Below are 56758 nucleotides of genomic sequence, written 5' to 3' on the forward strand. Positions count from 1 at the left end.
ACCTCAAAGGGCGCCTGTGGAAATTCGATCTCAGTGCCACGGCGGCGGACAGCTGGGGCGTGGCGTTTGCCGGCAAACCGTTGTTCACCACGGCGGGCGGGGCCACGCAACCGATCACCGCGCAACCCTTGCTGGCGGACAACGCGCAGGGTGGCAAACAGATTTTCGTCGGCACCGGCAAGTTCAATGAAACGGCCGACAAGACCAACAAAGATTTACAGGCGTTCTATTCGGTGTGGGATGCCGAGGGCGGCTCCGGCCAGATTACCGTGAGCAGTCTGCAGGCTCAGGCCATTACCGGCGTGTTCTCGGGCAGCTCCGGACAGTTCGTGACGACCACGCAGAACGACACGACTTATCCGGGAGAGAAGGGTTGGTATCTGCCCTTGGTGTATAACAACGCGCTGATTGGTGAGCGAGTGATCAATCAGGCCAGTCTGGTGCTGGGGCGGATCATTTTCACCACGGCGAGCGTCGACACCACGGACCCCTGTGCCAGCTTCGGCACCGGTAAACTGGTCGAACTCGAGGCGTTCAGCGGTAAGATGCTCAACTATGCGGTGCTCGATACCAACGCCGATGGCGTGGTCGACGGCAACGACACGATTTCCAGCGGCGTGGTGTTCACCGGCGGCATTCCTACCCTTAATGCCATCGTCAACAGTGCAACACGCAAGATTGTGAACGACTCCAGTGGCGGCATTACCACCCTGGTGGAAAAATCCGGCGGCGGCAGCCGTCGTATCATGTGGCGACAAATACAGTAAGCGAGAGTTGAGGCATGCGCAGATCCATCCGAGGATTCACCTTGATCGAAATCATGATCGTGATCGCGATCATCGGGATCGTCATCACCATTGCCGCACCGCGCTATACCGAATACGTGAACAAGGGGCGCCGCGCCGAAGTGGCGGGCTTGCTCTCGGAGCAGGCGCAGACCCTCGAACGCTTCTACACGAAAAACAATGTCTACACGGGCGTAACCGGGCTCAGCACCGGCAATGACTTCTACACCATTACCCCGACCCTCACTGACCAGACGTTCCTGCTGACCGCCACACGCAAAGCGGGTTCGGCCATGGCCACCGACAAGTGCGGTGATCTGACCTTGAGCAATACCGGTGTCAGAGCCATGAACAACGCGGCCACCGGCCTGACCAGCAAAGACTGCTGGGGTCGCTGAGTCGCTTATTTTCGGGCGCCTTTTGCGCCCCTGTGTTCTTTTTGATTGGATTAAACATGACCAGGCAACAGCAAGTGGTGATTGTCGGTGGCGGGGTGATCGGCCTGCTGACCGCCTACAATCTCGCCTCCGAAGTGCGCAGCGTGGTGCTGCTGGATCGCTCGAACGTCGGCCGGGAATCGTCGTGGGCCGGCGGCGGCATCGTTTCGCCGCTGTACCCGTGGCGCTACAGCCCGGCAGTTACCGCACTGGCACACTGGTCGCAGGATTTTTATCCACAGTTGGGCGAGCGCCTGTTTGCCGATACCGGCGTTGATCCTGAAGTGCACACCACCGGCCTGTACTGGCTGGACCTGGATGACGAAGCCGAAGCGCTTGCCTGGGCCGAACGGGAACAGCGCCCGCTGCGGGCAGTGGACATCTCGGCGGCGCACGATGCGGTGCCGGTGCTGGGTGCCGGATTCTCCCGGGCGATCTACATGGCCGATGTCGCCAACGTGCGAAATCCGCGTCTGGTGAAATCGTTGAAAGCGGCGCTGCTGGCACTGCCCAACGTGACGATTCACGAGCAGTGTGAGGTCAGCGGGTTCGTTCGCGAGCACGAGCGGATTGTCGGCGTGGAAACATCCAGCGGCATCATCACAGGTGATCAGGTTGTGCTGACGGCCGGGGCGTGGAGCGGCGATTTGCTCAAGACGCTGGACCTGACGCTGCCGGTCGAGCCGGTCAAGGGCCAGATGATTCTCTATAAGTGCGCATCGGACTTCTTGCCGAGCATGGTTCTGGCCAAGGGCCGTTATGCGATCCCCCGTCGCGACGGGCATATTCTGATCGGCAGCACGCTGGAACACGAAGGCTACGACAAGACGCCAACCGACGTGGCGCTGGCAAGCCTCAAGGCTTCGGCAATCGAGTTGTTGCCGGCGCTGGCGCAGGCCGAGGTCGTCGGGCATTGGGCCGGCTTGCGTCCGGGGTCGCCGGAAGGCATTCCGTATATTGGCCGGGTGCCAGGGTTCGATGGCTTGTGGATGAACTGCGGGCATTACCGCAACGGCCTGGTGCTGGCGCCGGCGTCGTGCCAGCTGTTTGCCGACGTGATGCTGGGGCGGGCGCCGATTATCGACCCGGCGCCTTATGCGCCTGAGGGCCGCATTTAGTCAGGTAATCGGGCAGGCCGCCTTCGCGAGCAGGCTCGCTCCCACAGGGATTGTGCATTCCAATGTGGGAGCGAGCCTGCTCGCGAAGGGGCCCTTCAATCCAGGCCCAATTTCTTCAGCCGATAGCGCATCGACCTGAACGAAAGACTCAAGCGCTGCGCCGCTGCCGTACGGTTCCAGCGTGTCTCCTCCAATGCCTGCAGGATCAGCTTGCGTTCGACGTTTTCCAGATAATCTTCCAGGTTGTCGATCTGCGTAAGGTCGGCAATCGCACCCTCCGCCGCGCAATTGCCTTCGCTCAGTCGCAAGTCCTGAGATTCGATGATACGGTTCTCGCACAGGGTATGCGCCCGTTCAAGTACGTTCTCCAGTTCCCGCACGTTCCCGGGGAAGCGGTAATTCTTCAGGCTTTCCAGCGCCTGCGGATGCAGGCTCGCGACAGGCTGGCCGGTGTCCCTGGCCAATCGCTTGAGGACATGCGCGGCCAGCACTTCGATGTCATCGCGGCGCTCGCGCAGAGAGGGTACGCGCAGCTCGATCACGTTCAACCGGTAATAAAGGTCCTGGCGAAAACGTTCGGCGCTGACCTGCGCATCAAGGTCCTTGTGCGTCGCGCTGAGGATGCGCACATCGACCACGGTTTCCTGCTGGCCGCCGATGCTGCGCACGGCTTTTTCCTGAATCGCCCGCAGTAGTTTGACCTGCATCGATAACGGCAGATCCGCCACTTCATCGAGAAACAGCGTGCCGCCATGGGCGGCCTGGAACAGCCCCGGTTTGTCCTCCACTGCACCGGTAAAACTGCCTTTGCGGTGGCCGAAAAACTCGCTTTCCATCAACTCCGAGGGAATCGCCCCGCAATTGACCGGGACAAAGGGCTGCTGGGCGCGCGGGCCCTGCTCATGAATCAGGCGTGCGACCAGTTCCTTGCCGCTGCCCGATTCACCGCTGATGTACACCGGCGCCTGGCTGCGGGCGAGTTTGTCGATCTGCTTGCGCAGGTTGCGCATGGGCAACGAGTCGCCGAGCAGGCGTCGGTCGATCGAACTGCTCGCGCCGCCCGCCACCGGCATACGCAGGGCCGTGGCGACCAGTTCGCGCAGGCGCGTGAGGTCGACTGGCTTGGTCAGAAAGTCGAAGGCCCCAGCCTTCAGCGCGTTGATCGCAGTCTCCAGACTGCCATAGGCGGTGATCATCGCCACCGGGAGCTGTGGATGACGTTGCTGGATGTGCTGCACCAGGTCCAGCCCCGTGCCGTCGGGCAGGCGCATGTCGGTCAGGCACAGATCGAAACGCTCGCGCTGCAGCAGCGCCTGGGCCTCACCCAGGTTACGCGCGCTGAGGGTATCGAGTTTCATCCGCCCCAAGGTGATTTCCAGGAGTTCGCGGATATCCGGTTCGTCGTCGACGATAAGAATTTTTTGCCGTGGGCTCGTAGTCAACTTTGTTTCCGTCCGTGAGCAAAGGTGATGCGAAAGCAGCCGCCGTCTTGGCGTGACTGAAAGTCTAGGCGCGCCTGGTTGCTTTCGCACAGCTCACGGGACAGATAAAGCCCAAGGCCGGTGCCCTGGCTACTGGTAGTAAAGAACGGTTCGAACAGATGCGCCTGTTCGGCGAGCGGCACGCCGGGGCCGTTGTCCCGCACTTGCAGCACCGCCAACTGGCTGTCCGGGTCGATGAACAGGGTCATCCAGACCTCGGCCTGATCATGCAGCAAGGCACTGTGACGCCAGCCGTTGCGTAACAGATTGTCGAGAATCTGAGTGAGCTGGTCGGGGTCCATCAGGGTATTGAAGTCGCCGGAATCGATCCGCAAATGAATCTGCTGACGTTCGGTCGCGTGTTCGCGGCTTTCGGCGACGAACTGTTGCAGCCATGGCTTGAGGTCCAGCCGTTGCGGTTCACTTTGCTGGCGGCGGGACAGTTGCAGGACGTTTTCGATGACTCGGTTCATGCGCTGGGAGTGGTCTTGAATGATCTGCGTCAGACGCCGATCGGCGCTGTCGAGTTCCTCGGACTCGGCCAAGAGCTGTGCGGCATGGCTGATCGCGCCCAGCGGGTTGCGGATTTCGTGGGATATCCCGGCGGTCAGTCGTCCAAGCGCGGCCAGCTTCAACTGCTGGGCCTGTTGGGCGATCTGTGCCAGGTCTTCGAGAAACACCAGAATCTGCTGGTTCGGGCGCTGATCGAGGGCGATGAAGCTCGGCTGCAGTTCGAGGCCGTTACCGGCCACCTTCAGGCTTTGCGGGCGCAGCGTCGGGTTATTCCTCCACAGCTGCAGGCGATCGACCAGGGCCGGCGCGCAATCGTCGATCAACTGACCCTGAAGGTGCGTATGCGCGAGCAAGGTCTGGGCGCTGTGGTTGGCCAGTTGTATGCGGCGTGCCTCATCGAGCACAAGAATGCCGGTGCGCATGCGTTGCAGGATCAGCGCATTGAGGGCTTCCAGGCAGATCACTTCGCTGGCGCGTTGTTCGGCCAGTGTTTCGCTGACCTCAACGCGGCGAATCAGACCCTGTACCAGCAGTGAGGCCGCGAAACATAACGCACCGAGGGTGCCGGCTTGCAGGTACTCGTTGGCGCTCAACGGGTGGCTGAAACTCAGCAGGAAACTCAAACCGACGATGCCCAGGGCAGCAATGGCCGCGATCAGCAAGCCAATGCGCCGGCGCAGCAAGGTATTGCTGATCGCCACCGAGACGATCAATAAATTGCCCAGCGCACTGGCCACACCGCCTGCTGCATAGAACAGACCACCGAGCAGCAGGACGTCGACCAGCGCGAGGCTGAGCAATTGAGCCGGGCGCCGGGTGTTCTCCAGAAACACCACCAGCAGGATATTGAGCACCAGGTACAACCAACTGCCGCCGCGCAACAGTTCGTCGTTGGCAGACGTCAGCAGACGGTTGTCCATGTCGCTGGAGATCAGCAGCACCAGCGTAATGCCGATGCTCAGGCGGTAAAGATGATAAAGACGCAGCAGGCGCTGCGCCTGTTTGCTGTCGGCGGGGGCGGCCTCAGCGATCACTGGCGCCTGGGCCTTGCTCAAGATGAGCTTGGCTGCAATACCACTGTGGTTGATTGCCCAGCGCGCGGTCGCGCGGCAAGTGCACGCCGCAATGGGCGCAACGCACCATCGGCGCGGCGTCTTGCTCGCGCGAGGCGCGCCCGGATGGCGAAGCGGAGGCGGGCGCCTTGAATTTACGCCACAACCAGATGGCGGCGAAGATCAGGGCAATCCAGAACAATAAACGAAGCATGATGGGCGGCTTTTCGACTGATGATCCGCCAGTTTAGCCAAGGACCCGATCAGCGCACAGCCTATTAAAGCGCGGCAATAAAAAAGGGAGATCCGCAGATCTCCCTTTTTCATACAGCCGGTGTGGTCAGTCGAACACGCCGAAAGTCATGTAGCTGAACCACGAGCGGTCGGTATCGGTGGATTCCGGCTCCGGCTCTTCGATCACGTCGCCGTTCTCGTCTTTAGGCTTGAGCTCGTTCGGGATCGCATCTTTCGCGTCCTGGAACTGCTTCTGCACGTCCTGGTTGGCGCGGGTTTCGCCCGGCGGCAGCGGTGGACGCGATTCGATCAGGCCCAGGGTCGCCTTGCTCAGGAACGAACGGTTGTCGGCTTCGGCAACACGCGGCACGAACTGGCCGTCCTGCAGGCTCGGGTGGTCCGGGTAGTTGAGCTTCAGGGTTTCCAGGCTGGTGGCGGCCAGGTCGTCCAGATGCAGGCGCTGGTAGGCTTCGGTCATCACCGCCAGGCCGTCGCCGACCGATGGGGTTTCCTGGAAGTTTTCCACCACGTAGCGGCCGCGGTTGGCGGCGGCGACGTAGGCCTGACGGGTCAGGTAGTAATCGGCCACGTGGATTTCGTAGGCCGCCAGCAGGTTGCGCAGGTAGATCATGCGCTGCTTGGCGTCCGGCGCGTAGCGGCTGTTCGGGTAGCGGCTGGTCAGCTGGGCGAACTCGTTGTACGAGTCGCGGGCGGCGCCCGGGTCACGCTTGGTCATGTCCAGCGGCAGGAAGCGCGCCAGCAGGCCGACGTCCTGGTCGAACGAAGTCAGACCCTTGAGGTAGTACGCGTAATCCACGTTCGGATGCTGCGGATGCAAACGAATGAAACGCTCGGCGGCAGACTTTGCAGCTTCCGGCTCGGCGTTCTTGTAGTTGGCGTAGATCAACTCCAGCTGGGCCTGATCGGCGTAGCGACCGAACGGATAACGCGACTCCAGAGCCTTCAGCTTGGCTGTGGCGCTGGTGTAGCTGTTGTTGTCCAGATCAGTCTGAGCCTGCTGATACAGCTCGGCTTCGCTGAGGTTTTCGTCTACGACTTCCTTCGATGAGCAAGCAGCGGTCAATGCGAGGATGGCGATCAGCAGCAGGTGTTTCACTTGCATGGCGGCTTGCGTCCCTATGACGGCCGCTGTCTTGGGCGGGGCCGTCCTGTTATGATGAGCGCCCCGTTGAAAAGCCTCGGGGCAAAAGACGCCGTATTTAACCACAAGCGCGCAGCCGAAACCAAAGGCTGTGCCGACGCCCAGTCCGAGCATGTCCGATAAAATTGAACTTAGCGCAGAGGTGCCGTCCGAATTGGGCGGCCAACGCCTCGATCAAGTCGCCGCCCAACTCTTCGCTGAGCACTCACGCTCGCGCCTTTCCGCCTGGATCAAAGAAGGTCGCCTGACTGTGGACGGGGCGGTCATCCGCCCGCGCGACATCGTGCATGGCGGTGCCATCCTTGAACTGACTGCCGAGCAGGAGGCCCAGGGCGAGTGGATCGCCCAGGACATCGAACTCGACATCGTCTATGAAGATGACGACATTCTGGTGATCAACAAGCCTGCGGGCCTGGTGGTGCATCCGGCTGCCGGTCACGCCGATGGCACCTTGCTCAACGCCTTGCTGCACCACGTGCCGGACATCATCAATGTCCCGCGCGCCGGTATCGTGCATCGTCTGGACAAGGACACCACCGGTCTGATGGTGGTGGCCAAGACCATTCAGGCGCAGACCAAACTGGTCGCGCAGTTGCAGAGCCGCAGCGTCAGCCGCATCTATGAGTGCATCGTGATCGGTGTGGTCACTGCCGGTGGCAAGATCAACGCGCCGATCGGTCGTCACGGCCAGCAGCGCCAGCGCATGGCGGTGATGGAAGGTGGCAAGCCTGCCGTCAGCCACTACCGCGTGCTGGAGCGCTTCCGTTCCCACACTCACGTGCGGGTCAAACTGGAAACCGGTCGCACCCACCAGATTCGCGTGCACATGGCGCACATCAACTTTCCGTTGGTCGGCGATCCGGCGTACGGCGGGCGTTTCCGCATTCCCCCGGCGGCGAACCCGACCATGGTGGAATCGCTCAAGCATTTCCCGCGTCAGGCCCTGCACGCGCGCTTCCTGGAACTCGATCACCCGACGAGCGGTGAGCGCATGAGCTGGGAATCGCCGCTGCCGGAAGATTTCGTCTGGCTGCTGACCCTGCTCAAGCAGGATCGCGAGGCGTTCATCGGATGAACTGGCTGACGCCGGACTGGCCTGCGCCGGCCAGCGTCAAAGCCTGTGTCACCACCCGTGAGGGTGGTGTCAGCGAGGCGCCGTTCGACAGCCTCAATCTGGGCGATCACGTCGATGATCGTCCGGAGGCGGTGGCCGAGAACCGTCGGCGGTTGACCGATCACTTCTCTATAAAGCCTGCCTGGTTGCAGCAAGTGCATGGGATTACCGTCGCGCATGCTGATCCGGGCATTGTTGCGACTGCAGATGCCAGTTGGACCGCAACGCCGGGTATCGCCTGCGCGGCGATGACTGCGGATTGTCTGCCGGCCTTGTTCTGCGATCGTGCGGGTACTCGCGTCGCTGCGGCTCATGCCGGTTGGCGCGGTCTGGCGGCGGGTGTGCTTGAAGCCACCCTCGATAGCCTCGATGTTGCGCCTGAAGACATTCTCGTCTGGCTCGGCCCGGCCATCGGCCCGCAGGCCTTTGAAGTTGGCGCGGAAGTGCGCGAAGTCTTCGTCAGTCAGTTGCCTGAAGCAGCCGAAGCCTTTGTACCGAGCAGCAATGCCGGCAAGTTCATGGCCGACATCTATCAGTTGGCGCGCCTGCGTCTGGCTGAGCGTGGTGTCACTGCTGTTTATGGTGGCGGATTCTGCACCGTGACTGATCCGCGCTTCTTCTCGTATCGCCGTGCTTCGCGCACCGGTCGCTTTGCCTCCCTGATCTGGCTCACCCGCTAGACTGTCTGATCTGCATCAACTCTCCGACGCTTGAATCTTGCAGAATCGACCGCATCTATAGCGGTATCTGGCAGGTTTCTTTATTCAGGATGGTTTCTTAGGTCCGGCCTGCTCAAAAGGAAGGTGACCCATGCGTATTGACCGTTTAACCAGCAAATTACAGTTGGCCTTGTCCGACGCCCAGTCGTTGGCGGTTGGCCACGATCATCCGGCCATCGAGCCGGCGCACTTGATGCAAGCCATGCTTGAACAGCAGGGCGGTTCGATCAAGCCGCTGCTCATGCAGGTCGGCTTCGACGTCAACAGCTTGCGCAAAGAATTGACCAAAGAGCTCGATCAATTACCGAAAATCCAGAACCCGACTGGCGACGTGAACATGTCGCAGGATCTGGCGCGCCTGCTCAATCAGGCTGACCGTCTGGCCCAGCAGAAAGGTGATCAGTTCATCTCCAGCGAACTGGTGCTGCTCGCCGCGATGGATGAGAACAGCAAGTTGGGCAAGTTGCTGCTCGGCCAGGGCGTGAGCAAGAAAGCCCTGGAAAACGCGATCAACAACCTGCGTGGCGGCGAAGCGGTGAATGACGCCAACCACGAAGAGTCGCGTCAGGCACTGGATAAATACACCGTCGACCTGACCAAGCGCGCCGAAGACGGCAAGCTTGATCCGGTGATCGGCCGTGACGACGAAATTCGTCGGACCATTCAGGTTTTGCAGCGCCGTACGAAAAACAACCCGGTGCTGATCGGTGAGCCGGGCGTGGGTAAAACCGCAATCGCCGAAGGTCTGGCCCAGCGCATCATCAACGGCGAAGTGCCGGACGGCCTCAAGGGCAAGCGCCTGCTCTCGCTGGACATGGGCGCGCTGATTGCCGGCGCCAAGTATCGCGGTGAGTTCGAAGAGCGCCTCAAAGGCTTGCTCAACGAGCTGTCGAAGCAGGAAGGGCAGATCATTCTGTTCATCGACGAACTGCACACCATGGTCGGCGCCGGTAAAGGCGAAGGCTCGATGGACGCCGGCAACATGCTCAAGCCAGCCTTGGCTCGCGGCGAGTTGCACTGCGTTGGCGCGACCACGCTCAATGAGTATCGCCAATATATAGAGAAGGACGCGGCGCTCGAGCGACGTTTCCAGAAAGTCTTGGTGGACGAGCCGAGCGAAGAAGACACCATCGCGATTCTGCGGGGCCTCAAGGAACGTTACGAGGTTCACCATAAGGTGGCTATCACTGACGGCGCGATTATCGCCGCGGCCAAGCTCAGCCATCGCTATATCACTGACCGGCAGTTGCCGGACAAGGCGATCGATCTGATCGACGAGGCGGCGAGCCGCATTCGCATGGAGATCGACTCCAAGCCGGAAGTGCTCGACCGTCTGGAGCGGCGCCTGATTCAGTTGAAGGTGGAATCCCAGGCACTGAAGAAAGAAAGCGACGACGCGGCGAAGAAACGCCTGGAAAAACTCCAGGAAGAAATCGAGCGTCACGAGCGTGAATATTCCGATCTGGAGGAAATCTGGAACTCGGAAAAAGCCGAGGTACAGGGTTCTGCGCAGATTCAGCAGAAGATCGAACAGTCGCGCCAGGAACTGGAAGCCGCACGCCGCAAAGGCGATCTGAACCGCATGGCCGAGTTGCAGTACGGGGTGATCCCGGATCTGGAGCGCAGCCTGCAAATGGTCGACCAGCACGGCAAGAGCGAAAACCAGTTGCTGCGCAGCAAGGTGACCGAAGAAGAGATCGCCGAAGTCGTGTCGAAATGGACCGGTATCCCGGTGTCGAAAATGCTCGAAGGCGAGCGCGACAAGCTGATGAAGATGGAGAGCCTGTTGCACAAACGGGTGATCGGTCAGGAAGAAGCAGTCGTCGCTGTCGCCAACGCCGTGCGGCGTTCCCGAGCCGGGCTGTCCGACCCGAATCGTCCGAGCGGTTCGTTCATGTTCCTCGGCCCGACCGGTGTCGGTAAAACCGAGCTGTGCAAGGCGCTGGCCGAGTTCCTCTTCGATACCGAAGAGGCGATGGTGCGGATCGACATGTCCGAGTTCATGGAGAAACATTCCGTGGCTCGCCTGATCGGTGCGCCACCAGGCTACGTCGGCTACGAAGAGGGCGGCTATCTGACCGAAGCGGTGCGTCGCAAGCCGTACTCGGTGATCCTGATGGACGAGGTCGAGAAGGCGCACCCGGATGTGTTCAACATCCTCCTGCAAGTGCTTGAGGATGGCCGTCTGACCGACAGCCATGGTCGTACGGTGGACTTCCGCAATACGGTGATCGTCATGACGTCGAACCTGGGCTCCATGCAGATCCAGGAACTGGTCGGTGATCGTGAGGCGCAGCGTGCCGCAGTGATGGACGCGCTGACGTCGCATTTCCGTCCGGAGTTCATCAACCGGGTCGACGAAGTGGTGATTTTCGAGCCGCTGGCACGCGATCAGATCGCTGGCATCACCGAGATCCAGTTGGGCCGTCTGCGCAGTCGTCTGGCCGAGCGCGAGCTGAAGCTGGAGCTGAGTCCGGAGGCAATGGACAAGCTGATCGCCGTCGGTTACGACCCGGTGTATGGCGCACGGCCGTTGAAACGGGCGATCCAGCGCTGGATCGAAAACCCGCTGGCGCAGTTGATCCTGTCGGGTCATTTCATGCCCGGCGACACGGCCACTGGCAAGGTCGAGAACGACGAAATCGTTTTCGGCTAAGCCTCGGCGGCAATGAAACAGGGAAGGCCTCGCATTGCGAGGCCTTTTTTTCGCCAGGCTGTTGAACTCAAAGGAAAAGGCTTGTAAAGTGCGCCCCGCAGTCAGTCACCAACAGCGTTTCAGCTCACTGGGCTGGAATCTGAAATAAGTTGCAAATCATTAACTTGAAAGCAATTTAGGGGGTTGACAGAGGTGTTCTAGGTTGTAGAATAGCGCGCCTCAGACACACGAACGCAGCGATGCGAACGGGTGGCGAGATGTAGCAAAGCTTCACCGTTGTAAATTGAAATATGCAGTTCCGTGATAGCTCAGTCGGTAGAGCAAATGACTGTTAATCATTGGGTCCCAGGTTCGAGTCCTGGTCACGGAGCCAATTTCAAATCGGGGTATAGCGCAGTCCGGTAGCGCGCCTGCTTTGGGAGCAGGATGTCAGGAGTTCGAATCCCCTTACCCCGACCATTTTTGGGTCGTTAGCTCAGTTGGTAGAGCAGTTGGCTTTTAACCAATTGGTCGTAGGTTCGAATCCCACACGACCCACCATTTTTGAAACCAGTTAACGCTGGGATCGAATCTTAAGATCAGAGGCCAAAAGCGCTGATCGAAGAAGGCGATCTTTGAAAGGTCGCCTTTTTTTTACCGGGGTATAGCGCAGTCCGGTAGCGCGCCTGCTTTGGGAGCAGGATGTCAGGAGTTCGAATCCCCTTACCCCGACCATATTAAAAATCCTCGTATCGAAAGATACGGGGATTTTTTTTGCCCGTCGAAAGCCGAATCCCTTCAAGTCGTCATACAACCTGCCGATAGCCCGCTAACACGAGGGGACTGCCAACGCTTCGCCCCTGAATCTGGCCAATACAAGAATAAGGGCGTTCGTCATGTTGCTTCGTCGGTTGAATATTGCTCCACGGGCTGCGCTGGGCTTTGCCCTGATTGCGGTGTTGGTGGCCATGCTTGGGGTGTTTGCGCTGGGGCAGATGTCGAGTATTCGCGACAGTGAGGTGGCGGTGGAGAACCGCTGGTTGCCGAGCATTCGCGGTGGCGACGAGATCCGCGAGCTGATGCTGCGTATCCGCACCATTTCCCTGCGCATGGCGCTGGATCAGGATCCTGCAAACATCGCCACCTATCGTGGCCAGATGGACACCCGGGACAAAGAGCTGAGCGAGAAAATCGCCGCCTACGACAAACTGGTCGATACCCCGGAAGGCCAGCAACTGTATGACCAGTTCAAGACTACCTTCGCCGCTTATCGCACCGGCATCGCCCAGTCGTTCACCCTCGCCGAGCAAGGCAAGCGGGACGAGCTGACCAGATTGCTGCTGGTCGATATGAAAACGGTGGTCGACGGTTCCGGCAAGCAACTCAACGATCTGGCTGACTTGTTTGCCCGGCAAGTGGCTGCCGAGAGCGAGAAGTCCGCCGCGCATTATCAAACCTCGCGCACCATCGTCAGCCTGTTCATTGCTTTGGCAGCGCTGGCCACGGTGACGCTGGCGATGTTGCTGACGCGCAGTATCGTGCGCCCCCTGAGCAGCGCCGTGGATGCTGCCGAAAGCGTGGCCAAGGGCGATCTGACCCGGCCCATCGAGGCTCATGGCAACGATGAAGTGAGCCGTTTGCTCAAAGCGTTGGCGACCATGCAGCAGAACCTGCGCGAAACCCTGCAGGGCATCAGCGGCTCGGCCACGCAACTGGCCACGGCCGCTGACGAGCTGAGCGCGGTCACGGTCAACAGCACGCAAGGGCTGCAACAGCAGAACAATGAAATCGAACAAGCCGCCACCGCCGTCAACGAGATGACCGCTGCGGTGGAGGAGGTGGCGCGCAACGCCGTGTCGACGTCCGATGCCACGCGCCAATCCAGTCAGTCGGCGCAGTTGGGCCAGGAACGCGTCAGCGAAACCGCCAGCGCGATCAATGCGTTGGCCAGCGATGTGCAACACACTGGTGAGTTGGTGCAGTCGCTGGCGAATCAGTCACAAGACATCGGCAAAGTGCTCGATGTGATTCGCGCCATCGCCGAACAGACCAACTTGCTGGCGCTCAACGCCGCCATTGAAGCGGCACGCGCGGGTGAAAGCGGGCGAGGTTTTGCGGTAGTGGCCGACGAGGTGCGCGCGCTGGCCTATCGCACCCAGCAATCGACACAAGAGATCGAGCAGATGGTGCAGGGCATGCGCAGCGGGTCGAGCCTGGCGCTGGATTCCATGCAGGCCAGCGCATCCCGTGCGGCGAGCACGCTGGTATTGGCTGAGCGGGCGGGCGAGGCACTGGTGACGATCACGGCTTCGGTGCACGAGATTCACGAGCGCAACCTGGTCATCGCCAGCGCCGCTGAAGAGCAGGCGCAAGTAGCGCGCGAAGTTGATCGCAATCTGGTGAACATTCGTGATCTGTCGGTGCGCTCCGCTGCTGGGGCCGATCAGACCAGTGCGTCGAGCCATGAACTGTCGCAACTGGCCAACGCCCTGCAGGGCATGGTGAGACGCTTCCAGCTGTAATCGACAGCCAATAAAAAGCCCCGCGCGATGCGGGGCTTGGAATAAAGATCAAAGGTGGGAGCGAGCCTGCTCGCGAATGCGCTGGATCTGCGAGCAGCACGAAAACCTGTGGGAGCCGGGCTTGCCCGCGATAGCGGTGGGTCAGGCAACAGAAATATCAACTGACCCGGCGCCATCGCTGGCAAGCCAGCTCCCACAGACGCTGGCCTTAGTGCAATTTCAGACGCGGCTCGGTGCCACGACCGATCTTGCTGCCCAGCATCAGCATTGCCGTGCGGAACGGCCCGTACAGTGCCATCTGGTGCATACGGTACAGCGACACGTAAAACATCCGCGCCAGCCAGCCTTCGAGCATCACGCTGCCGGTCAGGTTGCCCATCAAGTTACCCACAGCGGAAAAACGCGACAACGAAATCAGCGAGCCGTAATCGGTGTACTTGTACTCCGGCAGGGTCTTGCCTTCGATGCGCAGTTTCAGCGACTTCGCCAGCAATGACGCCTGTTGGTGCGCCGCCTGAGCACGTGGCGGCACGTTACGATCGGTACCCGGTTGCGGGCAGGCCGCGCAGTCACCAAAGGCAAAAATGTTTTCGTCGCGGGTGGTCTGCAGGGTTGGCAGCACTTGCAGCTGATTGATGCGGTTGGTTTCCAGACCGTCGATGTCCTTGAGAAACCCCGGGGCACGAATACCGGCGGCCCAGACTTTCAGGCTGGCCTTGATCTCGTTGCCGTCGGCGGTGATCAGGCTGTCGGCGGTGACTTCGCTGACCGAGGCGTTGGTCATGACATTGACCCCGAGCTTCTCCAGGGTTTTGTGCACCGGTCCGCTGATGCGTTCCGGCAGCGCCGGCAGCACCCGTGGGCCGGCTTCGATCAGCGTAATGTGCATGTTTTCCGGTTTGATCCGGTCCAGACCGTAAGCCGCCAGTTCATGGGCGGCGTTGTGCAGCTCTGCGGCCAGCTCGACGCCCGTGGCGCCAGCGCCGACGATGGCCACGCTGATCTGCTCGACCACATCGGTTTGCCCGGCGTGGGCGCGCAAATAGTGATTGAGCAGTTGCTGGTGAAAGCGCTCGGCCTGTTTACGGGTATCGAGGAACAGGCAATGCTGCGCTGCACCCTGAGTGCCGAAATCGTTGGTGGTGCTGCCGACGCTGATCACCAGCGAGTCATATGGCACTTCGCGCGCGGGCACCAGTTCGACGCCGTTTTCGTCATAAGTGGCAGCGAGTTGAATTTTCTTCTGCGCGCGGTCGAGACCGCTCATGCGCCCCAGCTGGAACTCGAAGTGGTTCCATTTCGCCTGGGCAACATAGTTGAGTTCATCTTCCGAGGAGTTGAGGGAGCCGGCGGCCACTTCGTGCAGCAGCGGTTTCCAGATGTGCGTCAGGTTGGCGTCGACCAGCATCACGCTGGCTGTGCCGCGTTTGCCCAGGGTCTTACCCAGACGGGTAGCCAACTCCAGACCGCCGGCGCCGCCGCCGACAATGACAATACGATGGGACATAGGGATAACTCGCAAGGTTTTTAAAGGAAATCTGTGCAGTTGCCCGAGCGAGTGCGAAGCGACTCATAGCGTCAGGTAACTGATAAATCGGCTCAACAGGCCCAGACCAATGGTCACTGCCAGTACCAGCACCAGGAGCATCCACGGCCGGAATGGCCGGCGCTCGACACGGTGTTGGGACAGTTGCAGGTATTCTTCGACATGCTTTTGGTCTTCGGGGTTCAGGCGGCTGGTCATATTTGCCTCGTCAGGTAGACGTTACTGAATGGGCAGAAGCTACAGCGGTTTTTAGCCGGGGTTGAACGCAGCATAGCCGCTGTCCGGGACCGGTTCGACGCGCACGTCGTCGTCGAGGCGAATGATGCCGCTCTGTAGCACTCGCGCAGTGATTCCGCCGTGCCCGCGTACGGCCTGGAAAGTGCCGGGGCCGAGGTTGTTCTGCAAGCGTGCGCAGGGCTGACACCAGCCTGTGGTTTCGAGTATCGCCTGACCGATGCGAAAGCGCCGCCCCTTTAGGCTAAACAAATTGATTCCGCTTATAACGAGATTGCGCCGCAGATCTTCAGGTCTGATCGGTTGATCGTCGGGGCGGCCCATCAATGCGTTGATCACCGCCAGGTGTTCCCACTGGATCAGCGTCACTTGTCGCGCGTTGCGAACGCCGGGGCGGGCGTGGTCTCCGGTCAGTCCGGCTTCCAGGCGCGCCTCGACCGCATCGAGTTCAATCATTGGCCCACGGGACTGAGGACGCACGCCGATCCAGCGCACCCGGCCGGCTTGCGGCACCTCGGCGATCAGTTGCTGCAGCGGCGTCACAGACTGATGCCTACGTCGAAGACGATGCTGCGACCGAGGTTGCTGCGCAAAAAATCCGGCGCATCAGGGTGAGCGAACAACACACGGGCAAACGTCGGGCCGACCAGCGACAGCGAGCGCCAGCCCTGACGCAGGTATTCGGTCGGCGGCGGGAAATGACTGTTGAGGTCCAGCACTTCGCGCTTGAGGCTGGCGAAGGCGATGATGTCCAGTTCGCCCAGGTCCATGCCGCGCTCCTTGTAGTTGTGGGCTTTCTTGCGCAACGTCGGCGCCAGGCGCAAAAGAAATTCATTGGCCGGGATCCGCTTGGGCTTGGCTTCGCGGCGCACCAGTTGGCTGAGGGAAAACGCGCTCCGCCGACGCTGCAATTCGTCGCGCCATTCATCGTTGAGGCGGCGGCCTTCATCGAGGACGAAAAATACTTCGAAATTGGCATCGCGAAACAGTACGTCCGGCGGCTCACCGGCCGGCGCGAATTCATCGGCGCGGTAGGGGATATTCAAGCCTTGCAGCAGGCGCTGGCAGACCCAACGCTCACGCTCCCATTTGCGGGCATTGGACAGGAACGCGTTGGCTTGCTCGGCCGCGATGGTCAGCAGGCGTAAATAATCTGAGTCATCCATAGGCCCAAGCTTAGCGTCCAAATGCGACAAGCAGAAAGCTTTGCATCGGCCCAGATATAAACGTCTTGCGATTGCGCACTTGTAGGAGCTGCCGAAGGCTGCGATCTTTCGCTTTTATAAAACAAGATTAAAAGATCGTCCGATCGCTGCCCGAGCCTTCGGCAGCTCCTACAAAGGATGTGTCGAATAGCAGGTGAAGGGTCATGATTGGAGCTGAACTGCTGTCCTCGACAAGCCTGACGTTCGGCTGGCTGATTTATCTGCCGGTGCTGCTGTGGGCGATCGCGCGCGCGCCATGGGTCGAGCTGTTCAGCGACAGTCGCCGGCAGCACTTGCTGTTCGGCACGGTATTCGCGCTGTTTCTGCTGTGGCTGGTGCGCAGGGATTTCGATACCGGCGTGTCCTATCACTTCATTGGCATGACGGCGGTAACGTTGCTGCTCGATTGGCCGCTGGCGATTGTCGGCGGGCTGGTCGCGCAGATGGGGCTGGTGCTGTTGGGGCGTCAGGACCTTGTAGCCGTCGGCGTCAACGGCACATTACTGATTCTGTTGCCGGTGCTGGTCACCGAGTGTGTGGCCATTCTGGTCGAGCGTGCGCAGCCACGAAACCCGTTCGTTTACATCTTTTGTTCCGGGTTCTTCGCAGCCGCTTTGTCTGGCCTGTTGTGCCTGGTCCTGAGCCTGACGCTGCTGTGGTACGACGGCCTGTTCGCGATGCCGGAATGGCTGGAGGATTTCGTCGGTTATCTGTGGCTGCTGTTGTTTCCCGAGGCTTTCATCAACGGCATGATCGTCAGTGCGCTGGTGGTGTTTTCCCCGGAATGGCTGGAGACCTTCAACCGCACGCGTTACCTCTCGGCGCCGTGGAAGGACGACGAGCCGAAGTCTTGATCCACATCAAACCGGCCACGCCGGAGAGATTTCATGCTCGCGCAAATCCCTTCAGGAGTAGTGGCATGGGCGTTTACGAATGGGCGCGGCAGGAAACCCGGCAGAATCTGGACATGGCGCTGGAAGTGGGCTTCGACCTGGGCCTGAGTTTGCGCGCCTTGCTCAGCGCGGTGGTGCAGCAGAGCAAGGCTGTGCGCAACGCCGAAGACCTCGCCGACGAGTTGCGTTTTCTGGCGGAAAACCTCGACGATGGTCAGGACTATAGCTTCATGCGGCCCTGATCGGGGTCAGTGACGCGGGTCGAAATCGCCCGAGAACAGTTCGTCTTCAGCATCCGGTGCAACCGGAATCTTGTGTTCTTCCGACGCCCAGGCGCCGAGGTCGATCAGTTTGCAGCGATGGGAGCAGAACGGACGGAATTCGCTTTTCGGGGTGAATTCGACGGGTGCGCCGCAGGTTGGGCATTCAACGGTTGGAATGTGGCTCATGCTTGGCCTCCGGATAAAGTCAGGTAAAAGTGATGCAGCCGTTCGACCTCGCTGTGCAGCCAGGCGAGGTCGCGGTCGTTGACGATCACATCGTCGGCACGGCTCACGCGGTCTTCGCGGCTCGATTGCGCCTTGAGGATCGCCTGGACCTGCTCGGCGCTGGTCTGGTCACGCTGCAAGGTGCGTTCGATCTGCAGTTGTTGCGCAGCGTCGATGACCAGGATGCGCTGGGTCATCGCGTATTGGCCGGATTCTATCAACAACGGCGACACCAGAATCGCGTAGGGCGATTGTGCCAGCGCCAGATGATGGGCGATTTCCTCGCCGATCAATGGATGCAGCAAGGCTTCGAGCCAGCGACGCTCCTCGGGCACTTCAAAGATCAGTTTGCGCAGGGCGGCGCGGTCCAGCGTACCGTCGGCCTGCAACACGCCGGAACCGAAGTGTTCGGCAATTTTCGCCAGCGCCGGGCGGCCTGGCTCGACCACCCAGCGCGCCGCATGATCGGCGTCCACCACATGCACGCCGAGGTCGATGAAGTGTTGGGCTGCCGCGCTTTTGCCGCTGCCGATGCCGCCGGTCAGGCCGAGGATCCAGGGTATTTCCACAGGGGTATTCATTTCAAACCGACAAACTGCCAATAGAAGTCGGTCATTTGACCACCCCAGAGCAAGGCAATCCAGCCGGCAATTGCCAGGTAGGGGCCGAAAGGGATCGGCGTCGAGGTCTGCGCTTTGCGCAGACGCAGCACAATCACGCCGAGCAACGCGCCCACCAGCGAGGACAGCAGAATCGTCAGCGGCAGTATCTGCCAGCCGCCCCAGGCGCCGAGCAGCGCCAGCAGTTTGAAATCGCCATGGCCGATGCCGTCCTTGCCGGTGATCAGCTTGAACAGCCAGAACACCGACCACAGCGCCATATATCCGGCCACCGCGCCCCACAGCGCATCGTGTAACGGCACAAATAACCCGAAACTGTTGATGATCAGCCCCAGCCATAACAGCGGCAGCACCAGCACATCAGGCAACAGTTGATGCTCGCTGTCGATCAGGCTCATCGCCAGCAACCCCCACGTCAGCACGATCAGCGCGCAGGCCGGCCAGCCAAAGCCCAGGTGCCACGCAATGAAGGCTGACAGCAGGCCACAGGCCAGTTCGGTCAGCGGATAGCGTTTACCGATCGGTGCAGCGCAGGCCGAACAGCGCCCGCGCAAGCACAGGTAACTGAGCAGCGGAATGTTTTCCCAGGCGCGGATTCGGTGTGCACAGTGCGGACATTGGGAATGCGGCAACAGCAGGTTGTAGGTCGGCAACGCTTGACCCGCGGGCAAGCCGAGCACCTCATGGGCCTGCTCGCGCCAATCGCGCTCAAGCATTTTCGGCAGGCGCCAGACCAGTACATTGAGGAAGCTGCCGACCACCAGCCCCAGCAGCAACGCGGTGCAGACAAAGGCCAGCGGATACAGGGCAAAGAGTTCGTCGAGAGGCATGTCAGACCGCTGAGCCGAGTTGGAAAATCGGCAGGTACATGGCCACCACCAGCCCACCTACGATCACTCCCAGCACCACCATGATGAACGGCTCCATCAGGCTGGTGAGGTTGTCGACCATGTTATCCACTTCCTCTTCGTAAAACCCCGCGACTTTGTCGAGCATGTCATCGAGGGCGCCGGACTCTTCGCCGATGGCGGTCATCTGCACCGCCATGTTGGGAAACACGCCCGTGCTGCGCATCGAGAAATTCAACTGCATGCCGGTGGAGACATCCTGACGCACGCGCAGCACGGCGCGTTTGAACACCACGTTGCCGGTGGCACCGGCCACCGAATCGAGCGCCTCCACCAGCGGTACGCCGGCGGCAAAGGTGGTCGACAGGGTGCGGGCAAAACGGGCGACGGCGGATTTGTACATCAGCGTGCCCACCAGCGGCAGTTTCAGCAGTAAGGTGTCGCGGCGATCGCGCAAGGCCTGGGATTTTTTCAAGGCATGGCGCAGGCCGAAAATGGCCGCCACCAATACCAGCAGCATCGCCCACCACCATTGCTGCATGAATTCCGAAAGGCTGATCACCATCAGGGTGAAGCCCGGCAGTTCGGCGCCGAAACCAGAAAAAACCGACTCGAATTGCGGCACGACCTTCACCAGCAGGATCCCGGTGACCACCGCCGCCACCAGCAACACGGCTGTCGGATAGGTCATGGCTTTCTTGATCTTCGCTTTGAGCGCTTCGCTCTTCTCCTTATACGTTGCGACGCGTTCCAACAGGGTGTCGAGGGCGCCGGACTGCTCGCCGGCGTCGACCAGGTTGCAATACAGCTCGTCGAAGTACTGCGGCTTTTTGCGCAGCGCGGTGGCAAAGCTGTTGCCCGCCGCGACTTCCTGCTTCACCTCGTCCACCAGTTTGCGCATCGCCGGGTTTTCGAAGCCCTCGCCGATGATGTCGAACGATTGCAGCAGCGGAACACCGGCCTTCATCATTGTCGCCATTTGCCGGGTAAACAGGGCAATGTCGCGAACCTTGATGCGCTGACCGAAGCTGAGCAAGGACGCCGACTTCTTGCGTACCTTGCCGGGGGAGATCCCCTGTTTGCGCAACTGCGCTTTGATCAATGCCGGGGTTTGCCCGCTCAGTTCACCTGAGACTTTGCTGCCTTTGCGATCCGTACCTTCCCAAGCGTAGACGCTGATTTTCGCTGCCTTGGCCGCCATGTTCAGTCCTTGCTGACTCGGTTGATTTCCTCAAGGCTGGTAATGCCTTGCATGGCCTTGTGCAGCCCAGAGGTGCGCAAATCGTCGAAGCCGTCGCGGCGCATCTGGCTGTCGATTTCCAGTGAATTGCCCTCGGCCATGATCAGCCGTTGCAAGTCCGGTGTGTTTTTCACCACTTCATAAATCCCCACGCGTCCCTTGTAACCGCCGTTGCAGTGATCGCAACCGACCGGCTCGTAGATCGTGAAACTGCCGATGCGTTCCTCGGGGAAGCCTTCCTTGATCAGGGTTTCGCGAGGAATGTCGATGGGCTTTTTGCAGTGGCTGCACAATTTGCGCGCCAGCCGCTGGGCAATGATCAGGCTGACCGAGGTGGCGATGTTGAAGCCGGGAATACCCATGTTGTGCAGGCGCGTGAGGGTTTCTGCGGCGCTGTTGGTGTGCAGGGTCGACAGCACCAGGTGACCGGTCTGTGCGGCCTTGATGGCGATTTCGGCGGTTTCCAGGTCGCGGATCTCGCCGACCATGATCACGTCCGGGTCCTGACGCAGAAACGAACGCAGAGCCTGGGCAAAGTCCAGGCCCTGCCGTGGATTGACGTTGACCTGGTTGATGCCTTCCATGTTGATCTCCACCGGATCTTCGGCCGTGGAGATATTGATGTCGGCGGTATTGAGAATATTCAGGCCGGTGTACAGCGACACGGTTTTGCCGGAACCGGTCGGGCCGGTGACCAGAATCATCCCTTGCGGCTGCTTCAGCGCCGCCAGATACAAGGCTTTCTGCTCGGGCTCGTAACCCAGTGCATCGATACCCATCTGCGCGCTGGACGGGTCGAGAATCCGGATCACCACTTTTTCGCCCCACAGGGTCGGCAAGGTGTTAACGCGAAAATCGATGGATTTGCTTTTCGACAGGCGCATTTTGATCCGCCCGTCCTGGGGTTTGCGCCTTTCCGAGATGTCGAGACTGGCCATGACTTTCAGGCGCGCGGCGATGCGTCCGGCCAACTGGATCGGCGGTTTGGCCACTTCGCGCAGTATGCCGTCGGTGCGCACCCGCACCCGGTAGTTTTTCTCGTAGGGTTCGAAGTGCAGGTCAGAGGAGCCGCTTTTGATCGCATCCAGCAGCATCTTGTGCACGAAGCGCACGACCGGCGCATCGTCGGCGTCAAGGCCGCCGATGGCGTCCTGCCTATTGTCGTCGACGGACTCGACGTCCAGCCCGTCGAGATCGACATCGGCCATTTCTTCGAGGCCGCTGGTGTGGGTCTCGAAAAACTTGTCGATGGCATCGCTGAGCTTGTCGTCCTCGACCAGAATCGCTTCGGTGCTCAGGCCGGTGCTGAACTGGATGTCGCTGATTGCCTGCTGGTTGCTCGGATCGGAGATACCGACAAACAGTTTATTGCCGCGTCGCCACAAGGGTAGGGCGCAATGCTGGCGCACCAGTTTTTCACTGACCAGTCCTCTGGGCTGGGTTTCCTTGTCGAGGCAACCGAGGTCGAGCAGGGCCATGCCAAAATGTTCCGAAGCGATTTCGGCGATCTGCCGGCTTTTCACCAGCTTGTTGTGCACCAGATAATTGACCAGCGATACGCGATTGCGCTGCGCTTGTTGCCAGGCCTGCTGAGCGCCTGTTTCCGTGAGCAGTTCGGCCTGCACCAATTGCTTGGCCAGACCGCTCAGAGCGATGTCATTCATGGGGATTCCGCACGCTTGCCGTTCATGACTTATAGCCTAGTCAAGTGACAGCGCCAAACACGGCCGGTGCAGGTGACAAAAAGTGTCAGATAGTGCGGTTGCAGGTTGTAGGAAACCGCACTGTCAAACGCTCGCGCCCAGTGAACGGGGCCTGAAGGCGTTGGCATGGGCTGTGCTGAGGCTTGTTCAGATCATGAGATTTCGACTCATGCCTGGAGTGTGTCTATGAAAAAACAACAAGGTTTCACATTGATCGAGCTGCTGATCGTGGTGGCGATCATCGGCATTCTGGCGACCATCGCCCTGCCGCAATATACGAAGTATCAAGCGCGGTCGAAGGTGACGGCGGGGCTGGCGGAGATCAGCGCACTGAAAGTGCCGTTTGAAGACACGATCAACCAGGGCACCGATCCGACATTGACACTGGTTGCAGGCAGTGCCGCGGTGACCACCTCCAATTGCGCCGTGACGGCGTCAGGTACTGCTTCGACGGGCGCTGGCACAATCGTCTGCACGATCAAAAACGCCCCTGGCCCGGTCCTCGACAAGACTATTACGCTGACTCGATCGTCCGGCACCGGTGCTGGTGTGTGGACATGCGCTACCACCGTCGCCCCCGATTACTCGCCGAAAGGCTGCACTGCCAGCGGTACATAATCGCGGCCTGCCGATCGAATGCCCCGCGCTTGCGGGGCATTTTTTTATTCTCACCGCTTCACAAAAGCTCTAATAATTTCAGCAGCTTATGAACTTTCCAAAAAACCGCAAGTTGCATGTGAAGAATGCCCGAGTCATGCATTTTGCATGAAAACGAAAATTGTCTGTTTTTTTAAGTCTTTGTTTTTAAAGCTATTTGTTTGTTCGAAAAAGTTGGCACAGCGTTCGCAATATCTCCGGTAACCCTGCTGACAAGCGTTACAGCAGACTTCAAGTAAAACAGGAGTTACTCGTATGAAGAAGTTCGCTATCACTGCCGCTGCTACCGCTCTGACCCTGACCATGGCTGGTGGCGCTTTCGCCCAGACCACTCAGGCTACCCAGTCGCCAATGGTTCTGGCGGCCGGTGAAGTTACCGAAATGAAACAAGATACCAGCGACACTTGGATCACCACCAAAGTCAAAGCTGACCTGGTTACCGAAAAAGGCATTCCAGGCACAGACATCAAAGTTGAAACCAACCAAGGTGTTGTATCTCTGTCGTCGACCCAGCCTGTAACTGAGGCTCAAAAGACCACCGCAGTGAACATTGCCAAGAAAATCAAAGGCGTTAAAGACGTATCTGCTGCTGGCCTGAAAGCCGAGTAAGGCAAGACTTCTCGCCTGGACCGGGAGAAGACGCGACAGGCGGGCCGAGCAATACGTCTGTCGCAACTTTAGAGTTCATGCGAACGGTCACAGGGATGTGACCATTACAGGCCCCGGCACTTGTGTCGGGGCCTGTTCTATTTCAGGGGGCACACAAAACAATGTAGGAGTGAGCCTGTTCGCGACAGCGGTCTGTCAGTTGGATGAGTGTTGACTGACAGACCGCCATCGCGAGCAGGCTCACTCCTACAAGGGGATGTTCTTCAATTACCGCGTTTGCTGCTGATCTGTCGCAGGCGATTGCCTTCGAAGCGCAGGTATTGGTACATGCCGTTGCTGGGGCCGTAGGTCCATTCTTCGACCTGAAACTCTTCGCGGCGATTGGCGCTGCGCTTGTAGCCCAGAACGTCACGGCTGACTGGCTCGCCACATTTTTGCAAAACCTCGCTTGAGCGGTCGCCAAGGCTGATCAACTGGCTGCCGCAGCGCAGGGTATCCGACGCTGAAGCATGGCTGGCGACACACGTCAGCGCGAGCACGGCCAGCCAGTGACGCGTTGTCATTCGGCATCCAGGTGCATTTGCGTTACCACTCGCCCATCGCTCTCGGCCTCGCCAAGATTGGCGTCGATGAAGTACACGCGGTCATCCTCAAGCTTGCCCTTGTCGACCAGGTAATCCTTGATCGTGCTGGCGCGATCCTGACCCAACTGACGCAGCAGCACGTCGCTGCCACTCCAGAACGCGATCACGCCTTCGCGCATTTTGGCCGTACGTTCTTCCTTGCCCAGTTCCTTCCATTCAGCCGGCGGCTGGGTTTTCAGGCGGGTGCGATAAATGCCCTCAAGCAACGGGCCTTTCTCGCTGTCAGGCACTTGCAGCAGCGACGCCTGGGCCGGGACCTTGTCGCCACGGCGCTGGAGCATCTTGTAGTAGTTGTATTGGTATTCCCGTTCCAGGCGCTGCTCGGCGAGTAGCGGGCCGTCGCTGCTTTTCGCGGCGGTGCCTTCGATTTCCAGGCGCAGGGCCGGACGTTCCTTGAGCGCTTGCGACAGTTTCACCAGCGCCGCTTCGGCGTCTTTGCTCAAGTCGCTGGAGCCCGGCGCGAAGGATACGGTGCCGAGGTCTTCGGAGCCGCCGCCACTGACCAGCCCGCCAATCATCTTGAACGGCGCGGCGGCGGCTTTGACGATCAGGTTGCGCAGGGTCTGCCAGACAATCGGCATCACGCTGAACTGAGGGTTATTGAGGTCGCCGGTCACCGGCAACTCGATGGAAATCTTGCCATCGACGTCCTTGAGCAAGGCTATCGCCAGTTTCAGCGGCAGGCTGACAGCGTCCGGGCTGTCGACTTTTTCCCCAAGCTGCAATTGCTCGACTACCACTTTGTTGTCGGCTTTCAACTGGCCGTTGGTGATCAGGTAATGCAAATCGAGATTGAGCCGGCCCTTGCGGATGCGGTAACCGGCGAACTTGCCGGAGTAGGGCGTCAGGGTGGTCAGTTCGACCCGTTTGAAACTGGTGGCGATGTCGAGGCTGGCCATCGGGTTGAACGGATTGACCGCACCCTTGATAGTCACCGGTGCATAACGGTCGACCTTGCCTTTGATGTCGACGCTGGCCGGTTTCGCCTGACGGCTGTCGATGGTGCCGATCTGACCGTTGAGCTGTTGCACGGCGGTGGCGAAATTGGGTGTCAGGCTGAAGTCGGCGAAGTTGGCCGAACCGTCGTTGATGGCGATCGCACCGATGTGGATGCCCAGCGGCTTGTCTTTACCGGCGGGTTTCGCGGCGGTCGTTTTTGTACCGCTGTCAGCCGGCTGCGCGATCAGCAGGTCGTCGATGTTGGTGGTGCGGTCATCGTTGATCATGAAGCGCGCATAGGGCTGGAACAGGTTGACCTTGTCGATCGACAGGCTGTCGCCGTGCTGGTAGTTCAGACCTTCTACCACTACTTGCTGCCACTTGAGGAAGTCGCGAGTCTTGAGGGTGTCGAGGGTGTGCAACTGATCGATCTGCGCGCGGCCGGTGACGCTGAGCGCCAGCGGTTCGGTGCTTTTCAGGTTGACCTTCAGGTCACTGCCGAGCATGCCGCTGCGCAGTTCCAGACGAATAAAGGGATTGATGTAGGACTGCGCGATACGCAGGTCGATGTCCTGGGTTTTCACGTTGAGCTGCGCGTTGACCGGTGCCAGATTGACCGTGCCGTCAGCGCTGATCTTGCCTTGCTTGCCCAGCCCGCTGTCGAGTCTGAGCTTGAAAGGCGAGCCGTTGAGGCTGTCGAAATCCTGCAGATCGACGTTCAGCGGGGTGATATCCAGCGCCACCGCAGGCTTGGCGGAACGGTCGGCCAGGTGCACGGTGTAGTTGCGCAGTTGCACGTCTTTGATCAGCACCTGCCACGGTTTGCTTGGCGCGGTCGATTCAGGCTTGGGCGAGTCGGCGGCCGCCGGCGCATCGGCCGGCTCGGCGGCGGCTTTGGCAGCGGGTTTCGACGGCTGGCTGGCGAACAGCTTCTGCCAGTCGAGTTGGCCGTCGGCTTCCAGCGCGGCCCAGGTTTCCAGTTTGTTACTGCGAATTTTGCCGACCACCACTTGTTGCTTGGCCAGATCCACAGAGGTTTCGCTGACATCGAGGCGCTCTAGCTTCGCCAGCGGCCGTCCGTCCGGAGCCTTGATGGCGAACGGTGCAATGCTCACCGCTACGTTGTTGAGCAGCAGATCGGTCTGTTTCGACAGATTGAGTTTGTACTCGGTGCTGAGGCTGACCACGCCGTTCTCCAGCACCAGCGGCACCGCGTCGCGCACGTAAGGCCAGAACGCTTTCATCTGGCCATCGGTGACTTTCAGTGTGCCTTCTGAGGTGAAGGGGATCAGGCTGAAATTGCCGCTCCAGTCGATCCGCCCACCAGCGGGGCCGATCGCGACCAGGGTCATGTCGGCGCTGTCTTCGGGCAGGGTGCTGAGGTTTTTCAGCTCGAAGCTGAGGTCGTCATAGAGGAATTCGATGGGCTCGCTGGGCCGCACATCTTCGAAATGCACGACGCCGCCGGCCAGCTTGATGTTGTCGATGCGCAGCGGAAACGGCTTGGCGTCGGGATCGGCGGGTGTCGGCTCACTCGGAGGGATGTTGAACAGGCCGAGCAGGTTGAGCTTGCCGTCCTTGGCGAAAAGGATTTCGCTCTTTGGCTTGTCCAGCTCGATGTCCGACAGATGCAGCGCTTTGGTCCACAGGCTGTCGAGTTGCAGGTTGGCGTACAGACGGTCAAAGCCGACCTGTTCCTTGCCCGGTTCGCCAATCATCAGGCCCCACAGGGTGACTTCAAGGCTGAACGGGTTCAGTTCGATGCGCTGCAGGTGCGCCGGCACCGTCGCGTAGTTCGCCAGTTGCTGGTTGGCCACACGCAGGGCAATGCCCGGCAGGATCAGAAACCCCAGCAGGCTGTAGAGGGCCAGGGCGGTCAACAGGGCGCCAATCGCGCGAATCAATCCTTTGGGCATGTGCGGCTTCATCTGTCTGAATCGGAGTGCCTTGGAGTATGGCACGCGATTCTGGTTCCGAAGTGCTTGATGTGGGGGAGGGTTGTTCAGTTTTATCTGTAGGAACAGATTCCCATTGTAGGAGTGAGCCTGCTCGCGATAGCGGTGTGTCAGTTACCGAAATTGCTGACTGACCCACCGCTATCGCGAGCAGGCTCACTCCTACAGGGGGTGTGGCGTCTTCGGAAAAATTGGCTATAGCTGCAAGATGAGGGTTTTCAGCGGTGGCTGCTGATCCAGCGACGGGAAGTCGGCGCCCGGGGTCATCACGCTCCACTCGCGTACCGGTCGCCCGGCTTTCTCGGCGCAGCGCAGCACTTGCTCGCGCCAGTCGTCCATGCTGACTTTCGCCAGGTTGTTGCAGCAGATCAGCACGCCGTTGTCAGCGGTGGTCAGCAGGGCCGGTTTGAGCAGGCTCTGATAATCGCGCAGCAGATCGACGGTGCCGAACGCACTTTTCGCCCAAGCCGGCGGGTCGAGCAGGACCAGATCGTATTGACGTTGTTCGAGGCGCTGATAGCTCGGCAGTTTCTGCCCGCGGCGCTGACTGATCGGCAGGCCGGCGAGCTGGCGGATCGCCGGGAAGTAATCGGACTGAATGAATTGCATCGGCGGCAGTTGCGGATTGAGTAACCCGTTTTCGCGACCGACCGCCAGATTGCCCTCGGCGAAGTCCAGATTGCACACCTCGCGCGCGCCACCCGCCGCAGCACTGAGGCCTACGCCGCAGGTGTAGGCGAACAGGTTAAGCACGCTTTTGCCCTGGGCGTGATCCTTGACCCAGCCGCGCGTGTTGCGCAGGTCGAGGAACAGCAGCGGGTCCTGCCCGGCATGCCGCCCGCGCACCCGGTAGTTCAGGCCCCATTCGTGGCCGACCAGATCCGCCAGTGCCGCGTCATCCGCGGTGTAAACGCTGTCTTCGCGATCGATTCGCGAGTTGCCACGGGAACGATCGTTGTAGACCAGCAGGGTGTCGAAGCCCAGTGTCTGGTTGACCATCGCATGCAGTTGCAGCAGCTCATCTCGCTCCAGCGACTGATGGAAACTCTGCACCAGCAGTTGCGGACCGTAGCGATCAATCGTCAGGCCGCCGGCACCTTCCTGGCTGCCGTGGAACAGGCGATAGCAATCGGTGCCCTGGCTGTGCAGGGTCGCGAGCAGGTCCTGACGTTGATCGAGGGCGGCGCGCAGCGCCTGATTCAAGGAAGACATGCGGGCGCCTTGCTGAAAAAAACGCGAATTCTATCAGCTACTAGCTTCAAGCGGCGAGCTACAAGCTACAAGCTACAAGCTACAAGCTACAAGCTACAAGCTACAGGCCAATGCAGGCCGCTTCAGCTTGCAGCTTGCAGCTTGCAGCTTGCAGCTTGCAGCTTGCAGCTTGCAGCTTGTAGCTCTCAGCTATTGAGGCGTTTATCAACGAGGTCTTGTACGACGCCTGGATCAGCCAGCGTCGAAGTATCGCCAAGAGTGTCGAGCTCATTGCAGGCGATCTTGCGCAGGATGCGTCGCATGATTTTGCCCGAACGGGTTTTCGGCAATGCCGGTGCCCACTGGATCAGGTCCGGTTTGGCAAAGCTGCCGATTTCCTTGCTGACATGGGCCAGCAGGTCTTTTTTCAACTCGTCATTGGCCTCGGTGCCGTTCATCGGCGTGACAAATGCATAGATGCCCTGACCTTTGACGTCATGGGGATAACCGACCACCGCGGCCTCGGCGATGCTGTCGTGCAGCACCAGCGCGCTTTCCACTTCCGCAGTGCCGATGCGGTGGCCGGAGACGTTGATCACGTCGTCAATGCGTCCGGTGATCCAGTAATCGCCATCCTCGTCACGCCGCGCGCCGTCGCCGGTGAAGTAGTAGCCGGGATAAGGTTTGAAGTAGGTGTCGATCATCCGCTGCGGATCGCCGTAGACACTGCGGATCTGCGCCGGCCAGCTCGATTTGATCGCCAGCACGCCGCTGCCGGCGCCTTTGATTTCCTTGCCCACTTCATCCAGCAACACCGGTTGCACGCCGAACATCGGTTGCGTCGCGCAGCCCGGTTTGATCCGTTGTGCGCTGACCAGCGGGCTGAGCATGATGCCGCCGGTTTCGGTCTGCCACCAAGTGTCGACGATTGGGCAGCGCTGTTCGCCGACGACGTTGAAATACCATTCCCACGCTTCCGGGTTGATGGGTTCACCGACGCTGCCGAGCAATCTGAGGCTGGCGCGCGAAGTTTCCTTCAACGGCCCGGCACCTTCACGCATCAACGCGCGCAGGGCGGTGGGCGCGGTGTAGAAGATGTTGACCTTGTGCTTGTCGATCACCTGCCAGAAACGCGCGCTGCTCGGATAGCTCGGCACGCCTTCGAACATCAGCGTGGTCGCACCGTTGGCCAGCGGCCCATAAACGATGTAACTGTGGCCGGTGACCCAGCCGACGTCGGCGGTGCACCAGAACACCTCACCGTCGCGGTAATCGAGTACGTATTTGAAGGTCATCGCCGCCTGCAGCAAATAGCCGCCAGTGGTATGCAGCACGCCTTTGGGCTTGCCGGTGCTGCCGGAGGTGTAGAGGATGAACAGCGGGTCTTCGGCGTCCATCGGCTCGGGCGGGCAATCGTCGCCAACCTCGCGCACGGCCTGGTGATACCAGAGGTCGCGGCCCTCGACCCAGTCGACTTTGCCCCGGGTGCGCTCGACCACCACGACGCTGCTGACGTTCGGGCAACTTTGCAGGGCTTGATCGACGTTGCTCTTCAATGACACAACGCGGCCGCCGCGCACGCCTTCATCCGCGGTGATCACGGTGCGGCAATCGGCATCGAGGATACGGTCGCGCAGGGAGTCCGGGGAGAAGCCGCCGAACACCACTGAATGAATCGCACCGATCCGCGCGCAGGCGAGCATCGCGTAAGCGGCTTCGGGGATCATCGGCATGTAGATGCACACCCGGTCGCCTTTTTTCACGCCACGGCTTTTCAGCACGTTGGCCAGTCGGCAGACATGCTGGTGAAGTTTTCGGTAGGTGATTTGCGCCGATTCGGCCGGGTCGTCGCCTTCCCAGAGCAGGGCGGTCTGTTCGCCGCGTTGTTCCAGGTGACGGTCGATGCAGTTATGACTGACGTTGAGCTTGCCGCCGACAAACCAGGCCGCTTCACCGGTTTTCAGGTCATAGCGCTGAACGGTCTGCCATGGCGTACTCCAGTCGAGAAAACGCTTGGCCTGTTCGGCCCAGAAGGTGCTGGGGTGTTCAATCGATTCGCGGTACAGGCGCCGATACTCGTCCTGACTCAACTGCGCAGCCTGGCGCACGGCATCGGCTTTGGGGAACGTGCTGATATCGAACATGACGGTTCCTTATTCTTGTGGTGCGACAGGAATAAAGATGCGCCGAGCGCTGCGCAGGTTCAAGTCATGCGCAAAAACAACTGTGGGAGCGAGCCTGCCCGCGAAGGCGGAGTATCAGTCAACGAAGGTGTTGAATGAAAAACCGCTTTCGCGAGCAGGCTCGCTCCCACAGGGGACAAGCGTTAGCCCGAAGGCCGCTTTTAGCCGCGATGACGCCCACGGAAGTAGTTGATCAGGCCCTGGGTCGAAGCATCGTCAGCCACGGTCTCATCGCTGCCGACCAGACGGTTGTAGACGCCTTTGCCCAGCTCCTTGCCCAATTCCACGCCCCACTGGTCGAAGGCGTTGATGCCCCAGACCACGCTTTGCACGAACACTTTGTGTTCATACATGGCAACCAGTGCGCCGAGGCGACGCGGGCTGATGCGCTCGACCACCAGGGTGTTGCTCGGACGGTTACCCGGGATCACCTTGTGCGGTGCAAGTTTGCGCACATCTTCCTCGTCCATGCCCTTGTCGCGCAGTTCGGCTTCGGCTTCCGGCAGGGTCTTGCCGAGCATCAGCGCCTGGCTCTGCGACAGGCAGTTGGCGTACAACCACTGGTGGTGGTCAGAGACCGGGTTGAAGCTGACGATCGGCACGATGAAGTCGGCCGGGATCAGTTGGGTGCCCTGGTGCAGCAACTGGTGGTAGGCATGTTGACCGTTGCAGCCGACGCCGCCCCAGATCACCGGACCGGTGTCGGTGGACACCGAGGTGCCGTCCTGACGCACGCTCTTGCCGTTGGATTCCATGTCCAGCTGTTGCAAGTGCTTGGTGATGTTACGCAGGTAGTGGTCGTACGGCAGGATCGCGTGGCTTTGCGCGCCCCAGAAGTTGCCGTACCACACGCCGAGCAGGGCCAGCAGCACCGGCATGTTCTGTTCGAACGGCGCGGTCTGGAAGTGCTGGTCCATGGTGTAGGCACCGGACAGCAGTTCCTTGAAGTTGGACATGCCGATCGCCAGGGCAATCGGCAGACCGATCGCTGACCACAGCGAGTAACGACCGCCGACCCAGTCCCACATCGGGAAAATGTTTTCTTCGCGGATGCCGAAGGCCACGGCCGCCGCGTTGTTGCTCGATACGGCGATGAAGTGACGATACAGCTCGGCTTCCGAACCACCCTGGGCCAAGTACCAGGCGCGTGCCGCCTGAGCATTCTTCAGGGTTTCGAGGGTGTTGAAGGATTTCGACGAAACGATGAACAGCGTGGTTTCGGCGCGCAGTTTCTGCGTCAGCTCGTGGAACTCACTGCCATCGATGTTCGCCAGGTAATGACACCGCACGCCTTTCTGCGCATAGGACAGCAGCGCTTCGGAGACCAGCTCAGGGCCGAGGAACGAGCCACCGATGCCGATGTTGACCACGTCAGTGATCGGCTTCTCGGTGTAACCACGCCACAGGCCGTCGTGGATGCGGCCGACCAGATCGGTGATCTGGTTCAGCACCTTGTGCACTTCCGGCATCACGTTGACACCGTTGACCGACAACTTGTCGCCTACCGGGCGGCGCAGGGCAGTGTGCAGGGCCGGGCGACCTTCGGAAGCGTTGACGATTTCACCGTCGAACAGCGCTTTGATCGCGCCCTTGAGATCGACTTGATTGGCCAGCCCCACGAGCAGGTTGCGGGTCTCGGCGTTGATCAGATTCTTCGAATAGTCGAGAAACAGTCCGCAGCTGCTGAGGGTGAACTGATTGAAACGCTGCGGATCGGCGTTGAAGGCTTCGCGCATGCTGAAATCCTGCATGGCTTGGCGGTGATCTTTCAACGCTTGCCAGGCAGGCAGAGCGGTAACGTCATGAGGAGTGCGGTAGTACGCCATCGCTGCGGTTTTCCTTTTTACTTGAACGGCCTTTTGAACACGGAACAGATCCACCACGCCGCGCTCGGCGTGGGATCAACTGTGTCGACACGATTTCTGGACACAGGGCGAATACAGTAAACCTCGCGCTGCGTTCTGTCTTGACTTTGTCTGACCAGATCCCTGTACTTTTTTAACATTCGAACAGGGATTTGGCCGACAAACGGAGAGGGACGGCTGCTGCGGTGGCTCAGGCGAGCTGAACCGGGATGGCGTTGCTGGTGTGGCTCAGTTCATTGCCCGGCGCCATGTACAGCATGCGCGGTTTGAAGTTGAGCAGTTCGGCTTCGCTGTAGTGAGCGTAGGCACAGATGATCACGCGGTCGCCGACCCTGGCCTTATGAGCGGCGGCGCCATTGACCGAAATCATCCGCGAACCTTCTTCGCCGCGAATCGCATAGGTGGTGAAGCGCTCACCGTTGTCGACGTTATAAATCTGGATCTGCTCGTACTCACGAATGCCGGACAGGTCCAGCCACTCGCCATCGATGGCGCACGAACCTTCGTAATCGAGCACCGCATGGGTGACTTCGGCGCGGTGCAGTTTGGCCTTGAGCATGATCGCGTGCATGAGGGGGTTTCCCGGGTTGGAATCGAACGGCGGGCAGTGTGCCTGAAGGCTTGGGGGGCGGCAATATGGCTGAAACGAGTTCTCCAGAACGCCGCGAACCTTGTAGGAGTGAGCCTGCTCGCGATAGCGGTGAGTCAGTCGATGGAGCTGTGACTGACGGACCGCTATCGCGAGCAGGCTCACTCCTACAGGGGGGATTTGCGTGTGTTCAGGTCGGGCTATCGAGGTTCAGGTGCAGGTTGTCGATCAGCCGCGTGGTGCCGAGGAATGCCGCTACCAGAATCACCAGATCGCGATCCTCCGCGGTCGCCGGACGCAACGTCAGGCCATGGCGAATTTCCAGGTAATCCGGACGCAGGCCTGCCGATTCCAGCAGTCGCAACTGCGCGCTGATCAGCGTCGGGTAATCGCGATCACCTTGTTTGATCGCTTCGGCAATATTGCTCAGCGTGCGATAGACCACCGGTGCGACCGCGCGCTGGTCCTCGCTGAGGAAACCGTTACGCGACGACAGTGCCAGACCGTCGGCCGCTCGCACGGTGGGCTCGCCGATGATCTGGATTGGCATGTTGAGGTCATGCACCAGCGCACGGATCACCGCCAGTTGCTGATAGTCCTTCTGGCCGAAGATCGCCAGGTCCGGCTGGACCATGTTGAACAGCTTGCTGACCACCGTCGCGACCCCTTCGAAGTGCCCCGGACGGCTGGCGCCGCACAAGCCTTCGGACAGTTGCGGCACGCTGACCCGGGTTTGTCCGGCCATGCCGTCCGGGTACATCTCTTCAACGGTCGGGGCAAACAGCAGGTCGCAACCGGCTTCGAGGAGTTTTTCCTGGTCAGCCGCCAGGGTGCGCGGGTATTTGTCGAGGTCTTCGCCGGCACCGAATTGCAGCGGGTTGACGAAAATGCTCGCGACCACGAAATCGACCCGTTGCGTGGCCTTGGTGACCAGTGCGACATGGCCGCTGTGCAGGTTGCCCATGGTCGGCACGAAGCCGATGCGTTTGCCTTCGCTGCGGGCGCGGGCTACAGCGGCGCGCAGTTCGCGTACGGTTTTGACGGTGTTCATGCGGAGAATCCGTGTTCAATGCCAGGGAACGTGGTGGCTTTGACTTCGTTGACGTAGGCCTTCAGCGCGGACTGGATGCTGTCCTGACCGTGCATGAAGTTCTTGACGAATTTGGGTACTCGGCCGGTGATCGACAGGCCCAGCATGTCGTGCAGCACCAGGACCTGGCCGTCGGTCGCATTACCCGCGCCGATACCGATCACCGGAATCTTCACGGCCTGGCTGATTTCTGCCGCCAGTTCACTGGGCACGCATTCGAGCAACAGCATCGCCGCGCCGGCCTGTTCCAGCGAGATCGCGTCGGCACGCATCTGCCGCGCCTGATTCTCGTTGCGGCCCTGCACCTTATAGCCACCCAGAATGTTCACCGCTTGCGGTGTCAGGCCCATGTGCGCGCAGACCGGCACGCCGCGTTCGGCCAGCAGGCGGATCGACTCGGCCAGCCACAACGCACCTTCGACCTTGACCATGTGCGCGCCGGCCTGCATCAGCATGGCGCTGTTGCTCAAGGTTTGCTCGAGGGTCGCGTTGGCCATGAACGGCAGGTCGGCCAGGATCAGGGCGTCGGTGTTGCCGCGTTTGACGCAGGCGGTGTGGTAGGCCATTTCTGCGGTGGTCACCGGCAGGGTGCTGTCGTGACCTTGCAGGACCATGCCGAGGGAGTCGCCGACCAGCAGCACTTCGACTCCGGCCTCGTTGCAGGCGTGGGCGAAAGTCGCGTCATAGCAGGTCAGCATGGTGATCTTTTCACCTTTCTGCTTGAGGCTCTGGAGCGTGGTCAGGGTGATGGCTGGCATGAAAAAAATCCTCGTTCAGGCGCTCTGGAAACTACAGCGAGTAACGCGCGTGATTCGTCATCTACTCAGGCGCACGGTCTTGTGTCGTGCTTATAAGGCCTGGATTGCGCCCGTATGTGCCGGGTTGGCGGCAGCGGGACGCCTATAGTCGTGATGAGCCAACAGGAAGTCAATTGCGTGTGTTACCGCATTGTTACGTGCCGGGTGTTACCGGCGTTACTGATGCGATTCAGCGTGGCGGCGGGGTTGGTTTGGGGGATTTTTGTCTGACAAGAATTGTGAATATCACACCATTGACTGTAGGAGTGAGCCTGCTCGCGATCGCGGTGGGTCAGTTATTGAAGCTGTGACTGACTCACCGCGATCGCGAGCAGGCTCACTCCTACAATTTGAATTTGTGTCAGGGCTGTGAGAGGCGTTCCAGGCCGACGAACGGGCAGGCTGCCAGCAGGTCGGGCAGAGCGCGGCCGTCAGGCAAGCGCAAATTCTGTGGGGCGAGTTCGGCGAGGGGATAGAGCACAAACGCGCGCTCCTGCATTTGGTAATGCGGGACTTTCAACCGTGGCTCGTCGATCAGGCGATCGCCGAACAGCAGAATGTCCAGATCCAGAGTCCGCGGCCCCCAGCGCTCCATACGCTCGCGGCCCTGATCGTTTTCGATCGCCTGCAAGGCATCGAGCAGTTCAATCGGTGCGAGCGAGCTGTCGAGCGCGGCCACTGCGTTGGTATAACGCGGCTGACCGGGCAGCAGGGAATCGCTTTGATAAAAAGCGGAAACGCCGGCAAAGGTGGTTTGCGGCAATTGCCCCAGCGCCGCTATGGCGCTGCGCAATTGTTCGGCGGGGTCAGCGAGGTTGCTGCCCATGCCGATGTAAATACGCTCCATGGCTTACTCGCCCGTCGCGCTCGGCGCACCGGCGCGTTTGCGCTTGGAACCGCTGCTGCGCCGACGTTTGCGCGGCGCGCCACTGGCATCGTCACCCTTGCCGCTGAGGTCGCGGATCATGTCGCGACGCTCGCTGTCGTTGGCGTCCTGATAGTCCGTCCACCACTCGCCGAGGCCATCGGTTTCCTCGCCAGCGCTCTCGCGCAGCAGCAGGAAGTCGTAACCGGCCCGGAAACGCGGATTGTCCAGCAGCAGGTCGGCGCGTTTGCCGCTGCGGCGTGGCAGGCGCTCCTGCATGTCCCAGATCTCGCGGATCGGCATGGTGAAGCGTTTTGGAATCGCGATGCGCTGGCACTGTTCGGCGATCAGTTCGTGGGCGCCTTCCTGCATCGCCGGAATGGGCGGCATGCCACGTTCCTGCAAGCGCAACACGCGGGCCGGCAGCGCAGGCCAGAGCAGGGCGGCAAACAGGAACGCCGGGGTCACCGGTTTGTTCTGCTTGATGCGCAGATCGGTGTTGGTCAGCGCTTCGCTGATCAGTGTGTGGGTGTACTCCGGGTTGTATTCCAGCGCCTCGGCACTGGCCGGGAACAGCGGGGCAAACAGTTGCAGGTCAACCAGCATTTCAAAGGTGATCGCGCCGTGGCCGGAGAGGAACAGCTTGAGCACTTCTTCGAACAACCGCGCCGACGGGATCTCGCGCAGCATCGGTGCCAGCTCGCGGATCGGCTGCACGGTGTGCTTTTCGATACCGAAATTGAGTTTGGCGGCAAACCGCACGGCCCGCAGCATGCGCACCGGGTCTTCCTGATAACGCTGCTTCGGGTCGCCGATCAGACGGATCAGGTGATTGCGAATGTCGTGCACGCCGTTGGCGTAGTCGAGAATGCGCTCGCTGACCGGATCGTAATACAGGGCGTTGATGGTGAAGTCGCGGCGTTGCGCGTCTTCCTCCAGGGTGCCGTAAACGTTGTCGCGCAGGATTCGCCCGCTTTCGTTACGCGAAGACTGGTTGCTGTCTTCGTCGTCTTCGTTGACCGGGTGATTGGCGCGGAAGGTCGCGACTTCAATGATCTCGCGACCGAAATGGATATGCACCAGTTTGAAACGGCGGCCAATGATCCGCGCGTTGCGGAATTCGGCACGGACCTGCTCGGGGGTGGCGCTGGTGGCGACGTCGAAATCCTTGGGCGTGATGCCCAGCAGCATGTCACGCACGCAACCGCCGACCAGATAAGCCTGGTAACCGGCACCTTGCAGGCGTTCGACGATGTTCACCGCATAGCGGCTGAACTGCGTTTTCTGCAGCGAATGTTGGCCGCTGTTGAGCACTTCAGGGGTGCTGCGGATGTGTTGCGTACGACGCACTGGAGTTCGGAATGACTGGAACAGCTTCTTCAGCATGGGATGCACTGTTTGAAGGAATGTTCGGCCATACCAAAGAATGACCGCATGATGGGCGCAGATTCTAGCATTTAGTCGGGGGATGGTGTAGGACACGGCAGATATGAGCTGTAAGCCGCAAGCTGCAAGGGTCGAGCGAGGGGAAACCGGGAAATTTTGCCAGGAGGGAGAAACTACAAGGGGAGCCGAAGCTCCCCAAGAAGTAGTTGCGTGCTCTTTTTATTATTGATTCGGGCTTCTTGTTTTTGTTGAGTGCCCTCGCCACGAAGTGTTTCCTTCGTGACCCTCCCAATCGGGAGCCAAGAGCAAACGGATTGCTTTGGTCGCTGAATTGCAGTGATCTGTCGATCCAACCAGTACAGGCTCTGTCTTAGGACGGTTTTTGTTGTTCTCGGCCTGGTCGTGGGGCAAGCCCCAAATACAACGCCTCTCCAAAAGAATCAGTTAGCTGCGCCTCTCGCCGTCTTGTTTTTATTGTGCGTGAGTCGATTCGTCTTATTTTTATTGTCTTGTTCATTGCTTGTTATTGTTCTTGTACCAAACATATAGCAGGGTGCGTGCCAACTTTTGCCAAACCCAGTAAAACAAGGGGTTAGGTCGATATAACCGTTTTGCGGGGACGAAAAAAAGCCGGGGTTTCGTTACCGATAACCCCGGCTTCTGTTACGTGAATCGACTGCGGTAACAGTTTCTTCACCAGATCATGCGTTACCTGTGCACGCGATGGGTAATGCTCAGCTCTCGCTGGCGACCCCGGTCTTGCGCCGTGGAATGCCCAGACGCTGACGACGTTCCCACAGGCATTTGCGGCTGACGCCGAGTTTGCGCGCCAGTTCGGTCTCGGTCATGTGGTCCTGATGCTCTAGGACGAAGTGCTGGAAATAGTCTTCCAGCGACAAGTCCTCAGTCGGCTCATGGCTGCTGTTGCTCGCGTTACCGCCGGTCTGTGGCGGCAGGCCGATGAACTCGTCGTCTTCCAGATCGCTCAGCTCAATGTCGATGCCCAGCAGGTCGGCGGAAATCTCCGGACTCTCGCTGAGGATCACCGCGCGCTCGACCGCGTTCTCCAGTTCACGCACGTTACCCGGCCAGGAATAGTGCCGGATCGCCTGTTCGGCATCGGCGGCAAATTTCAGATCGGTGCGGTTGATGCGCGCGCTCTGGCGAGCGAGGAAAGCATTGGCGATCTCGTTGACGTCGGCACCGCGCTCGCGCAGCGGCGGCAGCTTCAAGGCAATCACGTGCAGGCGGTAATAAAGGTCCTCACGGAACTGGCCGATTTTCGCCAGGCTTTTCAGATCGCGGTGGGTTGCGGCGATCAGGCGTACATCGACTTTCTGCGATTGCACCGAGCCGACCCGGCGAATTTCGCCTTCCTGCAAGACCCGCAGCAAGCGAGCCTGGGCTTCCAGTGGCAGTTCGCCGATTTCATCGAGGAACAACGTGCCGCCGTCCGCGGCTTCGACCAGACCGGCGCGCCCGGCGCTGGCGCCAGTGAACGCGCCTTTTTCGTGGCCGAACAGTTCGGACTCGATCAGGCTTTCCGGGATGGCCGCGCAGTTGACCGAGATCATCGGCGCCTTGGCGCGTTTCGACAGATTGTGCAGGGCGCGGGCCACCAGTTCCTTGCCGGTGCCGGATTCGCCCTGGATCAGCACATTGGAATCGGTTGGCGCGACTTTGCGGATCTTGCTGTAGAGGTCCTGCATGGGCGGGCACGAGCCGATGATGCCGATCTCGCCGTTGCTGTTGTCGCTGGCGGCCTTGCTGCTGCCGTTGGTCGGTTTGCTGGCAACGGCTTCGCCGCCAGCCGGGGCCGATTGCCGATCGCGCAGGATCCGCGCGACGGCCTGGAGCATTTCATCGTGGTCAAAAGGCTTGGCGATGTAATCCACCGCGCCCATCTTCATCGAGTCGACCGCCGAGCGCAGGCTGGCGTAGCTGGTCATGATCAGCACCGGTGTGCCCTGGCCAAGCTTGATCAGCTCGGTGCCCGGCGCACCCGGCAGGCGCAAGTCGCTGACGATCAGATCGAACGTGGGAATGGTGAAGCGTTCTTGTGCTTCCTGCACTGAACCGGCTTCGCTGACCTGGTACTGGTTGCGTTCCAGCAGGCGGCGCAAGGCGGAGCGGATAATTGTTTCGTCTTCGACGATCAAAATGTGCGGCATTGATTCGATACTCTCGACGGTCTCAGTTCACAGCGGACGTCGCTTCGACATGACGCGGCAAGGTCACCCGGATACGGGTGCCGCGTTGGCTTTGTACATCAGCCGGGCTGTCGATGGTGATTTGTCCATAATGCTCTTCAACGATGGAATAGACCAGTGCAAGGCCCAGACCGGTGCCTTCGCCAGGATCCTTGGTGGTGAAGAAGGGTTCGAACAATCGGTCCATGATGTTCTTCGGAATACCGCTGCCTTCGTCCTCGACGATCAGATCGACCGTGTGTTCGCCGGCTTCGCTCTTGACCCGTACCGCGCTGCCGGGCGGCGAGGCGTCACGGGCGTTGGAGAGCAGATTGATCAGTACCTGGGCGAGCCGTTGCGGATCGCCTTCGACCCAGTGTTCGGGGTCGCACAGGTTGTAGAACTGTACTTCGAAGTTGCGTCGGTTCAGGGCCAGCAGGCCGATGGCATCCTGCGCGACCTGCGCCAGACAAACGGGCTCGTCACTGTGCTGATGGCTGCCGGCGTGGGCAAAACTCATCAGCGACTGGACGATGCGCGACACGCGTTTGGTCTGCTCGAGAATCTGCCCGCTGATTTCCGTCAGCTCACTGTCGTCTTCACGCTCTTCGCGCAGATTCTGCGCCAGGCAGGCGATCCCGGTAATCGGGTTGCCGATTTCATGGGCCACACCCGCCGCCAGGCGACCAATGCTGGCCAGACGTTCGGAGTGCACCAGTTTATCTTCGAGCATCTGCGTTTCAGTCAAATCCTCGACCAGCAGCACCAGGCCGCTGTTGCCCGGCGCCAGCGGCTCATCGATTGCCGCTTTGTGCAGGTTCAGCCAGCGCGTCTGGCCGTCGAGGGCCAAGTGTTGTTTGTGCAGGTGTTCGTCGGGCAGGTCGATGAAACCCTGCAGCAGCTCTTTCCACGGATTGGCAATGGTGCTCAGGCGCGAGCCGACGACCCGTTGCGCGGCAATCCCGGTCAACTCTTCCATGGCCTTGTTCCACATCAGGATCTCCTGATCCTTGGCCAGCGAGCAGACGCCCATCGGCAGCTCCTGCAGAGTCTGGCGGTGGTAGCGGCGCAGCGCATCGAGTTCGGCGGCCAGACCGGTGAGGCGCGAGTGATAGTCCTCGAGACGGCTTTCGATGAAATGAATGTCTTCAGTGACGTAGTTTTCGCCGCCGGCCTTGTACGGCAAGAAGGTTTCGACCATGTCCTGCGCCACGCTCGGGCCCATCAGGCCGGAGAGGTTGGCTTCAATGCGATCACGCAGTCGGCGCAGGGCGTAAGGCCGACGCTCGTCGAACGGCAGATAAAGGTCACGCAGGGCCTGTTCGACTTCTTTCTGTGCGGCTTTGGCGCCGAGCGGTTTGGCCAGTTGTGTGGCGAATTCCTGTGGCGAGGCCGCGTGCAGCTCACGACGTTGCGGGCGGCGCACGTTATCCACCGCGCAGGCTTCGGCGGCACTCGCCTCTTCCGGACTGGCGTTGGTGAACAGCGAGATCAGGGTGAACATCAAGACGTTGGCCGCCAGCGAGGCGATGGCCGCCATGTGCCAACTGGTGTCGTCGAGCACATAAATCATGTTCAGCAGCGGAATGTAGAAACCCTGCAGATTGCCGACCAGCGGCAGCAGCATGGTCACCACCCAGACCAGAATCCCCGCCAGCAAGCCTGCGATAAAGCCGCGACGGTTGGCGGTCGGCCAGTACAGCACCGACAGCACCCCCGGCAGAAATTGCAGGGTGGCGACGAACGCGACGATGCCGAGGTTGGCCAGATCCTGTTCGGCGCCGAGCATCAGGTAGAAACCGAAACCGGCCATGATGATCGCGACGATCAGCGCCCGGCGCGTCCACTTCAGCCAGCGGTAGATATTGCCTTCGGCCGGCGGCTGGTAAAGCGGCAGCACCAGATGGTTGAGGGCCATGCCCGACAGCGCCAGGGTGGTGACGATGATCAGACCACTTGCCGCCGACAGACCGCCCACATAAGCGAGCAGCGCCAGCGGCTTGCTGTTGGCGGCAATGCCGATGCCCAAGGTGAAATATTCCGGATTGGTCGTGGCGCCAAGCTTCAGGCCGGCCCAGAGAATCAGCGGCACCGCCAGGCTCATCAACAACAGGAACAGTGGCAAGCCCCAGCTCGCGCTGACCAGCGAGCGCGGGTTGAGGTTTTCGGTGAAGGTCATGTGATACATGTGCGGCATCACGATTGCCGAGGCGAAGAACACCAGCAGCAGCGTGCGCCATGGCCCTTCCTGTAACGGCGTATGCAGCGCGGCGAGGGCGGTCTGGTTCTGCAACAGCCACAGTTCCAGATGTTGCGGGCCGTCGAATACCCCATAGAGCGCATACAGGCCGACGCCGCCGAGGGCGATCAGTTTAATCACCGACTCAAAGGCGATGGCGAACACCAGGCCTTCATGTTTCTCGCGGGTGGCGATATGGCGCGAGCCAAAGAAGATCGTGAACAGAATGATCAGTGCACAGAACGCCAGCGCCACGCGGCTCTGAATCGGCTCGCCGGTCAGGATGCCGATGGAATCGGCCACTGCTTGAATCTGCAAGGCCAGCAGGGGCAGGACGCCGATCAGCATGAAAATCGTGGTCAGCGCGCCGGCCCAGGTGCTGCGAAAACGGAAGGCGAACAGATCCGCCAGCGACGACAACTGGTAAGTGCGGGTGATTTTCAGGATCGGATAGAGCAGCACCGGTGCCAGCAGAAATGCACCGGACACGCCGAGATAGCTGGAAAGGAAACCGTACCCGTACTGATACGCCAGACCCACCGTGCCGTAGAACGCCCACGCGCTGGCGTAAACCCCCAGCGACAAGGTGTAAGTCAGCGGGTGGCGAATGATCGCTCGCGGGATCATGCCCCGTTCGCTGACCCAGGCCACGCCGAACAGCGCCGCCAGGTACGCGGCGCTGATCAGAAGCATCTGGGTCAGGCTAAAGCTCATCGGCATCTTTTTGGCTCTGCAGGATGAAGGTCACGACAATCAGGATCAGCCAGAGCAGATAAGGGCGATACCAGGCGCCCGTCGCGTCGATCCACCAATCCATGATGGCGGGGGAGAACAGATAGATCCCGACGACCAAAAGCAGGACCAAGCGATAGATGTACATCCCGGCCTCTCTTTTTTATGCGCGTGCCCGAAAACGTGCGGCGATGGTAACGGATGGGCGCGCGACTGCAAGTGTCGTCATTGCAGTTGCGCTTCAGGCAGCGTCAGTGTGCGTGGAATCTTGTCCGCATCCCAATGAGCGCTGCCCCAGGCGAGCAGTTCTTGCGGCGAAGCGTGGGCCAGTTCGGTGCCGGGTTTTTGCCCCAGTGCGCGCAGGGCACGCAGCAGCAACGGCGTGGCTTGATCGGCTTCGAGCGGCGGCGAACGGTAGGACTTGCCGAGCTTGTTGCCGTCGGGCTGGGTGATCAGCGGCAGGTGCAGGTAGCGCGGTTGTTTCAGGCCCAGCAGCTCTTGCAGATACAACTGGCGGGGCGTCGAGTCGAGCAGGTCGGCGCCGCGCACGATGTCGGTGATGCCTTGCCAGGCATCGTCGAGCACCACGGCGAGCTGATAAGCGTAGAGGCCGTCGCGGCGGCGGATCACGAAGTCGCCAACGTCACGGCCCAGATGCTGGCGGAATTCGCCCTGCACGCGGTCGATGAAGTGGTATTCCAGTTCCGGCACGCGCAGACGGATCGCCGCATCTTGCTGGTCATGGCCGGCGTTGCGGCAAAAGCCGGGATAATTCCCGTGATACGGCTCAAGTTGTTTGCGCGAACAGGTGCAGGCGTAAGCCAGACCGTGATTGAACAAGCTGTCGAGCACTTCGGCATAGGCCGCGTGCCGCTCGCTCTGGCGCACCATTTCGCCGTCCCATTCGAAGCCGTAACTTTCCAGGGCCTTGAGAATCGCCGCTTGCGCACCGGGCTCTTCGCGCGGCGGATCAAGGTCTTCCATGCGCACCAGCCATTGGCCGCCCACCGATCGGGCATCGAGGTAGGAGGCCAGCGCCGCGACCAGCGAACCGAAGTGCAGGTGGCCACTGGGGGTGGGGGCGAAACGGCCGATGTAGGTGGGGGAGTTTTTGGCGGTCATGAGAGAAAATACAATTTTTCGGGATTCGGCACATTACCTCTGTGGGAGGGGGCTTGCTCCCGAAGGCGGCTATTCAGACACCTTTGATGTCGAATGACACGCCGCATTCGGGAGCAAGCCCCCTCCCACAAAGGCAGTCAAGAGGCGGGGCGGCAGGCAAACCGCACAAACAAAAACGGAGCGTTCGCACGCTCCGTTTGCTGTTCAGGCCGAAATTACTTGCCGACCTGCTTTTCCTTGATTTCCGCCAGAGTCTTGCAGTCGATGCACAGATCCGCTGTTGGACGGGCTTCGAGGCGCTTGACGCCGATCTCGATGCCGCAGGACTCGCACCAGCCGTACTCTTCGTCTTCGATCAGTTGCAGGGTCTTGTCGATTTTCTTGATCAGCTTGCGCTCGCGGTCGCGGGCGCGCAGTTCGAGGGCGAACTCTTCTTCCTGGCTGGCACGGTCGGCCGGGTCAGGGAAGTTGGCCGCTTCGTCTTTCATGTGATCAACCGTACGGTCGACTTCCTGCATCAAGTCCAGTTTCCACTTGTTCAGGATCTTGGTGAAATGCGCGCGCATCGGAGCGCCCATGTACTCTTCACCCGCCTTCGGAACGTAAGGTTCGAAGCCGCTGATCGTCGCTTGCTGCTGTTGCTTTGCTTGGGTGGACATGAAATAGACCGCCTCTACTCTTGTAATCCATTGCGCAGGAAGCTCCATCACCGACACCTGCCGGCCCTGCGACTGCAAGCGGGCGAACTTACCAGATCAAATCAGCCTGCGCTACTCCCGGATGTCGAGGCCCCGGCGGGTGGCGCTTGCAGATGTTTGGCAAGTCGTGTCTGGTGGGATGCAGACCTGTTCAATCACTGATTTTAGTCAATCCTGGAGCGAACGCTCATCTCGTTACAGTCCAGTGTTCTTGAGGCTGTGACCGCTGCGGGTTCTCGCTCGTTCCGGTAGATGGGTAGAATCGACTCTTTTTTCCGTCGAAGGCAATCCAATGGCCCCCTACAGTGCGCGCAGTCGTGCGATCGAACCGTTCCATGTAATGGCGCTGCTGGCGCGGGCCAACGAACTGCAGGCCGACGGTCACGATGTGATTCACCTGGAAATCGGCGAGCCGGACTTCACCACTGCCGAGCCGATCATTCGCGCCGGGCAAGCCGCGCTGACGGCGGGCAAGACCCGTTACACCGCGGCGCGCGGCATTCCTGAGCTGCGTGAGGCGATTTCCGGGTTTTACCAGTCGCGCTACGGCTTGAATATCGATCCGCGCCGGATCCTGATCACGCCCGGTGGTTCTGGCGCGCTGCTGCTCGCGAGCGCGTTACTGGTCGATCCCGGCAAGCACTGGCTGCTGGCGGATCCGGGCTATCCGTGTAACCGGCACTTTTTGCGTCTGGTTGAAGGTGCGGCGCAGTTGGTGCCGGTCGGGCCGGACGTGCGCTATCAACTGACCCCGGACCTCGTCGAGCGGCACTGGGACCATGATAGTGTCGGCGCGCTGGTCGCCTCGCCGGCCAACCCGACCGGGACGATTCTGACCCGTGCCGAGCTGGCCGGGTTATCCACAGCCATCAAGGCGCGGCACGGCCATTTGGTGGTGGATGAGATCTACCACGGTCTGACGTACGGCACCGATGCCGCCAGCGTGCTCGAAGTCGATGACAATGCGTTTGTCCTGAACAGTTTTTCCAAGTACTTCGGTATGACCGGCTGGCGTCTCGGCTGGCTGGTGGCGCCGGACGCGGCGGTCGGCGAACTGGAAAAACTTGCACAAAACCTCTACATCAGCGCGCCGAGCATGGCGCAGCACGCGGCTCTGGCCTGTTTTGAGCCCGATACGCTGACGATTCTCGAGGAACGCCGCGCTGAATTCGGCCGCCGACGGGATTTCCTCCTGCCGGCGTTGCGCGAGCTGGGCTTCAACATTGCCGTCGAGCCTGAAGGCGCTTTCTATCTTTATGCCGATATCAGCCAGTTTGGCGGCGATGCCTTCGCGTTCTGCCAACATTTCCTCGAAACAGAACACGTGGCCTTCACCCCAGGCCTGGATTTTGGCCGCTATCAGGCCAGCCACCATGTGCGGTTCGCCTACACGCAAAACCTTGCGCGCTTGCAGGAAGCGGTGGAGCGCATCGCCCGTGGTTTGAAGAGCTGGCAAAACTGATGCGTTTTTATCCACCGCTGGAACAGGCGCGGCTGATCCGCCGTTACAAGCGCTTTCTCGCTGACATCGAAACCGTCAGCGGCGAATTGCTGACCATCCACTGCCCGAACACCGGTTCGATGCTCAATTGCCAGGTCGAGGGCGGACAAGTCTGGTTCAGTCGCTCCAACGACCCGAAACGCAAATTGCCCGGCACTTGGGAAATCGGCGAAACCCCGCAGGGCCGCTTGTTTTGCGTGAACACCGGGCGCGCCAACGGACTGGTCGAGGAAGCGTTGCAGGCCGGCGTCATTACCGAATTGGCCGGGTTTACTGCTTTGAAGCGGGAAGTGGCTTACGGGCAGGAAAAGAGCCGCATCGATTTCCGCCTCGAATACCCCAGTGGCCCGGCTTATATCGAAGTGAAAAGCGTCACGCTGGGCTTCGACGGTACGGCCGTGGCCGCGTTTCCCGATGCGGTGACCCAGCGCGGCGCCAAGCATTTGCGTGAGCTGGCGCATCTGGCACGGGACGGTATTCGTGCGGTGCAGTTGTATTGCGTCAATCTCACCGGGATTGAGGCCGTGCGTCCGGCCAGGGAAATCGACTCGGCCTACGCCGATGCGCTTCTCGAAGCGGTCGCTTGTGGCGTCGAGGTGCTGGCGTATGGCGTGCGCCTGGATCATCAAGAGCTGGTCATTGATCGGCGTCTCGACGTATTGCTCAACGGTTAAACGTCGATCCACAGCCCTTGCGCATCTTCGCGGCAGGCAATCGCCGTCAACGCTTGCCCGGCGCAGGGGCCGGCGACGCATTCACCGTCCTCGATCAGAAACAGGGCGCCGTGGGTGGCGCACTGGATCAGACTGTTGCTCGGATCGAGAAACTGGTCGGGTTGCCATTCCAGCCCGACGCCTCGGTGCGGGCAGCGGTTGAGGTAGACATAGGCCTGCCCGCCACGTCGCACGGCAAACAGCTTTTTCCCGTCGATATCAAAACCGCGACTACCGGCCTCGACCAGATCGACCCCGGCGCAGAGAAACTTCATGGCTATCCTCAAGTGTCCGCTCGTGTCTGGATATGTCCGAGCTTGACGTTTAAATGCAAACAATTATCAAATGGCGGCCTTCTCCCACGGGGATCGGGCAGAGGCCGAGGATACTTGGCCTGCCGTCCGGATGCCCGGGAAACCTTATTCAAGGAAGCTGTGTATGCGCCTGAGTGCTCGCGTTGCTGTGCTGTGTGTCGGCCTGTTTGTCAGCCACCAGGCCGCAGCGGCGGATTTGCCGCAACGCTGGGTCAGTGCTGGCGGCGCGTTGTCGGAATGGGTCAGCGCGCTGGGCGGCGAATCGAAACTGGTGGGTGTCGACACCACCAGCCAGCATCCGCAATCGCTGAAGGCACTGCCGAGCATCGGTTATCAGCGCAGCCTGTCCGCCGAGGGCATCTTGAGCCTGCGCCCGGACATTCTGATCGGCACGGAGGAAATGGGCCCGCCGCCGGTGCTTGCACAGGTGAAAGCGGCCAAGGTGCAGGTGCAGTTGTTCTCGGCCGAGCCTGACCTGCCCACGCTGGAAAATACGCTGACGCAACTCGGGCAACTGCTCGGTGCGGAACAACAGGCGGCGCGGTTGCTGCAAACGTATCAACAGCAACTCGCTGCGCAAGAGGCGCGAGTCGCTCGAGCGCAAACTCGACAGAAAGCCCCGGGCGTTCTGCTGTTGCTCGGGCATGCCGGCGGCAAGCCATTGATCGCCGGCAAGGACACCGCGGCCGATTGGCTGCTGCAACAGGCGGGCGGGCATAACCTGGCGATGCACACCGGCTACAAGGCGTTTTCGGTAGAGGCACTCGCCGGTCTCGATCCGCAAGTGCTGGTTTTTGCTGATCGGGCACTTACCGGTGAGGCGGCAAAAGCTGCGTTGTTCAAGGAAAACCCGATCCTTGCCGGCAGTCGTGCGGCCAAGGCCGGGCGCGTGCTGGAGCTGGATCCGACGTTGCTGGTCGGCGGGCTTGGACCACGTCTGCCGGCAGCGTTGAAAACCTTGTCGGACAGTTTCTATCCGGCCAAGAGCGATCAATGACCAGATTGGTCAAACCTCGCGCGCTGTTCATTGGCCTGGCGCTCCTGTGTTTGCTGGCGATCTGGCTGTCACTGGCGCTGGGACCGGTCAGCCTGCCGCTGTTCGATACGCTGCGCGCGGCACTGCGCATGCTCGGCGTGCCGTTGGCGCCGGAAGGTTTGGAGCAGGCTGAGTTGATCGTCGGGCAGATTCGTCTGCCGCGTACGTTGCTCGGGCTGGCGGTTGGCGGGGTGCTGGCGTTGTCCGGCGTGGCGATGCAGGGACTGTTTCGCAATCCGCTGGCGGACCCGGGGCTGGTCGGGGTGTCCAGTGGTGCGGCGCTGGGTGCTGCGGTGGCGATTGTCGGCGGCTCTTTTTTTGGCGGTTTGCCGGAAGCGTTCGGCCCCTATTTATTGTCGGTGTGCGCATTTCTCGGCGGGCTTGGTGTAACGGCGCTGGTTTATCGGCTCGGCCGGCGTAATGGTCAGACCCATGTGGCGACCATGCTCCTGGCGGGCATCGCGCTGACGGCTCTGGCCGGTTCGGCGGTCGGGCTGTTCACGTATCTGGCCGACGATGCGACGTTGCGCACGCTGACGTTCTGGAACCTTGGCAGCCTTAATGGCGCCAGTTACGCGCGGCTGTGGCCATTGCTGATCATCAGCGCCGCGGTGGCAGCGTGGTTGCCGCGCCGGGCCAAGGCACTCAATGCCTTGCTGCTGGGTGAGTCCGAGGCCGGGCATCTGGGCATCGATGTCGAGCGACTCAAGCGCGAGTTGGTGTTTTGCACCGCGCTGGGTGTTGGCGCGGCGGTGGCGGCGGCGGGGATGATCGGTTTTGTCGGGCTGGTGGTGCCGCATCTGGTGCGCTTGTTGTCCGGTCCCGATCATCGCGTGTTGCTCCCGGCCTCGGTACTGGCCGGCGCGAGCCTGCTGTTGCTGGCCGATCTGGTGGCGCGTCTGGCGCTGGCGCCGGCGGAGTTGCCGATCGGTATCGTCACGGCGTTTATCGGTGCGCCGTTTTTTCTTTACCTGTTGCTGCGAGGGCGAGCCTGATGTTGCGCGCCGACCATCTGCACGTTCAGCGTGGCCGCAAGGTTGTGCTCAGTGACGTCACGCTCCAGCTCGAACCGGGCGAAGTGCTTGGCGTACTCGGGCCGAACGGTGCCGGTAAAAGTACCTTGCTCGCAGCCTTGTGCGGTGAGTTGGCGCCCAGCTCAGGCGCGGTTTGCCTCGATGGGCACGGGTTGAGTCATTGGAGCGGCACACAGCGGGCGCAGCGTCTGGCGGTGCTGCCGCAGGCATCGACGCTGGATTTCGCCTTTCGTGTCGAGGAAGTGGTCGGCATGGGCCGGTTGCCTTATCAGAGCGGTCGGGTGCGCGATGACGAGATTATCGCCGCCGCGCTGGCCGCGGCAGATGCCGGGCACCTGAGCGGCCGCAGTTATCTGGCGTTGTCGGGTGGCGAGCGCCAGCGCGTGCATCTGGCGCGGGTGCTGGCCCAGCTCTGGCCGGGGCAGGCGGGGCAAACGCTACTGCTGGATGAGCCGACGTCGATGCTCGACCCGCTGCATCAGCACACGACCTTGCACGCGGTGCGCGAGTTTGCCGGCCGTGGCGCGGCGGTACTGGTCATCCTGCATGATTTGAATCTGGCGGCGCGTTATTGTGACCGGGTCTTGCTGCTTGAAGCTGGGCGCCCGGTAGCGCTGGACACGCCTGAGCGAGTGTTGCGCCCGGATTCGCTCAAGGCCGTGTTCGGGCTGGACGTGTTGGTGCAACCGCACCCGGAGCGCGGGCATCCGCTGATCATCGCCCGCTGACTGGAATGTCGAGGAGATTGCATGCGCCGGATGTGGCTGTTGGCGGTGGTGTGGCTTGCCGGGTGCCAGCATGTTGTTGCGCCGCCGCCCGTCGACGGCGAGATTCGCGATTTGCGCAGCGGCCAGGTGCTGACGGCGCAAGCGCTGATTCAGCGCCTGGCCAGCGCCGAGCGAGTGATTGTCGGCGAGCAGCATGACAATGCCGAGCACCACGCGGTGCAGTTATGGCTCTTGCAGGCGCTGGGTGAGCAGCGCGCGCAAGGCAGTCTGTTGCTGGAAATGCTTACGCCCGATCAACAGCCCAGGATCGACAGGTTGCGCCAGTCCGCCGCGCTCCCTGCGGATCTTCCCGCTGCCTTGGCCTGGCAGGAAGGCTGGGACTGGAAGCTTTACGGGCCGGTTGTGCGGTTCGCGCTCGCACAACCGTATCCGCTGCTGGCGGCAAACCTTGATAACGCCGAGATCCGTAGCGTCTATCGCAATCCACCCGCTTTGAACGGCCCGCTCAGCAATGCTGAGGCGGTGAAGGCGACGTTGCTGGCGCAAATCAGCGATTCCCACTGTGGTCTGCTGCCCGAGTCGCAAATGCCGGCGATGCTTGCTGTTCAGCAGCAGCGCGACCGGCGCATGGCCGAACGGCTGATGGCGGCGCCGCATCCTTCGATTCTGTTGGCCGGTGCATGGCACGCCCGCAAGGATGTCGGCGTGCCGCTGCACATGCTCGACCTGGGCGCCGCGCAGGCCCCGAGCGTGCTGATGCTGGCCGAGCGGGGCGCCGAAGTCACGCAGGCGATGGCCGATTACGTCTGGTACACCGCTGCCATGCCAGCGCAGGATTATTGTGCACAGATGCGTCAACAGCTAGCCCGATGACTTTTCCACAGGCAAAAAAAGACCCGGTAAAAACCGGGTCAAATAACCGTGATTAGCCTGATGAGGAGATAATCTGAGAGTCCGAACCAAGGGCTTTTCAGAATATCGACTGATCTCGCGACCAGTTGTGATAATCATAGCGATTCTCATTACCGAGTCAACAGCTGATTCCGTATTTATTTGTTTCAGGCGTTGAAGTGGCCCGTCATCCCGCGAAAACCAAGGGATCGGCATTACCGATCGAGCGGTGCCGTGAGTTGCCGGTTCAATTGGCCGATGCGTCGCGCCATGCTCTCGATCAGGCTGTGGGCAATCTTCGGGTTGGTGCGGGTCATGCTCAAAAAATGATCGCCGGGAATCAGCATGACGGTACTCGGCTCGCGCGCGACGACCGTGGCATTGCGTGGCTCGCCCGTGAACAGCGCCATGGCGCCGAAGATCTCGTCCTTAAGCACTTCACCGACCTTGTGCCCGTCCACAAACGCCTCGGCGTGCCCGTCGATGATCACAAATACATGATCGGCGGCGTCCCCCTGACGGATCAGGGTTTCCCCGGCTTCTACCCGTTTGAAACCGTGGGTACTGCGAAATTCTCGGGGCTTGAGGTCAGCGACGGCGTGGGCCAGAAGTGCCATCTGTCCCAGCAGATATTGCAAAAACTGCTCGCAACGGCCGCTGTCGGCAAACAAGTGCAGGAACACCTCGCTGCGTCTGTAGGGCAGCAAGCGCAATGGTCCCTCTGCGCACAAGCGGCAGTCGGCCCAGGCCTCACCTTGCTGGAGACCAATCAGATCGCCTTCCTGCCAATAAAACAGCACCCGCGTGCCGATACCGCCGTTGATCACGCCGTCCTCCAGCAGAAACAACTGGTCGGCGGGCAACTGCGCCATCAGGTCTTCCGTTGCCTGCAGTTCGAGCAATGGCCCGCACGGTGTCAGACCCAGCAGCCATTGCGCGGGCAGATTTTGCAAACGATTGATCAAGGTATCGGCGTGCGCCGATTGTTCCCCCAGTACATACATGACGACAAGGCCCGCTCAATTCTTGTGGCGTGAAGAGATGGCATCGAGCTGCTTGTTCAGGGCGTCCTTGCGTTCGGCGGGGATGTCGTTCCAGTGCACATCCATCAGCGCGCCTTCGATCGCATACAACAACACCTTCGATGCACGAAACCCACGGGTACGCACGGCCCGATAGGCGTCCACCGCGCCCAGGCGCCGCAAGTCCGAGGCGCTGTGGATGCCCACGGCATGCAGCCATTGCGCCGACGTCTTGCCAAGATTTTTCAGGTGTTGCAGTTCATCATTCATCAAGCCTCCTTGCGACGGCCGAATGGAGCGTGGGCGAGCTTCTCAGGAGTGTAGCCATCAGTAGGAAAAGCGTGGTTGTTTGGTCGGATTCGACGCAAATGCTTCTAAGAAGGGGAGGAAAGATCTGGCGAACGCAGAAGGGCGTGGCGTAACACATATAACTGTAGGAGTGAGCCTGCTCGCGATGACGGACTGACAGACAGCACATTTGCTGAATGTTAAACCGCTATCGCGAGCAGGCTCACTCCTACATGGGGGGTAGTGTCAGGTGCTGAACATGAATCTCAGCGCGTGCGATACCGCAACCGCGTGCCGAAATTCATCGACATGAGAATCTCGTCCGCGCTCAGCTCCGGCGGGAAGTACGCACCGGAAATCTGTGCGTGGGCCAGGCTCGCGCCTTCGAGCGAAGCCTTGCGGAAATCGATGCCACGCAGATCGGCGGAGCGAAAGTAGGCGTCCCGGAAATCCACACCATCGGCGTTCAGTTCACGCAGGTCGAGGCCACGGAAATCACCGCCGACCATGTCAATCGGGCCGTCCTGTGGACGCTCCTTGTTGAAACCGGCGATGTCATCTTTGTGCAGCAAGGCATACAGCGGGGTGTCGAGAAGTTTCGGCTGGCTCATGTCAGATCACCTGTTGGTTTTATGGCGCCAGTATAGTGCCACTATTTAGCGGCCGTGAAGCGAGCGAGGGCTTCACGGCCGAAATAGTTTCTTACAGACCTGGCAGGCGCTGACGGATCTGCGCGACCACGGTGTCCAGCGTGCCGGATTCATTGGTCTGCACGCGCTTGCTACGGAGGATTTCTTCCGGCGTCAGCGCTTCGCGGTTGGCCTGCTGCGCTGCGATCACTGCCAGGGTGGCGTCGGACGGATCCTTTTGATCGGCCTGACGCAGCGCCAGCCAGCTCTCGATGACCGCTTGTGGGGCGTTGCAGTCGAGAATCAAGAATGGCGTGCCGGTGGCCTCGGCGATTTTTGCAGCGCTGTCACGTTGGTCTCGCTTGAGGTAGGTGGCATCAATCACTACCGGGAAACCGGCGTGCAGGATCACTTCGGCGATTTCATGCAGATGCGCGTAGGTCGCGGCGCTGGCCTCGGCGCTGTAAATGCCGGCCTGCACGTCATTGGCAACGGTCTGTTCACCGAACAGGCGCTTGCGCTCGACGTCGGAACGCAGACGAATCGCGCCCAGCGCTTCGACCAGGCGCATCGCCACGTGGCTCTTGCCGACCGCGGAGACGCCGTGGGTGATCGCCATGAAGCGCGAAGGAATGGTGCTGTAGCTCTCCGCGAGGTTGGCATAGTTGCGGTACTGGCGCAGGGTAGTGGCGCGCTGCACCGCCGTGGCGTCCGCCGGCATGCTGAACAAGGCCACCTTGGCGCGCACCAACGCGCGATAGGCTTTATAGAAGTTCAACACTTCCAGGCCCTGGTAGTCGCCGGTCAGTTCCAGATACTGGCTGATGAAACGCCGGGCCAGGGATTTCAGTCCGCGGTCTTCCAGGTCCATCGCCAGGAACGCAGTGTCGGCGTAGACGTCGGTGAAGCGGAAGGGTTCGTTGAATTCGATGCAGTCGAAAATCACCACCTTGTCATCGATCACGGTGGCGTTGCCCAAATGAATGTCGCCGTGGCATTCGCGGGTGAAACCGTCAGCCTTGCGCTGGGCGAGCAGCGGCTTGAGGCGCTCGAAGCTGCTTTCGGCCCAGGCTTGCAAGGCTTCAAGTTGCAGCAGGTCGTTCTTGTCGCTGAGGAACGGCAGGATCTGTTCGAAATTCTGCCGCACCGGCGCCATCACGCTGTCCGGGGTGCCGGCGTCGTGTTCGGCCGGGACTTTTGGTGCGTTGAGGTGGAAGTGCGCAATCTGCTCGGCCATCGCATCGATGTGCTGAGTGGTCAGCTCGCCGTTGGCCTGAAGGGTGCTGAGCAAACCGGTCTGTGGGAACTGACGCATCTTCAGCACGTATTCGATGGCCGGGCCGTCGCCGCCCAATTGCGGTGCTTCGACGCTGCCGGTGACTGGCAACACCTCCTGATACAAATCATCGGTCAGACGCTGATTCAGGCGCAGCTCTTCGGCGCAGAAATGTGCGCGGGCGTCCAGGCCGGTAAAGTCGAGGAAGCCGAAATTCACCGGCTTCTTCACTTTATAGGCAAAGGGCCCGGTGAGAATCACCCACGAGATATGGGTTTCGATGACCTGGAACCCTTCGACGGGATGCGGGTAGAGGGCCGGGTTTTGCAGGGCAGCGATCAGGGACTGGCTCACGGGCGATCCTTCAGAGACGGGGGAGATTCGAGGCGGCCATTATGGCTGCTTGCCCGCCTGACGCAAACCTCGGAGCGTGCCTGTTGAGGATCAATAAAGTGCGTATAATCCGCCGCCATGACTCGATCCCGATCCCCCCGTACCAAGAAAAAACCACCAGCCAAGGGCATGAGCCCGTGGTTGAGCTGGGCCATTAAACTCAGTCTGGTCGGCCTTGTAGTGCTGGCCGGCTTCGCCGTCTACCTCGATGCCGTGGTGCAGGAGAAGTTCTCCGGCAAGCGCTGGACCATCCCGGCCAAGGTCTATGCGCGCCCGCTTGAGCTGTTCGTCGGACAGAAGCTCAGTAAGGACGATTTCCTCACCGAACTCGACGCCCTCGGCTATCGCCGCGAAGCCGTGAGCAACGGTCCCGGCGCCGCCGCCGTCAGCGGCAATACGGTCGATCTGAATACCCGTGGCTTCCAGTTCTACGAAGGCCTGGAAAAAGCCCAGCCGGTGCGTGTGCGTTTCTCCGGCGATTACGTGGCGGAGCTGTCGGCGACCAACGGCTCGAAATTGTCGGTGGTGCGTCTGGAGCCGCTGCTGATCGGAGGCATTTACCCGAAAAATCTTGAAGACCGCATCCTGATCAAGCTCGATCAGGTGCCGCCGTATCTGCTCGAAACCCTGGTCGCCGTCGAAGACCGCGACTTCTATAGCCATTGGGGTGTGTCGCCGAAGTCGATTGCCCGTGCGGTGTGGATCAACACCTCCGGCGGCAAGATGACCCAGGGTGGCAGTACGCTGACCCAGCAGTTGGTGAAAAACTTCTACCTGACCAGCGAACGCAGCCTGAGCCGCAAGCTCACCGAAGCAATGATGGCGATGTTGCTGGAGCTGCATTACGACAAGAAGGAAATTCTTGAGGCTTACCTCAATGAAGTCTTCGTCGGTCAGGACGGGCAGCGTGCGGTGCACGGTTTCGGTCTGGCCAGCCAGTTCTTCTTCGGCCAGCCCTTGTCCGAATTGAAGCTGCATCAGGTTGCGTTGCTGGTCGGCATGGTCAAAGGTCCGTCCTACTACAACCCGCGACGCAATCCGGAACGTGCCCTTGAACGGCGTAACCTGGTACTCGACGTGCTTGAGCAGCAAGGCGTGGCCACTGCGGAGCAAGTCGAAGCGGCGAAAAAAATGCCGCTGGGCGTGACGACCCGCGGCAAGCTCGCCGACAGCTCTTTCCCCGGCTTTATCGATCTGGTCAAACGTCAGTTGCGTGAAGACTATCGTGACGAAGACTTGACCGAAGAAGGCCTGCGCATCTTCACCAGTTTCGATCCGATTCTGCAGATGAAGGCCGAGGCCTCGGTCAACGACACCTTCAAGCGTCTGGCCGGGCGCAAGGGTTCCGATGACGTGGAAGCGGCAATGGTCGTGACCAATCCGGAAACCGGTGAAGTCCAGGCAATGATCGGCAGCCGTCAGGCCAGCTACGCCGGTTTCAACCGTGCGCTGGATGCCGTGCGGCCGATTGGCTCGTTGATCAAACCAGCGGTGTATCTGACCGCGCTGGAAAAACCGAGCCAGTACACGCTGACCAGTTGGCTGTCGGACGACCCGCTGTCGGTCAAGGGTGCGAACGGTCAGGTGTGGAAGCCGCAGAACTACGATCGTCGCTCCCATGGCACGGTGTTCCTCTACCAGGGCCTGGCGCATTCCTACAACCTGTCGACCTCGCGCCTGGGCCTGGAAGTCGGCGTGCCGAATGTGCTCAAGACCCTCGCTCGACTGGGCGTGACGCGTGAGTTTCCGGCGTTCCCGTCGATGCTGCTGGGTGCGGGCGGCATGACCCCGATCGAAGTGGCGACGATGTACCAGACCCTGGCCAATGGCGGTTTCAACACGCCGATGCGCGGGATTCGCAGCGTACTGACGGCCGATGGCGAGCCGCTCAAGCGTTATCCGTTCCAGATCGAACAGCGTTTCGATCCGGCCTCGATTTACCTGATCCAGAACGCCATGCAGCGGGTGATGCGTGAAGGTACCGGCAGTTCGGTTTATAACGTGCTGCCCAAGACCCTGACGCTGGCGGGCAAGACCGGTACCAGTAACGACTCGCGCGACAGCTGGTTCGCCGGGTTCAGTCAGGATCTGCTGGCGGTGGTCTGGCTCGGACGTGATGACAACGGCAAGACGCCGTTCACCGGGGCGACCGGTGCGTTGCAAGTCTGGAGCAGTTTCATGCGCAAGGCCGACCCGCTGCCGCTGGACATGCCGCAGCCGGACAACGTCGTCCAGGCGTGGGTCGATTCACGTACCGGTCAGGGCTCTGACGCCAACTGCCCGGGGGCCGTGCAGATGCCGTATATTCGCGGCAGCGAACCGCCACCCGGCGCCGCGTGTGCGAGCGAAACGCCCGCTTCCGGCGAGTCGGTGATGGATTGGGTCAAGGGCTGGATGAATTAAGCAAAGAGGGTTTCAAGTGAACAAGTGGTTGATTCCAGCGGTGACCGCCGTGGCTTTGCTCAGCGGCTGCTCTACCGTACAGCGTGGTTCGATTCCGGTGGTCGACTCCGGTACCGCCGTGTCCAACAGCGAACGCATTTCGGCCAACGGCGGTTTCCGTCAAACGACGGTGAAGCGTCCGGTACAGGGCCAGACTCAGGCGATTCCTCAGGGCGATACCGGTGTCGTGGT

General features: G+C 60.6%; 52 protein-coding genes and 4 tRNA genes (2 of these 56 only partly in view). 23 read left to right on the plus strand and 33 right to left on the minus strand.

Annotated elements, in window-relative coordinates:
* The 3 genes in view from HU743_RS16710 to thiO are tightly spaced (at most 56 nt apart) and all read left to right on the plus strand, a layout consistent with a single transcriptional unit that may run on beyond the window.
* Positions 1-767, plus strand: partial view of a PilC/PilY family type IV pilus protein gene (locus tag HU743_RS16710; RefSeq protein WP_186649900.1) — the 3' portion only. Its footprint begins 2323 nt before the window's first position; 767 of the gene's 3090 nt are visible here — the last part of the coding sequence; its start codon lies beyond the left edge, outside the window; its stop codon occupies positions 765-767.
* 14 nt (positions 768-781) lie between these two features.
* Positions 782-1183: a type IV pilin protein gene (locus HU743_RS16715; protein ID WP_186622405.1), complete on the plus strand. Its 402-nt coding sequence runs from the start codon at positions 782-784 to the stop codon at positions 1181-1183.
* A 56-nt stretch (positions 1184-1239) separates the two neighbouring features.
* Positions 1240-2340, plus strand: a complete 1101-nt coding sequence (gene thiO / locus HU743_RS16720; protein WP_186649903.1) for a glycine oxidase ThiO — start codon at positions 1240-1242, stop codon at positions 2338-2340.
* Between the two features lie 95 nt (positions 2341-2435).
* On the opposite strand, the gene HU743_RS16725 is transcribed toward thiO, so the two are convergent.
* The 4 genes from HU743_RS16725 to HU743_RS16740 all read right to left on the minus strand — a co-directional run bounded on the left by HU743_RS16725 (position 2436) and on the right by HU743_RS16740 (position 6743).
* Entirely contained in the window at positions 2436-3782 is a 1347-nt protein-coding gene (locus HU743_RS16725; protein WP_186649905.1) for a sigma-54 dependent transcriptional regulator, read from the minus strand.
* On the minus strand, positions 3779-5368 hold the full coding sequence (locus HU743_RS16730; RefSeq protein WP_186649975.1) for an ATP-binding protein: 1590 nt from the start codon (positions 5366-5368) through the stop codon (positions 3779-3781). Before HU743_RS16730 ends, HU743_RS16725 begins: the two co-directional genes overlap by 4 nt.
* A complete protein-coding gene (locus HU743_RS16735; RefSeq protein ID WP_186546887.1) occupies positions 5358-5600 on the minus strand; it encodes a PP0621 family protein in 243 nt (80 codons plus the stop codon). Before HU743_RS16735 ends, HU743_RS16730 begins: the two co-directional genes overlap by 11 nt.
* A 126-nt stretch (positions 5601-5726) precedes the next feature.
* Entirely contained in the window at positions 5727-6743 is a 1017-nt protein-coding gene (locus HU743_RS16740; RefSeq protein ID WP_186532466.1) for an outer membrane protein assembly factor BamD, read from the minus strand.
* Between the two features lie 151 nt (positions 6744-6894).
* On the opposite strand from HU743_RS16740, the gene rluD reads away from it, so the two are divergent.
* The 8 genes from rluD to HU743_RS16780 all read left to right on the plus strand — a co-directional run bounded on the left by rluD (position 6895) and on the right by HU743_RS16780 (position 13772).
* Complete coding sequence (rluD, locus tag HU743_RS16745; protein ID WP_186622402.1) at positions 6895-7857, plus strand: 23S rRNA pseudouridine(1911/1915/1917) synthase RluD; 963 nt, start codon at positions 6895-6897, stop codon at positions 7855-7857.
* Positions 7854-8576 carry a peptidoglycan editing factor PgeF gene (gene pgeF, locus HU743_RS16750; RefSeq protein WP_186546889.1) on the plus strand — a complete coding sequence of 241 codons (723 nt, stop codon included), beginning with the start codon at positions 7854-7856 and terminating at the stop codon, positions 8574-8576. Before rluD ends, pgeF begins: the two co-directional genes overlap by 4 nt.
* A 130-nt stretch (positions 8577-8706) precedes the next feature.
* The gene (gene clpB, locus HU743_RS16755; RefSeq protein ID WP_016773142.1) at positions 8707-11271 is read left to right on the plus strand and encodes an ATP-dependent chaperone ClpB; all 2565 of its coding nucleotides are present in this window, start codon (positions 8707-8709) and stop codon (positions 11269-11271) included.
* 297 nt (positions 11272-11568) lie between these two features.
* Positions 11569-11644 (plus strand) — tRNA-Asn (locus HU743_RS16760).
* Positions 11645-11653: 9 nt separating this feature from the next.
* Positions 11654-11730: transfer RNA gene (locus HU743_RS16765), tRNA-Pro, on the plus strand.
* Positions 11731-11735: 5 nt separating this feature from the next.
* Positions 11736-11811 (plus strand) — tRNA-Lys (locus HU743_RS16770).
* A gap of 97 nt (positions 11812-11908) precedes the next feature.
* Positions 11909-11985: transfer RNA gene (locus tag HU743_RS16775), tRNA-Pro, on the plus strand.
* 161 nt (positions 11986-12146) lie between these two features.
* Positions 12147-13772, plus strand: a complete 1626-nt coding sequence (locus HU743_RS16780; protein WP_186649908.1) for a methyl-accepting chemotaxis protein — start codon at positions 12147-12149, stop codon at positions 13770-13772.
* A 208-nt stretch (positions 13773-13980) separates the two neighbouring features.
* Here HU743_RS16780 and HU743_RS16785 read toward each other — a convergent pair whose 3' ends face one another.
* From HU743_RS16785 to HU743_RS16800, 4 genes are all read right to left on the minus strand, one after another.
* Positions 13981-15279, minus strand: a complete 1299-nt coding sequence (locus HU743_RS16785; RefSeq protein ID WP_186546891.1) for an NAD(P)/FAD-dependent oxidoreductase — start codon at positions 15277-15279, stop codon at positions 13981-13983.
* 63 nt (positions 15280-15342) lie between these two features.
* Positions 15343-15516, minus strand: coding sequence for a DUF3094 domain-containing protein (locus HU743_RS16790; protein ID WP_007909875.1), 174 nt, complete (start codon positions 15514-15516; stop codon positions 15343-15345).
* Between the two features lie 51 nt (positions 15517-15567).
* Positions 15568-16095, minus strand: coding sequence for an MOSC domain-containing protein (locus HU743_RS16795; RefSeq protein ID WP_186649911.1), 528 nt, complete (start codon positions 16093-16095; stop codon positions 15568-15570).
* Entirely contained in the window at positions 16092-16718 is a 627-nt protein-coding gene (locus HU743_RS16800) for a DUF1780 domain-containing protein (RefSeq protein ID WP_007909887.1), read from the minus strand. Before HU743_RS16800 ends, HU743_RS16795 begins: the two co-directional genes overlap by 4 nt.
* Before the next feature lie 203 nt (positions 16719-16921).
* On the opposite strand from HU743_RS16800, the gene HU743_RS16805 reads away from it, so the two are divergent.
* Positions 16922-17611: an energy-coupling factor ABC transporter permease gene (locus HU743_RS16805; protein WP_186649923.1), complete on the plus strand. Its 690-nt coding sequence runs from the start codon at positions 16922-16924 to the stop codon at positions 17609-17611.
* 65 nt (positions 17612-17676) lie between these two features.
* The gene (locus HU743_RS16810; protein ID WP_186649925.1) at positions 17677-17892 is read left to right on the plus strand and encodes a hypothetical protein; all 216 of its coding nucleotides are present in this window, start codon (positions 17677-17679) and stop codon (positions 17890-17892) included.
* Positions 17893-17898: 6 nt separating this feature from the next.
* Here HU743_RS16810 and yacG read toward each other — a convergent pair whose 3' ends face one another.
* Genes yacG through pilB form a run of 5 tightly spaced genes read right to left on the minus strand, consistent with a single transcriptional unit; the run spans position 17899 to position 22510 of the window.
* Positions 17899-18099: a DNA gyrase inhibitor YacG gene (yacG, locus tag HU743_RS16815; RefSeq protein WP_186546895.1), complete on the minus strand. Its 201-nt coding sequence runs from the start codon at positions 18097-18099 to the stop codon at positions 17899-17901.
* On the minus strand, positions 18096-18719 hold the full coding sequence (coaE, locus tag HU743_RS16820) for a dephospho-CoA kinase (protein ID WP_186649928.1): 624 nt from the start codon (positions 18717-18719) through the stop codon (positions 18096-18098). Before coaE ends, yacG begins: the two co-directional genes overlap by 4 nt.
* Entirely contained in the window at positions 18716-19588 is an 873-nt protein-coding gene (locus tag HU743_RS16825) for an A24 family peptidase (RefSeq protein ID WP_186649931.1), read from the minus strand. Before HU743_RS16825 ends, coaE begins: the two co-directional genes overlap by 4 nt.
* Before the next feature lies 1 nt (position 19589).
* On the minus strand, positions 19590-20807 hold the full coding sequence (locus tag HU743_RS16830; RefSeq protein ID WP_186546898.1) for a type II secretion system F family protein: 1218 nt from the start codon (positions 20805-20807) through the stop codon (positions 19590-19592).
* 2 nt (positions 20808-20809) lie between these two features.
* Complete coding sequence (gene pilB, locus HU743_RS16835; protein ID WP_186649934.1) at positions 20810-22510, minus strand: type IV-A pilus assembly ATPase PilB; 1701 nt, start codon at positions 22508-22510, stop codon at positions 20810-20812.
* Positions 22511-22735: 225 nt separating this feature from the next.
* Here pilB and HU743_RS16840 point away from each other — a divergent pair, with 225 nt between their 5' ends.
* The gene (locus HU743_RS16840; RefSeq protein WP_186546900.1) at positions 22736-23167 is read left to right on the plus strand and encodes a pilin; all 432 of its coding nucleotides are present in this window, start codon (positions 22736-22738) and stop codon (positions 23165-23167) included.
* 294 nt (positions 23168-23461) lie between these two features.
* Positions 23462-23815, plus strand: a complete 354-nt coding sequence (locus HU743_RS16845) for a BON domain-containing protein (protein ID WP_186649937.1) — start codon at positions 23462-23464, stop codon at positions 23813-23815.
* Between the two features lie 263 nt (positions 23816-24078).
* Here the strand turns inward: HU743_RS16845 and HU743_RS16850 are convergent, their stop codons facing one another.
* The 15 genes from HU743_RS16850 to dksA all read right to left on the minus strand — a co-directional run bounded on the left by HU743_RS16850 (position 24079) and on the right by dksA (position 44260).
* Positions 24079-24378: a DUF2845 domain-containing protein gene (locus tag HU743_RS16850; protein WP_186649939.1), complete on the minus strand. Its 300-nt coding sequence runs from the start codon at positions 24376-24378 to the stop codon at positions 24079-24081.
* On the minus strand, positions 24375-27326 hold the full coding sequence (locus HU743_RS16855; protein WP_186649942.1) for a DUF748 domain-containing protein: 2952 nt from the start codon (positions 27324-27326) through the stop codon (positions 24375-24377). Before HU743_RS16855 ends, HU743_RS16850 begins: the two co-directional genes overlap by 4 nt.
* A 222-nt stretch (positions 27327-27548) precedes the next feature.
* Complete coding sequence (locus tag HU743_RS16860) at positions 27549-28565, minus strand: class I SAM-dependent methyltransferase (protein WP_186649944.1); 1017 nt, start codon at positions 28563-28565, stop codon at positions 27549-27551.
* Positions 28566-28750: 185 nt separating this feature from the next.
* The gene (acs, locus tag HU743_RS16865) at positions 28751-30688 is read right to left on the minus strand and encodes an acetate--CoA ligase (protein ID WP_186649946.1); all 1938 of its coding nucleotides are present in this window, start codon (positions 30686-30688) and stop codon (positions 28751-28753) included.
* Between the two features lie 200 nt (positions 30689-30888).
* Complete coding sequence (pgi, locus tag HU743_RS16870; RefSeq protein WP_186546906.1) at positions 30889-32553, minus strand: glucose-6-phosphate isomerase; 1665 nt, start codon at positions 32551-32553, stop codon at positions 30889-30891.
* Positions 32554-32782: 229 nt separating this feature from the next.
* Positions 32783-33163, minus strand: a complete 381-nt coding sequence (panD, locus tag HU743_RS16875) for an aspartate 1-decarboxylase (RefSeq protein WP_186546907.1) — start codon at positions 33161-33163, stop codon at positions 32783-32785.
* 208 nt (positions 33164-33371) lie between these two features.
* The gene (gene panC / locus HU743_RS16880) at positions 33372-34232 is read right to left on the minus strand and encodes a pantoate--beta-alanine ligase (RefSeq protein ID WP_186649948.1); all 861 of its coding nucleotides are present in this window, start codon (positions 34230-34232) and stop codon (positions 33372-33374) included.
* A complete protein-coding gene (panB, locus tag HU743_RS16885) occupies positions 34229-35029 on the minus strand; it encodes a 3-methyl-2-oxobutanoate hydroxymethyltransferase (RefSeq protein ID WP_186546909.1) in 801 nt (266 codons plus the stop codon). Before panB ends, panC begins: the two co-directional genes overlap by 4 nt.
* A 400-nt stretch (positions 35030-35429) precedes the next feature.
* Entirely contained in the window at positions 35430-35915 is a 486-nt protein-coding gene (folK, locus tag HU743_RS16890) for a 2-amino-4-hydroxy-6-hydroxymethyldihydropteridine diphosphokinase (RefSeq protein ID WP_186649950.1), read from the minus strand.
* Positions 35916-35918: 3 nt separating this feature from the next.
* Positions 35919-37319: a polynucleotide adenylyltransferase PcnB gene (locus HU743_RS16895; RefSeq protein ID WP_186546911.1), complete on the minus strand. Its 1401-nt coding sequence runs from the start codon at positions 37317-37319 to the stop codon at positions 35919-35921.
* A gap of 734 nt (positions 37320-38053) precedes the next feature.
* Positions 38054-39490, minus strand: a complete 1437-nt coding sequence (locus HU743_RS16900) for a sigma-54 dependent transcriptional regulator (RefSeq protein WP_186546912.1) — start codon at positions 39488-39490, stop codon at positions 38054-38056.
* 22 nt (positions 39491-39512) lie between these two features.
* Positions 39513-42467: a sensor histidine kinase gene (locus tag HU743_RS16905; protein ID WP_186649953.1), complete on the minus strand. Its 2955-nt coding sequence runs from the start codon at positions 42465-42467 to the stop codon at positions 39513-39515.
* The gene (locus HU743_RS16910) at positions 42451-42627 is read right to left on the minus strand and encodes a hypothetical protein (protein ID WP_003176118.1); all 177 of its coding nucleotides are present in this window, start codon (positions 42625-42627) and stop codon (positions 42451-42453) included. Before HU743_RS16910 ends, HU743_RS16905 begins: the two co-directional genes overlap by 17 nt.
* A gap of 77 nt (positions 42628-42704) precedes the next feature.
* Entirely contained in the window at positions 42705-43601 is an 897-nt protein-coding gene (gene gluQRS / locus HU743_RS16915; protein ID WP_186649956.1) for a tRNA glutamyl-Q(34) synthetase GluQRS, read from the minus strand.
* Positions 43602-43816: 215 nt separating this feature from the next.
* Positions 43817-44260, minus strand: coding sequence for an RNA polymerase-binding protein DksA (gene dksA / locus HU743_RS16920; RefSeq protein WP_101157646.1), 444 nt, complete (start codon positions 44258-44260; stop codon positions 43817-43819).
* Positions 44261-44591: 331 nt separating this feature from the next.
* Between dksA and HU743_RS16925 the strand changes: the two genes are divergently transcribed.
* On the plus strand, positions 44592-45761 hold the full coding sequence (locus HU743_RS16925) for a pyridoxal phosphate-dependent aminotransferase (protein WP_186649958.1): 1170 nt from the start codon (positions 44592-44594) through the stop codon (positions 45759-45761).
* Positions 45761-46474 carry a DNA/RNA nuclease SfsA gene (gene sfsA / locus HU743_RS16930; protein ID WP_186631033.1) on the plus strand — a complete coding sequence of 238 codons (714 nt, stop codon included), beginning with the start codon at positions 45761-45763 and terminating at the stop codon, positions 46472-46474. The genes HU743_RS16925 and sfsA overlap by 1 nt, the downstream gene beginning before the upstream one ends.
* Here the strand turns inward: sfsA and HU743_RS16935 are convergent.
* Entirely contained in the window at positions 46471-46788 is a 318-nt protein-coding gene (locus tag HU743_RS16935; RefSeq protein ID WP_186623550.1) for a Rieske (2Fe-2S) protein, read from the minus strand. The two genes, sfsA and HU743_RS16935, sit on opposite strands and share 4 nt — an antisense overlap.
* A gap of 163 nt (positions 46789-46951) precedes the next feature.
* Here HU743_RS16935 and HU743_RS16940 point away from each other — a divergent pair, with 163 nt between their 5' ends.
* Genes HU743_RS16940 through HU743_RS16955 form a run of 4 tightly spaced genes read left to right on the plus strand, consistent with a single transcriptional unit; the run spans position 46952 to position 50498 of the window.
* Positions 46952-47824: an ABC transporter substrate-binding protein gene (locus HU743_RS16940; protein WP_186649960.1), complete on the plus strand. Its 873-nt coding sequence runs from the start codon at positions 46952-46954 to the stop codon at positions 47822-47824.
* A gap of 50 nt (positions 47825-47874) precedes the next feature.
* Positions 47875-48858, plus strand: coding sequence for an iron ABC transporter permease (locus tag HU743_RS16945; protein ID WP_186546937.1), 984 nt, complete (start codon positions 47875-47877; stop codon positions 48856-48858).
* On the plus strand, positions 48858-49625 hold the full coding sequence (locus tag HU743_RS16950; RefSeq protein ID WP_186649962.1) for a heme ABC transporter ATP-binding protein: 768 nt from the start codon (positions 48858-48860) through the stop codon (positions 49623-49625). Before HU743_RS16945 ends, HU743_RS16950 begins: the two co-directional genes overlap by 1 nt.
* Positions 49626-49646: 21 nt before the next feature.
* Positions 49647-50498: a ChaN family lipoprotein gene (locus HU743_RS16955; RefSeq protein ID WP_186649964.1), complete on the plus strand. Its 852-nt coding sequence runs from the start codon at positions 49647-49649 to the stop codon at positions 50496-50498.
* A gap of 233 nt (positions 50499-50731) precedes the next feature.
* Here the strand turns inward: HU743_RS16955 and HU743_RS16960 are convergent, their stop codons facing one another.
* From HU743_RS16960 to HU743_RS16975, 4 genes are all read right to left on the minus strand, one after another.
* Positions 50732-51520 (minus strand): cyclic nucleotide-binding domain-containing protein, encoded by a 789-nt coding sequence (locus HU743_RS16960; protein WP_186649966.1) that lies wholly within the window; start codon positions 51518-51520, stop codon positions 50732-50734.
* 15 nt (positions 51521-51535) lie between these two features.
* Positions 51536-51808 (minus strand): TfoX/Sxy family protein, encoded by a 273-nt coding sequence (locus HU743_RS16965; RefSeq protein WP_064392505.1) that lies wholly within the window; start codon positions 51806-51808, stop codon positions 51536-51538.
* A 284-nt stretch (positions 51809-52092) separates the two neighbouring features.
* Positions 52093-52437 carry a pentapeptide repeat-containing protein gene (locus HU743_RS16970; protein ID WP_186546922.1) on the minus strand — a complete coding sequence of 115 codons (345 nt, stop codon included), beginning with the start codon at positions 52435-52437 and terminating at the stop codon, positions 52093-52095.
* A 91-nt stretch (positions 52438-52528) separates the two neighbouring features.
* On the minus strand, positions 52529-54085 hold the full coding sequence (locus HU743_RS16975) for an AAA family ATPase (protein WP_186649968.1): 1557 nt from the start codon (positions 54083-54085) through the stop codon (positions 52529-52531).
* 117 nt (positions 54086-54202) lie between these two features.
* Here HU743_RS16975 and mrcB point away from each other — a divergent pair, with 117 nt between their 5' ends.
* Together mrcB and HU743_RS16985 are read left to right on the plus strand one after the other, a co-directional pair.
* Positions 54203-56527, plus strand: a complete 2325-nt coding sequence (gene mrcB, locus HU743_RS16980; RefSeq protein ID WP_186649969.1) for a penicillin-binding protein 1B — start codon at positions 54203-54205, stop codon at positions 56525-56527.
* Between the two features lie 16 nt (positions 56528-56543).
* Positions 56544-56758, plus strand: partial view of a hypothetical protein gene (locus HU743_RS16985; RefSeq protein WP_186631027.1) — the 5' portion only. The gene runs 535 nt beyond the window's last position; 215 of the gene's 750 nt are visible here — the first part of the coding sequence; it begins with the start codon at positions 56544-56546; the stop codon falls past the right edge of the window.

The sequence above is a fragment of the Pseudomonas sp. SWRI99 genome (assembly GCF_014270125.1).
GTDB classification, from domain to species: domain Bacteria; phylum Pseudomonadota; class Gammaproteobacteria; order Pseudomonadales; family Pseudomonadaceae; genus Aquipseudomonas; species Aquipseudomonas hamedanensis.

Bases quoted from the DNA above. Each gene is read 5' to 3' on its own strand.
- HU743_RS16715 (WP_186622405.1), top strand. From the start codon at position 782: ATGCGCAGATCCATCCGAGGATTCACCTTGATCGAAATCATGATCGTG.
- thiO (WP_186649903.1), top strand. From the start codon at position 1,240: ATGACCAGGCAACAGCAAGTGGTGATTGTCGGTGGCGGGGTGATCGGC.
- HU743_RS16735 (WP_186546887.1), bottom strand. From the start codon at position 5,600: ATGCTTCGTTTATTGTTCTGGATTGCCCTGATCTTCGCCGCCATCTGG.
- HU743_RS16740 (WP_186532466.1), bottom strand. From the start codon at position 6,743: ATGCAAGTGAAACACCTGCTGCTGATCGCCATCCTCGCATTGACCGCT.
- rluD (WP_186622402.1), top strand. From the start codon at position 6,895: ATGTCCGATAAAATTGAACTTAGCGCAGAGGTGCCGTCCGAATTGGGC.
- pgeF (WP_186546889.1), top strand. From the start codon at position 7,854: ATGAACTGGCTGACGCCGGACTGGCCTGCGCCGGCCAGCGTCAAAGCC.
- clpB (WP_016773142.1), top strand. From the start codon at position 8,707: ATGCGTATTGACCGTTTAACCAGCAAATTACAGTTGGCCTTGTCCGAC.
- HU743_RS16780 (WP_186649908.1), top strand. From the start codon at position 12,147: ATGTTGCTTCGTCGGTTGAATATTGCTCCACGGGCTGCGCTGGGCTTT.
- HU743_RS16785 (WP_186546891.1), bottom strand. From the start codon at position 15,279: ATGTCCCATCGTATTGTCATTGTCGGCGGCGGCGCCGGCGGTCTGGAG.
- HU743_RS16790 (WP_007909875.1), bottom strand. From the start codon at position 15,516: ATGACCAGCCGCCTGAACCCCGAAGACCAAAAGCATGTCGAAGAATAC.
- HU743_RS16800 (WP_007909887.1), bottom strand. From the start codon at position 16,718: ATGGATGACTCAGATTATTTACGCCTGCTGACCATCGCGGCCGAGCAA.
- HU743_RS16805 (WP_186649923.1), top strand. From the start codon at position 16,922: ATGATTGGAGCTGAACTGCTGTCCTCGACAAGCCTGACGTTCGGCTGG.
- HU743_RS16810 (WP_186649925.1), top strand. From the start codon at position 17,677: ATGGGCGTTTACGAATGGGCGCGGCAGGAAACCCGGCAGAATCTGGAC.
- yacG (WP_186546895.1), bottom strand. From the start codon at position 18,099: ATGAGCCACATTCCAACCGTTGAATGCCCAACCTGCGGCGCACCCGTC.
- coaE (WP_186649928.1), bottom strand. From the start codon at position 18,719: ATGAATACCCCTGTGGAAATACCCTGGATCCTCGGCCTGACCGGCGGC.
- HU743_RS16825 (WP_186649931.1), bottom strand. From the start codon at position 19,588: ATGCCTCTCGACGAACTCTTTGCCCTGTATCCGCTGGCCTTTGTCTGC.
- HU743_RS16830 (WP_186546898.1), bottom strand. From the start codon at position 20,807: ATGGCGGCCAAGGCAGCGAAAATCAGCGTCTACGCTTGGGAAGGTACG.
- pilB (WP_186649934.1), bottom strand. From the start codon at position 22,510: ATGAATGACATCGCTCTGAGCGGTCTGGCCAAGCAATTGGTGCAGGCC.
- HU743_RS16840 (WP_186546900.1), top strand. From the start codon at position 22,736: ATGAAAAAACAACAAGGTTTCACATTGATCGAGCTGCTGATCGTGGTG.
- HU743_RS16845 (WP_186649937.1), top strand. From the start codon at position 23,462: ATGAAGAAGTTCGCTATCACTGCCGCTGCTACCGCTCTGACCCTGACC.
- HU743_RS16850 (WP_186649939.1), bottom strand. From the start codon at position 24,378: ATGACAACGCGTCACTGGCTGGCCGTGCTCGCGCTGACGTGTGTCGCC.
- HU743_RS16855 (WP_186649942.1), bottom strand. From the start codon at position 27,326: ATGAAGCCGCACATGCCCAAAGGATTGATTCGCGCGATTGGCGCCCTG.
- HU743_RS16860 (WP_186649944.1), bottom strand. From the start codon at position 28,565: ATGTCTTCCTTGAATCAGGCGCTGCGCGCCGCCCTCGATCAACGTCAG.
- acs (WP_186649946.1), bottom strand. From the start codon at position 30,688: ATGTTCGATATCAGCACGTTCCCCAAAGCCGATGCCGTGCGCCAGGCT.
- pgi (WP_186546906.1), bottom strand. From the start codon at position 32,553: ATGGCGTACTACCGCACTCCTCATGACGTTACCGCTCTGCCTGCCTGG.
- panD (WP_186546907.1), bottom strand. From the start codon at position 33,163: ATGCACGCGATCATGCTCAAGGCCAAACTGCACCGCGCCGAAGTCACC.
- panC (WP_186649948.1), bottom strand. From the start codon at position 34,232: ATGAACACCGTCAAAACCGTACGCGAACTGCGCGCCGCTGTAGCCCGC.
- panB (WP_186546909.1), bottom strand. From the start codon at position 35,029: ATGCCAGCCATCACCCTGACCACGCTCCAGAGCCTCAAGCAGAAAGGT.
- folK (WP_186649950.1), bottom strand. From the start codon at position 35,915: ATGGAGCGTATTTACATCGGCATGGGCAGCAACCTCGCTGACCCCGCC.
- HU743_RS16895 (WP_186546911.1), bottom strand. From the start codon at position 37,319: ATGCTGAAGAAGCTGTTCCAGTCATTCCGAACTCCAGTGCGTCGTACG.
- HU743_RS16900 (WP_186546912.1), bottom strand. From the start codon at position 39,490: ATGCCGCACATTTTGATCGTCGAAGACGAAACAATTATCCGCTCCGCC.
- HU743_RS16905 (WP_186649953.1), bottom strand. From the start codon at position 42,467: ATGCCGATGAGCTTTAGCCTGACCCAGATGCTTCTGATCAGCGCCGCG.
- HU743_RS16910 (WP_003176118.1), bottom strand. From the start codon at position 42,627: ATGTACATCTATCGCTTGGTCCTGCTTTTGGTCGTCGGGATCTATCTG.
- gluQRS (WP_186649956.1), bottom strand. From the start codon at position 43,601: ATGACCGCCAAAAACTCCCCCACCTACATCGGCCGTTTCGCCCCCACC.
- dksA (WP_101157646.1), bottom strand. From the start codon at position 44,260: ATGTCCACCCAAGCAAAGCAACAGCAGCAAGCGACGATCAGCGGCTTC.
- HU743_RS16925 (WP_186649958.1), top strand. From the start codon at position 44,592: ATGGCCCCCTACAGTGCGCGCAGTCGTGCGATCGAACCGTTCCATGTA.
- sfsA (WP_186631033.1), top strand. From the start codon at position 45,761: ATGCGTTTTTATCCACCGCTGGAACAGGCGCGGCTGATCCGCCGTTAC.
- HU743_RS16935 (WP_186623550.1), bottom strand. From the start codon at position 46,788: ATGAAGTTTCTCTGCGCCGGGGTCGATCTGGTCGAGGCCGGTAGTCGC.
- HU743_RS16940 (WP_186649960.1), top strand. From the start codon at position 46,952: ATGCGCCTGAGTGCTCGCGTTGCTGTGCTGTGTGTCGGCCTGTTTGTC.
- HU743_RS16950 (WP_186649962.1), top strand. From the start codon at position 48,858: ATGTTGCGCGCCGACCATCTGCACGTTCAGCGTGGCCGCAAGGTTGTG.
- HU743_RS16955 (WP_186649964.1), top strand. From the start codon at position 49,647: ATGCGCCGGATGTGGCTGTTGGCGGTGGTGTGGCTTGCCGGGTGCCAG.
- HU743_RS16960 (WP_186649966.1), bottom strand. From the start codon at position 51,520: ATGTATGTACTGGGGGAACAATCGGCGCACGCCGATACCTTGATCAAT.
- HU743_RS16965 (WP_064392505.1), bottom strand. From the start codon at position 51,808: ATGAATGATGAACTGCAACACCTGAAAAATCTTGGCAAGACGTCGGCG.
- HU743_RS16970 (WP_186546922.1), bottom strand. From the start codon at position 52,437: ATGAGCCAGCCGAAACTTCTCGACACCCCGCTGTATGCCTTGCTGCAC.
- mrcB (WP_186649969.1), top strand. From the start codon at position 54,203: ATGACTCGATCCCGATCCCCCCGTACCAAGAAAAAACCACCAGCCAAG.